The organism is Caulobacter sp., from assembly GCF_039596335.1.
Classification (GTDB): Bacteria; Pseudomonadota; Alphaproteobacteria; order Caulobacterales; family Caulobacteraceae; genus Caulobacter.
The window spans coordinates 57,672-100,626 of sequence record NZ_JBCNJZ010000014.1 but is presented as its reverse complement, the minus strand read 5'-3'; the positions used below and the strand labels follow the sequence as shown (position 1 = coordinate 100,626).

Annotated in this window: 44 protein-coding genes and 1 tRNA gene (1 of these 45 running past the window's edge); 19 read left to right on the top strand and 26 right to left on the bottom strand. The window is 68.3% G+C overall.

What is annotated here, in order from left to right:
* Positions 1 to 77, top strand: a tRNA-Met gene (locus tag ABDW31_RS23695).
* 127 nt (positions 78 to 204) lie between these two features.
* Positions 205 to 2,217: a M3 family metallopeptidase gene (locus tag ABDW31_RS23690; RefSeq protein ID WP_343699729.1), complete on the top strand. Its 2,013-nt coding sequence runs from the start codon at positions 205 to 207 to the stop codon at positions 2,215 to 2,217.
* 12 nt (positions 2,218 to 2,229) lie between these two features.
* Here the strand turns inward: ABDW31_RS23690 and ABDW31_RS23685 are convergent, their stop codons facing one another.
* The gene (locus tag ABDW31_RS23685) at positions 2,230 to 3,711 is read right to left on the bottom strand and encodes an inorganic triphosphatase (protein WP_343699728.1); all 1,482 of its coding nucleotides are present in this window, start codon (positions 3,709 to 3,711) and stop codon (positions 2,230 to 2,232) included.
* A gap of 99 nt (positions 3,712 to 3,810) precedes the next feature.
* On the opposite strand from ABDW31_RS23685, the gene bioB reads away from it, so the two are divergent.
* The gene (gene bioB / locus ABDW31_RS23680; protein ID WP_343699727.1) at positions 3,811 to 4,848 is read left to right on the top strand and encodes a biotin synthase BioB; all 1,038 of its coding nucleotides are present in this window, start codon (positions 3,811 to 3,813) and stop codon (positions 4,846 to 4,848) included.
* Here bioB and ABDW31_RS23675 read toward each other — a convergent pair.
* The 6 genes from ABDW31_RS23675 to ABDW31_RS23650 all read right to left on the bottom strand — a co-directional run bounded on the left by ABDW31_RS23675 (position 4,832) and on the right by ABDW31_RS23650 (position 10,740).
* Positions 4,832 to 5,125, bottom strand: coding sequence for a hypothetical protein (locus ABDW31_RS23675; RefSeq protein ID WP_184714733.1), 294 nt, complete (start codon positions 5,123 to 5,125; stop codon positions 4,832 to 4,834). The genes bioB and ABDW31_RS23675 overlap by 17 nt on opposite strands.
* A 2,120-nt stretch (positions 5,126 to 7,245) precedes the next feature.
* Positions 7,246 to 7,515: an HPr family phosphocarrier protein gene (locus ABDW31_RS23670; protein WP_343699726.1), complete on the bottom strand. Its 270-nt coding sequence runs from the start codon at positions 7,513 to 7,515 to the stop codon at positions 7,246 to 7,248.
* 3 nt (positions 7,516 to 7,518) lie between these two features.
* On the bottom strand, positions 7,519 to 7,926 hold the full coding sequence (locus ABDW31_RS23665; RefSeq protein ID WP_184714727.1) for a PTS sugar transporter subunit IIA: 408 nt from the start codon (positions 7,924 to 7,926) through the stop codon (positions 7,519 to 7,521).
* 75 nt (positions 7,927 to 8,001) lie between these two features.
* Entirely contained in the window at positions 8,002 to 8,433 is a 432-nt protein-coding gene (locus ABDW31_RS23660; RefSeq protein ID WP_343699731.1) for an HPr kinase/phosphorylase, read from the bottom strand.
* Positions 8,434 to 8,438: 5 nt separating this feature from the next.
* The gene (locus tag ABDW31_RS23655; protein WP_343699725.1) at positions 8,439 to 10,055 is read right to left on the bottom strand and encodes an ATP-binding protein; all 1,617 of its coding nucleotides are present in this window, start codon (positions 10,053 to 10,055) and stop codon (positions 8,439 to 8,441) included.
* Positions 10,030 to 10,740: a response regulator transcription factor gene (locus ABDW31_RS23650; protein ID WP_343699724.1), complete on the bottom strand. Its 711-nt coding sequence runs from the start codon at positions 10,738 to 10,740 to the stop codon at positions 10,030 to 10,032. The genes ABDW31_RS23655 and ABDW31_RS23650 overlap by 26 nt, the downstream gene beginning before the upstream one ends.
* Before the next feature lie 221 nt (positions 10,741 to 10,961).
* Between ABDW31_RS23650 and ABDW31_RS23645 the strand changes: the two genes are divergently transcribed.
* Entirely contained in the window at positions 10,962 to 12,662 is a 1,701-nt protein-coding gene (locus ABDW31_RS23645) for a hypothetical protein (RefSeq protein ID WP_343699723.1), read from the top strand.
* Between the two features lie 134 nt (positions 12,663 to 12,796).
* Here ABDW31_RS23645 and ABDW31_RS23640 read toward each other — a convergent pair whose 3' ends face one another.
* The gene (locus ABDW31_RS23640) at positions 12,797 to 13,870 is read right to left on the bottom strand and encodes a nitronate monooxygenase family protein (RefSeq protein WP_343699722.1); all 1,074 of its coding nucleotides are present in this window, start codon (positions 13,868 to 13,870) and stop codon (positions 12,797 to 12,799) included.
* A 387-nt stretch (positions 13,871 to 14,257) separates the two neighbouring features.
* Here ABDW31_RS23640 and ABDW31_RS23635 point away from each other — a divergent pair, with 387 nt between their 5' ends.
* A complete protein-coding gene (locus tag ABDW31_RS23635; protein WP_184714717.1) occupies positions 14,258 to 14,569 on the top strand; it encodes an EthD family reductase in 312 nt (103 codons plus the stop codon).
* Here ABDW31_RS23635 and rsmD read toward each other — a convergent pair.
* A complete protein-coding gene (rsmD, locus tag ABDW31_RS23630; protein WP_184714715.1) occupies positions 14,566 to 15,132 on the bottom strand; it encodes a 16S rRNA (guanine(966)-N(2))-methyltransferase RsmD in 567 nt (188 codons plus the stop codon). The two genes, ABDW31_RS23635 and rsmD, sit on opposite strands and share 4 nt — an antisense overlap.
* Entirely contained in the window at positions 15,132 to 15,749 is a 618-nt protein-coding gene (locus ABDW31_RS23625) for a TMEM175 family protein (protein ID WP_184714713.1), read from the bottom strand. The genes rsmD and ABDW31_RS23625 overlap by 1 nt, the downstream gene beginning before the upstream one ends.
* 140 nt (positions 15,750 to 15,889) lie before the next feature.
* On the opposite strand from ABDW31_RS23625, the gene ABDW31_RS23620 reads away from it, so the two are divergent.
* Positions 15,890 to 16,852, top strand: coding sequence for a CPBP family intramembrane glutamic endopeptidase (locus tag ABDW31_RS23620; RefSeq protein WP_343699721.1), 963 nt, complete (start codon positions 15,890 to 15,892; stop codon positions 16,850 to 16,852).
* Here ABDW31_RS23620 and ABDW31_RS23615 read toward each other — a convergent pair.
* Positions 16,849 to 18,132 carry a pseudouridine synthase gene (locus ABDW31_RS23615; RefSeq protein ID WP_343699720.1) on the bottom strand — a complete coding sequence of 428 codons (1,284 nt, stop codon included), beginning with the start codon at positions 18,130 to 18,132 and terminating at the stop codon, positions 16,849 to 16,851. The genes ABDW31_RS23620 and ABDW31_RS23615 overlap by 4 nt on opposite strands.
* Positions 18,133 to 18,185: 53 nt before the next feature.
* Between ABDW31_RS23615 and ABDW31_RS23610 the strand changes: the two genes are divergently transcribed.
* On the top strand, positions 18,186 to 18,671 hold the full coding sequence (locus tag ABDW31_RS23610) for a nucleoside deaminase (protein WP_184723478.1): 486 nt from the start codon (positions 18,186 to 18,188) through the stop codon (positions 18,669 to 18,671).
* Here ABDW31_RS23610 and ABDW31_RS23605 read toward each other — a convergent pair.
* A complete protein-coding gene (locus ABDW31_RS23605) occupies positions 18,664 to 19,062 on the bottom strand; it encodes a hypothetical protein (RefSeq protein WP_343699719.1) in 399 nt (132 codons plus the stop codon). The genes ABDW31_RS23610 and ABDW31_RS23605 overlap by 8 nt on opposite strands.
* Positions 19,063 to 19,179: 117 nt before the next feature.
* On the opposite strand from ABDW31_RS23605, the gene pseB reads away from it, so the two are divergent.
* Positions 19,180 to 20,220 carry a UDP-N-acetylglucosamine 4,6-dehydratase (inverting) gene (pseB, locus tag ABDW31_RS23600; RefSeq protein ID WP_343699718.1) on the top strand — a complete coding sequence of 347 codons (1,041 nt, stop codon included), beginning with the start codon at positions 19,180 to 19,182 and terminating at the stop codon, positions 20,218 to 20,220.
* On the top strand, positions 20,217 to 21,374 hold the full coding sequence (gene pseC, locus ABDW31_RS23595) for a UDP-4-amino-4,6-dideoxy-N-acetyl-beta-L-altrosamine transaminase (protein WP_343699717.1): 1,158 nt from the start codon (positions 20,217 to 20,219) through the stop codon (positions 21,372 to 21,374). The genes pseB and pseC overlap by 4 nt, the downstream gene beginning before the upstream one ends.
* 3 nt (positions 21,375 to 21,377) lie before the next feature.
* Here the strand turns inward: pseC and ABDW31_RS23590 are convergent, their stop codons facing one another.
* From ABDW31_RS23590 to ABDW31_RS23565, 6 genes are all read right to left on the bottom strand, one after another.
* Complete coding sequence (locus ABDW31_RS23590) at positions 21,378 to 21,653, bottom strand: YjhX family toxin (RefSeq protein ID WP_343699716.1); 276 nt, start codon at positions 21,651 to 21,653, stop codon at positions 21,378 to 21,380.
* A 392-nt stretch (positions 21,654 to 22,045) separates the two neighbouring features.
* Positions 22,046 to 22,372, bottom strand: coding sequence for a DUF3060 domain-containing protein (locus ABDW31_RS23585; RefSeq protein WP_184714699.1), 327 nt, complete (start codon positions 22,370 to 22,372; stop codon positions 22,046 to 22,048).
* A 125-nt stretch (positions 22,373 to 22,497) separates the two neighbouring features.
* Complete coding sequence (locus tag ABDW31_RS23580; RefSeq protein ID WP_343699715.1) at positions 22,498 to 23,769, bottom strand: hypothetical protein; 1,272 nt, start codon at positions 23,767 to 23,769, stop codon at positions 22,498 to 22,500.
* Positions 23,770 to 23,834: 65 nt separating this feature from the next.
* Positions 23,835 to 25,814: an AsmA family protein gene (locus tag ABDW31_RS23575; RefSeq protein WP_343699730.1), complete on the bottom strand. Its 1,980-nt coding sequence runs from the start codon at positions 25,812 to 25,814 to the stop codon at positions 23,835 to 23,837.
* A gap of 157 nt (positions 25,815 to 25,971) precedes the next feature.
* Positions 25,972 to 26,076 carry a hypothetical protein gene (locus ABDW31_RS23570; RefSeq protein ID WP_172274389.1) on the bottom strand — a complete coding sequence of 35 codons (105 nt, stop codon included), beginning with the start codon at positions 26,074 to 26,076 and terminating at the stop codon, positions 25,972 to 25,974.
* Positions 26,077 to 26,152: 76 nt separating this feature from the next.
* Complete coding sequence (locus tag ABDW31_RS23565) at positions 26,153 to 26,647, bottom strand: hypothetical protein (RefSeq protein WP_343699714.1); 495 nt, start codon at positions 26,645 to 26,647, stop codon at positions 26,153 to 26,155.
* Between the two features lie 154 nt (positions 26,648 to 26,801).
* Here ABDW31_RS23565 and ABDW31_RS23560 point away from each other — a divergent pair, with 154 nt between their 5' ends.
* The 3 genes from ABDW31_RS23560 to ABDW31_RS23550 are packed head-to-tail and all read left to right on the top strand — an operon-like array spanning position 26,802 to position 28,585.
* Positions 26,802 to 27,443 carry an HAD-IA family hydrolase gene (locus ABDW31_RS23560; RefSeq protein WP_343699713.1) on the top strand — a complete coding sequence of 214 codons (642 nt, stop codon included), beginning with the start codon at positions 26,802 to 26,804 and terminating at the stop codon, positions 27,441 to 27,443.
* A gap of 27 nt (positions 27,444 to 27,470) precedes the next feature.
* Complete coding sequence (locus tag ABDW31_RS23555) at positions 27,471 to 27,755, top strand: 4a-hydroxytetrahydrobiopterin dehydratase (RefSeq protein WP_184714691.1); 285 nt, start codon at positions 27,471 to 27,473, stop codon at positions 27,753 to 27,755.
* A gap of 44 nt (positions 27,756 to 27,799) precedes the next feature.
* Positions 27,800 to 28,585: an SDR family oxidoreductase gene (locus tag ABDW31_RS23550; RefSeq protein WP_343699712.1), complete on the top strand. Its 786-nt coding sequence runs from the start codon at positions 27,800 to 27,802 to the stop codon at positions 28,583 to 28,585.
* A 42-nt stretch (positions 28,586 to 28,627) separates the two neighbouring features.
* Here the strand turns inward: ABDW31_RS23550 and spdR are convergent, their stop codons facing one another.
* Both spdR and ABDW31_RS23540 read right to left on the bottom strand, forming a co-directional pair.
* A complete protein-coding gene (spdR, locus tag ABDW31_RS23545) occupies positions 28,628 to 29,185 on the bottom strand; it encodes a stationary phase response regulator transcription factor SpdR (protein ID WP_172274379.1) in 558 nt (185 codons plus the stop codon).
* Between the two features lie 101 nt (positions 29,186 to 29,286).
* Positions 29,287 to 30,687: an ActS/PrrB/RegB family redox-sensitive histidine kinase gene (locus tag ABDW31_RS23540; RefSeq protein ID WP_184714687.1), complete on the bottom strand. Its 1,401-nt coding sequence runs from the start codon at positions 30,685 to 30,687 to the stop codon at positions 29,287 to 29,289.
* 74 nt (positions 30,688 to 30,761) lie between these two features.
* Here ABDW31_RS23540 and ABDW31_RS23535 point away from each other — a divergent pair, with 74 nt between their 5' ends.
* Together ABDW31_RS23535 and ABDW31_RS23530 are read left to right on the top strand one after the other, a co-directional pair.
* Positions 30,762 to 31,355 (top strand): SCO family protein, encoded by a 594-nt coding sequence (locus tag ABDW31_RS23535; protein WP_343699711.1) that lies wholly within the window; start codon positions 30,762 to 30,764, stop codon positions 31,353 to 31,355.
* 72 nt (positions 31,356 to 31,427) lie between these two features.
* A complete protein-coding gene (locus tag ABDW31_RS23530; RefSeq protein ID WP_343699710.1) occupies positions 31,428 to 32,510 on the top strand; it encodes a GNAT family N-acetyltransferase in 1,083 nt (360 codons plus the stop codon).
* Between the two features lie 4 nt (positions 32,511 to 32,514).
* On the opposite strand, the gene ABDW31_RS23525 is transcribed toward ABDW31_RS23530, so the two are convergent.
* Positions 32,515 to 33,270, bottom strand: coding sequence for a polysaccharide deacetylase family protein (locus ABDW31_RS23525; RefSeq protein WP_343699709.1), 756 nt, complete (start codon positions 33,268 to 33,270; stop codon positions 32,515 to 32,517).
* 65 nt (positions 33,271 to 33,335) lie between these two features.
* Between ABDW31_RS23525 and ABDW31_RS23520 the strand changes: the two genes are divergently transcribed.
* From ABDW31_RS23520 to ABDW31_RS23510, 3 genes are all read left to right on the top strand, one after another.
* Positions 33,336 to 34,472, top strand: coding sequence for an acyltransferase (locus ABDW31_RS23520; RefSeq protein ID WP_343699708.1), 1,137 nt, complete (start codon positions 33,336 to 33,338; stop codon positions 34,470 to 34,472).
* 113 nt (positions 34,473 to 34,585) lie between these two features.
* Positions 34,586 to 35,848 carry a polyhydroxyalkanoate depolymerase gene (gene phaZ / locus ABDW31_RS23515; RefSeq protein ID WP_184714677.1) on the top strand — a complete coding sequence of 421 codons (1,263 nt, stop codon included), beginning with the start codon at positions 34,586 to 34,588 and terminating at the stop codon, positions 35,846 to 35,848.
* Positions 35,849 to 35,898: 50 nt separating this feature from the next.
* Positions 35,899 to 36,618, top strand: coding sequence for a M48 family metallopeptidase (locus tag ABDW31_RS23510; RefSeq protein ID WP_184714675.1), 720 nt, complete (start codon positions 35,899 to 35,901; stop codon positions 36,616 to 36,618).
* A 139-nt stretch (positions 36,619 to 36,757) separates the two neighbouring features.
* Here the strand turns inward: ABDW31_RS23510 and ABDW31_RS23505 are convergent, their stop codons facing one another.
* Positions 36,758 to 38,722: a penicillin-binding protein 1A gene (locus ABDW31_RS23505; protein WP_343699707.1), complete on the bottom strand. Its 1,965-nt coding sequence runs from the start codon at positions 38,720 to 38,722 to the stop codon at positions 36,758 to 36,760.
* 215 nt (positions 38,723 to 38,937) lie between these two features.
* Here ABDW31_RS23505 and recQ point away from each other — a divergent pair, with 215 nt between their 5' ends.
* Together recQ and ABDW31_RS23495 are read left to right on the top strand one after the other, a co-directional pair.
* Positions 38,938 to 40,779 (top strand): DNA helicase RecQ, encoded by a 1,842-nt coding sequence (gene recQ, locus ABDW31_RS23500; protein WP_343699706.1) that lies wholly within the window; start codon positions 38,938 to 38,940, stop codon positions 40,777 to 40,779.
* A gap of 48 nt (positions 40,780 to 40,827) precedes the next feature.
* Complete coding sequence (locus ABDW31_RS23495) at positions 40,828 to 41,151, top strand: hypothetical protein (protein ID WP_184714669.1); 324 nt, start codon at positions 40,828 to 40,830, stop codon at positions 41,149 to 41,151.
* A 198-nt stretch (positions 41,152 to 41,349) separates the two neighbouring features.
* On the opposite strand, the gene mmcB is transcribed toward ABDW31_RS23495, so the two are convergent.
* From mmcB to ABDW31_RS23475, 4 genes are all read right to left on the bottom strand, one after another.
* Positions 41,350 to 41,805 (bottom strand): DNA repair putative endonuclease MmcB, encoded by a 456-nt coding sequence (gene mmcB / locus ABDW31_RS23490; protein ID WP_343699705.1) that lies wholly within the window; start codon positions 41,803 to 41,805, stop codon positions 41,350 to 41,352.
* A 31-nt stretch (positions 41,806 to 41,836) separates the two neighbouring features.
* Entirely contained in the window at positions 41,837 to 42,352 is a 516-nt protein-coding gene (locus ABDW31_RS23485; RefSeq protein ID WP_343699704.1) for a hypothetical protein, read from the bottom strand.
* 69 nt (positions 42,353 to 42,421) lie between these two features.
* Positions 42,422 to 42,952 (bottom strand): lipocalin family protein, encoded by a 531-nt coding sequence (locus tag ABDW31_RS23480; RefSeq protein WP_184714662.1) that lies wholly within the window; start codon positions 42,950 to 42,952, stop codon positions 42,422 to 42,424.
* Positions 42,949 to 42,955 carry the 3' portion of a lipocalin family protein gene (locus ABDW31_RS23475; RefSeq protein WP_343699703.1) on the bottom strand. The gene runs 509 nt beyond the window's last position, so 7 of the gene's 516 nt are visible here — the last part of the coding sequence; the start codon falls outside the window, past its right edge — the gene reads right to left on this strand; its stop codon occupies positions 42,949 to 42,951. Before ABDW31_RS23475 ends, ABDW31_RS23480 begins: the two co-directional genes overlap by 4 nt.

Here is a 42,955-nt window from a genome sequence, read left to right as displayed (position 1 = left end):
CGCGGGGTGGAGCAGCCCGGTAGCTCGTCAGGCTCATAACCTGAAGGTCACAGGTTCAAATCCTGTCCCCGCACCCAAGGGTACTTTCTACCGAACAAGCCGCCGCAAGGCGGCTTTTCGCGTTTCAGCCTCCGACAATTTGAATTGCGTCGCCCAGATCCACCGCCTACCCAAGTCGCAGAACAGAACTTTGGGGGATTTGGGATGCCGCGTTTGCACCTGGCCTTGCTGCTGACCGGGACCATGCTGTCCGCCGCGCCGGCCTTGGCCGCGACCCCGACTGACGCCGCGGTCGACGCCCTGTTGAAGACCCTGCCGGTCGCCGAGGCCGCGCCGGCCGCGATCGCCGCGCGCTGTGACGCCGTGCTGGCGGTCAGCACCATGGCCAAGGCCGAGCTGGAGGCCCGCACCGGTCCCGCATCGATCGCCGGTGATTTCGCGGCCTTCGACACCCTCTCCCTGGGGCTGGGCGACGGCTACAACGAGCTCTACCTGGTCTCGCAGACCAGCCCGGACAAGGCCGTGCGCGACGCCGCCGAGGCCTGTATTCCCAAGCTGTCGGATCTCAGCACCGCCATCTCGCTGTCGCGGCCGATCTATGATCGCCTGGCGGCCATCCCGACCGCCGGCCTGGACGCCAAGACCGACTTCACGCTGAAGAAGACGCTGACCAACTACAGGCTGGCCGGCGTCGACAAGGATGCGGCCACGCGGACCAAGGTCGCAGCGCTGCAGAAAGAGATCACCGAGATCGGCCTGAAGTTCGCGGGCAACATTCGCGACGACAAGGGCGACATCAAGCTGGCGCCCGCCGATCTGGTCGGGGCCCCGCAGGACTTCATCGACAGCCACAAGCCGGCGGCCGACGGCTTCGTGCACCTAACCTACGACTACCCGGATGTCTTCCCGGTGCTGGAGTTCGGCAGCCGTCGCGAGACGCGCAAGCAGGTGATGACCGCCTTCCTCAATCGCGGCTGGCCGGCCAATGAGGCGGTGCTGAAGTCGCTGCTGGAGAAGCGCTACGCCCTGGCCCAGGCCTTGGGCTATGCCGACTACGCGACCCTGATCACCGCCGACAAGATGATTGGCGACCCGCAGCGCGCCGCCACGTTCCTGGACGACGTCAACCTGGCCGCCAAGCCCGGCGCCGACGCCGACCTGGCCGAGCTGCTGGCCTTCGCCAAGACCGTCGATCCGTCGATCAGCCAGCTGGAAAGCTACGACAGCCGCTACATGAGCAACCTTCTGCGCAAGCAGAAGTACAGCGTCGACGCGGCCGAGGTCCGTCAGTACTTCACCTATGACAAGGCCCGCCAAGGGATCTTCGGCCTAGTCTCGGATCTGTTCGGCGCCCAGTTCAAGCCCTGGAACACGCCCGTCTGGGACAAGAGCGTTTCGGCCTGGGAGCTGTACGACAAGAGCGGGACCCTGATCGGCCGCTTCTATCTCGACATGCATCCGCGCGACGGCAAGTACAACCACGCCGCCCAGTTCCCGATCCGCACCGGCGTGGCCGGACGCCAGGTCCCGGTCGGGGCGCTGATCTGCAACTTCCCGGCCTCGGGTCCGATGGATCATGGCGACGTCGAGACCTTCCTTCACGAGTTCGGCCATCTGATCCACGCCCTGTATTCTGGCCACACGACCTATGGCGCCCAGTCGATGGGCAGCCTGCAGTGGGACTTCATCGAGGCTCCTTCGCAGATGCTGGAAGAGTGGACCTGGGACTACGACACGCTGAAGACCTTCGCGTCCAACCCGCAGGGCCAGGCCATTCCCAAGGCCCTGGTGGAGAAGATGAACGCGGGCCGCCGGTTCGGCGAGCCGGGGCGCTGGAAGCGCCAGCTGGCCTATGCGGCGGTCTCGTTGAACTACTACAACCGCAAGCCCGACTTCGACCTGCACACGATGTTCGACACCCAGGTGCGGCGCTATTCGCAGCTGCCGCCGATGGAGGGGACGCACGACTACGCCAGCTTCGGCCATCTCGATGGCTATTCGGCGATCTACTATACCTATGTCTGGTCCAAGGCGATCGCGCTGGACCTGTTCACCCAGTTCCGCAAGGACGGCATGCGCAACCCCGAAGTCGCGGCCCGCTATCGCAAGCTGGTGCTGGAGCCGGGCGGCTCGCAGGACGCCAATGTGCTGATCCAGAATTTCCTGGGCCGGCCGTTGAGCCTGGATGCGTTCAAGACTGAGCTGCAGAAGAAGTAGTTCGAAGTATCCTCACCAGAAGGGTTTGGCGTCCAGCAGGTCGGCCAGGGCCTTGCGGGCGTCGTGCAGCAGCGCCTCGTCGCTGTTCCGCAGCGCCACCCGCGCGGCGTCCTGCGCCATGCGAGCGTCGCCGTGGGCCACGGTCTGGATCAGCTGCTCGCGCACATGGCGGTCGTTCAGCGCGCCCAGCACGTCCTGCACGGTCTTCACCGCCTCGATGAACCGGGCGCTGCGCTTGGGATGGTCCGGAAACAGCGGCGCAAGATCCTCGGCGGCGTAGCGCAGGGTCTTGCCCTTCAGCCGCAGGCGATGGCGGCCGTGAGCGTCCAGATCGTCGAAGGCCTTGGCGCGCTTCTTCACCTGCGTGCGGCGATGGTCCAGCTCCCCGGCGGCGAAGGCGTCGGCCGGGCTGGCGCGCAGCTTGGCCAAGGCCGGATCAGCGGTCCAGGCGCCGGCCTCCAGCCAGGCGGCGGCCTCCAGCAGTACGCCGCGCGTCCGCGGGCTTTCCAGCGCCGCCTCCATGCGCAGATAGGCGTTGGCGCGGGCGGCCTGCAAGGCGCGCTCGAAATCGTCTCGGCCGGCGAAGCTGGCCCCGGTTGCGGCCTGACTCCAGACCTCGCCGGCGAAGACGTCGAGATCGCGGGCGGCGTCGAACTCGCCGGCCAGCCAGTGCAGCTCCTCGTCCAGCGCGCGGGCGGCCTCGTCGCCGGCCAGGGCCTTGAAGGTCTTCAGCAGGCTGCGCAGCCGGCGGACGGCGACCCGGGCTTGGTGCACGCCGTCGGGCTCGGGCCGCTCACGCACAGCCTCGAGCGCGGCGCACAGATGGATCAGCCCAGCCTGGCCCAGAGCCTGCAGCGCCTCGCCAACGCTGGCCTTGGGGCTGATCGGCGAAGGCTGCCTGTGGGGCGCCGCCCCCTCGTCGCCGGCGGCCAGGCCGTAGCCGCGCTCGGCCTTGCTGATCAGCGAAAGCCGTAAGGGCGAACGGCGGGCCAGCTGGCGGGCCAGGTCGAACAGGGCGGCGGGCTGGCCGGCCTTCAGCTCCAGTTCCAACTCGCAGACCGCCGAGTGCCGGCTGCCGGCCTGCAGCTCGCCGCGATCCAGGGCCGCCTCGATCGTCGCCTCGCCGACCTGGACCAGCCGCACGATGCGCTCGACGCGGGCGGTGAAGACCGGGGCCAGGTCCTGGCCGTCCAGCACCGCCGCGGCCGGCGTGCGGGCCAGGGCGTCGCGGTCCGGACCGGGGCCGGCGACCAGCGTCTCCCATTCGCCGCGCGCGAAGACGCCGCCGGCCGAGGCCGATTTCAGGGTCTGTTTCCGACCGCCCTCGCCGTCGCGCACCCGCAGGCCAAAGCCGGCCTTGCGCAGGGCGTGGTCGGGGGTGTCGAAATAGGTCGCGTCCAGCTGACGGGCGGCTTCCTCGCCCTTCAACTGGGCCAGGATCAGCGCCGCCGCTTCCGGCGGAATGAGGAATTTCAGCTCGATCTCGCGATCCATGACCTGACCAAATCCCATGTTCCGCTATCGTTACGTCAGCGTTTTGCAGCCTCGTTGACGTCTTGCCAAGCGTGATGCCGCGGTCCTAGAACCGCCGCCATGACCAAGATCAACGCCGCTGAGCCCCGCTACGACTGGACCCTGACCGAGGTCGAGGCCCTGTTCGACCTGCCCTTCATGGAGCTGGTCTACCAGGCGGCGAACGTCCACCGCGCCCATTTCGATCCCTCCGAAGTGCAGCTGTCGCAGCTGTTGTCGGTCAAGACCGGCGGCTGCGCCGAGAACTGCGGCTATTGCAGCCAGAGCGCCCACTTCAAGACCGGCCTGAAGGCCGAGAAGCTGATGGACGCCGACGTCGTCATCGCCAAGGCCAAGGCCGCGCGCGACGGCGGCGCCCAGCGCTTCTGCATGGGCGCGGCCTGGCGCGAGCTGAAGGACCGCGACCTGCCCAAGCTGGCCGCCATGATCGGCGGCGTGAAGGCTCTCGGCATGGAGACCTGCGCCACCCTGGGCATGCTGACCGCCGAACAGGCCCAACAGCTGAAGGACGCCGGCCTCGACTATTACAACCACAACCTCGACACCGGCCCGGAATATTACGGCCAGGTGGTGACGACCCGCACCTACCAGGAGCGCCTCGACACCCTGGCCTATGTCCGCGACGCGGGCATGAGCACCTGCTGCGGCGGCATCGTCGGCATGGGCGAGACCCGCCGCGACCGCGCCGGCCTGCTGTGGCAGCTGGCCACCCTGCCGTCGCACCCCGACAGCCTGCCGATCAACGGCCTGGTGCCGGTCAGCGGTACGCCGCTGGGCGACAAGATCCTGGGCGAGGGCAAGGAAATCGACTCGATCGAGTTCGTCCGCACCATCGCCGTCGCCCGCCTGGTCTGCCCGAAATCGATGGTCCGCCTGTCGGCCGGCCGCGAGGGCATGAGCCGCGACCTGCAGGCCCTGTGCTTCCTGGCCGGCGCCAACTCGATCTTCGTCGGCGGCAAGCTGCTGACCACGCCGCTGCCGGACATGGACGAGGACAGCAAGCTGTTCCAGGACCTGGATCTGAAGCCGATGGGCGGCAAGGCGCCCGTCGAGGCGAAGATGGACGCCAAGGCCGAGGATTTCATCGCCGCGGAGTAGGGCTGGGCGACGAGATCTTCTCCCGGGTCAGCAGGTCCTGCCGTTGCGCCTGCAGCTCGCGCCGGGTCTCGGTCGCGGTCGCCAGCAGGTCGGCGGCGATCTCCGGTGGATACTGATGAGCGACCTGGCGGAAGTCGTGTTCGGCCTCGTCCATGAACAGGATCAGCTTGTCGTACATCGCCAGCATGATGTGATCGCCGATCTTGGCGCGCCGCTTGCGAAGGCGGCCCTTGCCGAACATGCGCTCATGACGCGCGTGGATGAGGGGCTTGGGCATGGGGTTGGCTCCTTTGCGTTTCAGAAAGCCCCCTCCACAGCCGTTCGGCGGTCCCTCTCCCCCAAGAGGGGGAGGATAGAGAAAGCCCCGCGCGGGAGGCCCTTTCCTCTCCGCCCCGTTTGGGGGCGGACAGACTTCGCGAAGCGAAGTCAGGTGGGGGCTGGTCATGAGTCCGCCGCTTCACGCGGCCATCCGCTGAAGTTGGGTAGGGAGGCGACGGAGCGGCCGGGCGAACCCGGAGACCGTGAGGTTTGTTGTGTTTCGGCTCGCTTACCGCTCCGCCAGGCTGTTCTTGTCCGTGAGGGCGGGGGGCGTGAACCTTGTCGGTTCGGGACCCCAAGAACCCCCGGACGGGCGCGGACCAAGTCGATCGGCTACATCCGTCTCGACCCCGACGATCCACGATAGGCGGCTTGTACGATCACCGCCCTGTCGCTCCGCTGTCGGCTTTGGTCCCGGACAACGGGCCACCCGTACGCGCTCCTGAAGAGTAAGCGGCACGACCTGACCCAGCCTTCCGGGAGCCGCCAGCGGCCCCGCTCAACCTGTCCCCGCCGCCGCTTTGGGCCGGATCCAAGCGCCCTCCCCTTGCGACGGGGACAAGATGATTGTGGGGCGAGTTTGAGCGCGGATTATTCGCGGGCGCGTAAAATCGACAAGCGATTGATTTTGCTGGGTTCGACTTCGGCAACGCCGAGCGTTCAGCGCCCTGAACGCCCTCCCCCAGGGAGAGGGGGGCTCCGCGAACCGGTGGGAGGATGAGGGGGCACGATGTCGGACGGTGCGCCGGCCCTCCGGCAAACACCTCAACTCCTCACCCCAACCCTCTCCCTATGGGAGGGGGAGCGATTTCCGTTCCCGACCCATAGCGGACATTCTGAAGGTCCGCTCTACCGGCCCGCACCAGCGCATTGCAGCAGCGCTCCATTAGGGGGCGGGAAACATCCGTCGCCTAGCGTGGCTGGATGGCGCCTCCTAAGTACCTGACGCTGATCATTGCCTTGGTTCTTGGGGCCTATGGCGGATGTTCCCTGGGCCCTAAGGAGCAGGAGTCTGCGCCTTTCAAGGCGCGTTATGCCGACTTTTCCCTCGACGTGCCCAAGCGCGCAGACCTGGACCAGGCCCAAAAGGTTGGCCGAGGAGTGAGCATCAGGATTTGCGACCGTCACACCTATCAAGCCGGACAGCTGCCCCTATGCGAGGGTCTTACCGCACCAGTCGTCAACGCGTCCGGGCTGCAGACCTTCATCACCGAGCCGCGGCACGGTACGCGGTTCGAACTTTTGAGAGAGCGCCCGCGGGGAGTCCGGGATCCAGCATCCGAACCCATGGTGACGATACCAGATGCGCGGATAGACCGGTCCTTGGACAGCGGCGGCGAAGCTTACGAACTTTCGAGGATACGCGTCCTGAACCCTGACGCGCCCCTAACTACAACGACGCAAGGTTGGCCCCTCGCGCGGTGCGCTAATCACCCGCGCGGAAGTCGCTACTGCACGATCGGCTTCCTGATCAGGGGGGCATTCGTAGAAGCCCACGTCTTCGCCGAACTGGGAGAGCCTTTGGATCAGAAGCAAATCTGGGATGTGGCGTCGGCCGTTGACGCCAAGCTCAGAGCTCTTTCCGCAGGCAGCCATTAGTTCCGCCACCCACCCCTCGCGGTAGTTCGGAACGTCTGCTCTCGGATGCCCCACACCCCTAAATCGCGTCCGCTTTCGGGAGGCGGGCTTATTTCCGTTCCCGACCCGTCTAGGACGCTACAGCCCCTCGCTCATAGAGAGAGGGAGGGGCCCGCGCCGCAGGCGTGGGAGGGTGAGAGGTTACAACCTTTCCGGACCAGGCGGGGGCAAGGCGGCGGATACAGGCCTTGGGATAGCCAAGACAGGCGGGACCTTTTGCGCAACCCAAGTGGAGAGGCCGAGGATTGATCGGTGAGCGGTGTAACCTCTCACCCTCCCACCGCTTTCGCGGCGGGCCTCTCCCTCTCTCTATGAGAGAGGGATTTCGAAAGGCCGCTAACCACCCTACACGGTAGTTCGCAATGTCCGCTTTCCGGCGCCTCAAGCAGGGCGGTCCAGGCGTCGGTCGCCCCCAGGCAAATTTGGCGAAGGCCTGCGCCCCTATCGTTCTTCGTCGAACCGGTTCTCGACCAGCTCGCACAGGGCTTCCAGCGCCGCGTCGGCCTCGGGGCCCTCAGCGGCGATGTCGATGGTCGAGCCGATGCCGGCGGCCAGCATCATCAGGCCCATGATCGAACGGGCGTCCACCGACGAGCCGTCACGGCTGACGGTGACCTCGGCGTCGAAACCCGACGCCATCTTCACGAACTTGGCCGAGGCCCGCGCGTGCAGTCCGCGCTCGTTGACGATCTCGACCGTTCTTGACGCCATGCCCTACTTTTCCCCCGCGAGCACATAAGAGGCCACGGAGATGTACTTGCGTCCAGCCTCCTGGGCGTGGGCGACGCAGGCTTGCAGCGGTTCGCGCTGGCGCACGCTGGCCAGCTTGATCAGCATGGGCAGGTTCAGGCCGGCGATGACTTCGGCCTTGGTCTGCTCCATGACCGAGATGGCCAGGTTGCTGGGCGTGCCGCCGAACATGTCGGTCAGCAGGATGACGCCGTCCTGGTCCTCGTCGACCGCGGCGCAGGCCTTCAAGATGTCGGAACGGCGGCGTTCCATGTCGTCTTCCGGGCCAATGCAGATCGCCGCGACGGCGGCCTGCGGCCCGACCACATGCTCCATGGCGGAGACGAACTCTTCCGCCAAACGCCCGTGCGTCACGATCACGAGCCCGATCATGCCTGATGTCTCAAACGGGATCCCCTATCCCACAACGGCCGGGAGAGCGCCGCGCGGGCGGCCTTGATACGCCCGTTAGGGTGCGACTCCAAGAGACTGCATCATGGCGCCGATTTTCAAGGGGGCGGCGGGTTCTCGCGGCCACAGGTCGAAAACAGGAACGGAAACGCCCGTTATCACGGTGAAACGCGGGTCAGGCAGCCGCTCGACCGCTTCGGGCGTCTCCACACAGCGAATGACCAGGGCGATCTCGCACAGCGGCAGAGCGGGATGGCGGGCGACGCCCAGGCCGCGAATCTCGATCAGGCCGGCCAGGGTCTCGTGCGGCTTGCCATAGAGCTTGCCGCCGGAGGGGAAGGCGACCACGCGGTCGTCGGCGACCAGCCGGAAGCCCGCATCCAGCGCGCGCAGGGCCAGATCGCTCTTGCCGATCCCTGAGGGCCCCTCGATCAGGGCGCCGCGCCAGACGCCGTCCACGCGCCGGGCGATCAGGCCGCCATGACGGATTTCACTCACGCCCGGGCGTCCGGCAGGTCGACGACGAATCGGGCGCCGATCACCGCGCCGGCGGCGTCCTGGCGGTTCTCGGCGTGAATGACCCCGCCGTGGGCCTCGACGATCTGGCGGGCGATCGACAGGCCAAGGCCCGAATTGCCGCCGAACGCCCGACCCTTGGGGCGCGAGGTGTAGAAGCGCTCAAAGATGGTCTCGAGATTGTCGGGCGGCACGCCGGGGCCGTCGTCCTCGACCAGGGTGACCAGGCGGTCGCGGTGGCGGGTCAGGCTGACGCGGACCTCGCCGTCGGCCGGGCTGAACGAGCGGGCGTTGTCGATCAGGTTGCGGAACACCTGGCCGATCGGCGTCTCGCGGGCCAGCACCGTGTGGGCGTGGGCCGGGTCGGCGATCTGGATCGAGACGCGCACGCTGCCAGGCGCGTCGCCGGGGCGCAGCTGGGCCTCGTACAGGCTGACGATCTCGGTCAGCAGCCGCTGCAGGTCCAGCAGCTTGGGATGCTCGCGCGACAGTTCCGCATCCAGGCGCGAGGCGTTGGAGATGTCGGTGACCAGGCGGTCCAGGCGGTTGACGTCGTTCTGCAGGATGGCCAGCAGCCGGGCGCGGGCGGCCGGGTCGGTGACCAGGTCCAGGGTCTCGATGGCCGAACGGATCGAGGTCAGCGGGTTCTTGATCTCGTGGGCCACGTCGGCGGCGAAGCGCTCGATGGCGTCCATGCGCTCGGACAGCGAATGGGTCATGTCGGCCAGCGAGCGCGACAGGTCGCCCAGCTCGTCGCTGCGCCGTTCCAGGTCGGGCAGCGAGATGGCGCGCGCGCCCTGCAGGCGCACATGGTCGGCGGCCCGGGCCAGGCGCAGCACCGGCACGGCGACCAGGCGGTGCAGCAGCACGCTGGACAGTACGATGGCGATCATGGCCACGATGATGAAGGGCAGCAGGGCCTTGCGCTCGGCCGAGATGATCTCGTCGACGTCGCCGGCCTCCAGGGTCAGCACGCCCAGCACGGCGCGGACGTGCTGGATCGGGATCGAGACCGACACCACCTTCTCGCCGTCCTCGGCGATGCGGGTGCCGGCGACCGGGCGACCGTTCATGGCGCGGGCGATCTCGTCGGCCAGGGCCTTGCGGGCGCGCTCGGCCTGGGCCTGCTCGCGCGGGGTCTTCCGGGTCCCGTCGTCGGTCTGGCCGGGCTTGCGGGCCGGCGGCAGCACCTTCCAGTCGACGCGGTCGGCGACCACGAACGAGTCGGCCAGCACCTTGCCCTGGGCGTCGAACAGCCGCGCGCGTTGCGAGCGCGGAATGAACAGCACCTGCAGGATGGCGCTGGCGGTGTAGGGGTCCAGCTGCGGCTCGGGCTCGCCCACCGTCGCCGACTGGTCGATGACGTTGGCGATCAGCTCGCCCTGGGTCGTGAGGCTGTCGATCCGCGCATTGATCAGGCCGCTGCGCAGCTCGTTCAGCACCAGCGCGCCGATCACCAGGATCAGCAGCGCCAGCACGTTGAGCGTGATGATCAGCCGCCCCAGCCGCGACCCGCGCGGCCAGGTGAAGCGACGCCGACGCGGCTCTTCAGCGCCCGGAGGCATCGTTTCAGGCTTCGCGGTAACGGTAGCCAACGCCGTACAGGGTCTCGATGGAGTCGAACTCGGGATCGACCTGGCGGAACTTCTTGCGCATGCGCTTGATGTGGCTGTCGATCGTGCGGTCGTCGACATAGACCTGATCGTCGTAGGCGGCGTCCATCAGGTTGTCGCGGCTCTTCACGAAGCCGGGGCGCTGGGCCAGGGCCTGCAGCAGCAGGAACTCGGTCACGGTCAGGCGCACGGGGCGGCCGTTCCACAGGCTGTCGTGGCGGGCCGGGTCGAGCGTGAGCTTGCCGCGCTTCATCACCTTAGAGCCGGCGGCGCCGGCCGGGTCGGCCACGGCCAGGTCGTCTTCCGGACGGGCGCGGCGCAGCACGGCCTTCACCCGCTCCAGCAGCAGGCGCTGGCTGAACGGCTTGTGCATGTAGTCGTCGGCGCCGAGGTTGAAGCCGAGGATCTCGTCGATCTCGTCGTCCTTTGACGTCAGCATGATCACCGGGATCTCGGACGTCTGGCGCAGACGGCGCAGCACTTCCATGCCGTCCATGCGGGGCATCTTGACGTCCAGGATCACCAGTTCCGGCGGGCTGGCCTCGACGGCCTCCAGACCGGCGACGCCGTCGTAATAGGCCTTCACCGTGTGGCCGTGGCTTTCCAGGGCCAGCGAGACCGAGGCGACGATGTTCTCGTCGTCGTCAATGAGCGTGATGGCGGCCATCTATGCTTTCTTGTCCTTGGTCCTAAACGTCCGCTCGATCCTAACGACCGAGGCTCGCAGCTTCAACGCGTGGCGCGGCAAAGCTTTCCCTTCCGCTTGTCTTTGGCCTTTGCGGCCCCAGCAAGGCGCGATTGCGGCTCATCCGCCCAAGCCCAAGCTTCTTCAACCTCACCTTAAGAGATGAAACCCATAGTCGGGATGACCCTGGAGCCGCCCGTCACATGAGCCAAGTCCACTACGAGCTGTTCGTGCGCCGGAAAGTCGGCGCGCAATGGACGCTCGAGATCGCGACCGAGAACCGCGCCCAGGCGCTGCAGACGGCCGAGGACGTGCTGGAGCAGGGCCGCGCCGTCGCCGTGCGCGTCAGCAAGGAAACCCTCGACGCCGGCACCGGCGAGTACAAGTCGATCGCCATCTTCACCAAGGGCATGGTCGACGGCGGCAAGCCCAAGAAGGAAGTCGAGGACCGCGATCCGCTGTGCGTGCAGCCCGCCGACCTCTACACCGCCCACGCCCGTGACCGCATCGGCCGCCTGCTGGAAGGCTGGCTGGTCCGTCACAAAGCCACCCCGTTCGAACTGCTGCACCGTCCCGACCTGGTCGAGAAGCTGGAAGCGTCCGGCACCGACCTGCAGCATGCCCTGCAAAAGATCGCCATTCCGGAAGCCGAGGCGCGCGGCCAGACCGTGCACGAGGTCATCCGCCACTTCCAGGGCCTGGTCGAGCGCGCCATCGGCAACCTCAGCAAGGCCTTCAAGAAGGGGACCCTGCCGGACCTCGACAAGGAAGGCTTCGCGAAAGCCGCCGAGCGCCTGGTCGCCGATCCCGATCGCGCCTTCCTGCTGGGGGCGGGTGTCGCCGCCTCGATCGCGCCCGGCAAGAACTGGTCCGAGAAGATCGCCCGCCTGCTGGACCTGGCCGACGCCGCGCCCAGCGAGCCGCGCGCCCGCGCCGCCGCCATGGCCGCCATCGAGCAGCCCCTGGCCGAGATCATCGGTTCGCGCGCCGGCATGGCCGACCTGCTGGACACCACCGGCGAAGACCTGGGCGTCACCCTGGCGGCCATGACCCGCCTGACCGGCGGCTCGGCCGTCGAGGCCCTGATCCGCATCGAGGCCAGCGTCCGCAACTGCATGCCCGAGCTGTCGGGCACCGCCAGACGCCTGTCGCAATGGCTGAGCGGCGAAGACTTCCCCAGCGTGCGCAAGGCCATCGCCGAGCGTGTGCTGACCGAGCTGAACGGCGTGCGTCGCCTCAAGCCGTCGGACGCCGAGGCCGAGATCGAGTTCCTGCGCGCCCTGGCCATGAGCCTGACGGCCGCCGCCGGCCGCATCCTGCAGGCCGAGGACATCCAGGCCGCCTTCACGACCCGCTCCAAGACCCTGCTGAACGGCGACTTCATCGACTCGCTGCTGGGCCGCGACCGCTCGGCCCATGACGAGATCAAGATCCTGATCCGCCTGGCCGAGAACGTCATGGGCGCGGTCAACAAGCGCAACGCCGCGCGCTGGCTGAACGCCAATATCAGCGCCATGCGCTTCGAGAAGGAAACCCGTCAGGGTCCGGAATCGCCGGTCGCCAAGCTCAACAATCTGGCGTCGCTGCAACGCTCCCTGACCCGTTCGGGCCTGGTGCGCGAAGACTTCGAGCCGCTGTGCGCCAAGCTGGGCGACGTCGGAGCCCTGGTCGAGGCCGACACGCGCCTGCTGACCATGCTGGTCCGCGCGCCCGCGCCGTTGCCGCACCGTCTGCAGCTGCTGGCCAAGCTGGCCATGGGCGAGGCGGGTCCTACCGGACCGGTCGCGGAGAAAGCCCGTGTCGAGGCCCTGAAACTGGCCCGCGATCCCAGCGCCCGCGAGGAGCTGGCCGGCTCGCCCCAGACCATGGACCTGCTCAAGACCCTGGTCAGCCAGGCGGCTTAGGGGCGGCTAAGTTCGTGGGTCCGCCCTCGCCCTTCGACAGGCTCAGGGTGAGGGGCTATTGCTGAGGCCGGGTAGAAAACCTCACCCTGAGCTTGTCGAAGGGCGAGGTCTGCGGCCCCTCGGCGTGAACCGCTTTAGCCCATCAACCAACGCGTCAGGTCGTGCGCGCTCAGATCCCGCGGCGCCAGGCGCGCGGCTTGTCCTGACCAGGCGTTGACGAAGTCGCGGCTTTCGCCGCCGTCCCGCAGCGGCACCAGCGCCCCGCCGGCGGTGGGGAAGGGCGGCACGCCTTCGCCCAGCGGACCTTGTTCCAGCATCAGACGATTGGCGACGCCGCGCGCCGGCCGGCCCGTGAACAGGTCGGTCAGCATGGTGTTGTCGTCGCGCGCCTCCTGCAGCGCTTCTCGGTGGGCGGCGGGGATCTGGGCCTCCGGCGTGAACAGATAGGCGGTGCCGACCTGGACGCCCGCCGCGCCCAGCGTCGCGGCGGCCGCTACGCCGCGCGGGTCGGCAATGCCGCCGGCGGCGATCACAGGAACTCTGACGGCGTCGACGATCTGTGGCAGCAGGGCGAACAGACCCGGCTGGGCGGCCATGTCCAGCTTGGCCTCCAGCTGCCCGCCATATCCCGGCAGGAAGGTCGCGCGGTGGCCGCCGGCCTCGGCGCCCATGGCGATGATCGCGTCGACGCCGTGGTCTTCCAGCCAGCACGCCTCGGCGACGGTGGTGGCCGAGGACAGGATCCTGGACCCGGCGGCGCGCACCCGCTCGACCAGCGCCGCATCGGGCAAGCCGAAGTGGAAGCTGACCACCTCGGGGCGGATCTCTTCCACGACCGCGCAGAAGGCCTCGTCGAACGGGGCGCGGCCGGCGTTCGGCGGCGTCTGCGTCGGATCCAGCCGCGCCTCGACATAGTAGGGCGCCAGCTTGGCGCGCCAGGCCAGGGCGGCGACAGGATTGGGCGTCGGCGTCTGGTGGCTGAAGAAGTTCAAGTTCACCGGCAGGCCAGGGGCGGCGGCGCGGAACGCGGCCACCGCCTCGCGAGCTTGGTCCGGCGTGTACTGGGCGCAGGGCAGGGAGCCCAGCCCGCCCGCCAGCGCCGCGCCGATGGCCATGTCCACCGTTGTCGCGCCGGCCATCGGGGCCTGGACGATCGGCAGGGTGATACCGAGCAGATCGGAAAGGCGGCCATTGAAGCGAGCGGGCATGGCGGTCTCCAGCGCGTCGGAAACTCTCTCTCATAGAGAGAGGGAGGGGCCCATCGCGCAGCGATGGGAGGGTGAGAGGTTATATAGTCTGCCGGAGAGGCTCGTTCAGTGCGTCACACCACAACCGTCATCCCGCGCTTTATGCGCGGGACCCATGGTTCAGCTTCTACGTGAGATCTTGTTTCTGCATCGCCCTTGCGGCGGACAGATGGGTCCCGCGCATAAAGCGCGGGATGACGGACCTATTTGAGACGGTGAAACCTCTCACCCTCCCACCGCCGTTGGCGGCGGGCCCCTCCCTCTCTCTGTGAGAGAGGGCTTTTAGGGCCTTGCCTCTTCCCCGACGGCGCCCGGTAGGTTCCCGCGAGCAACCCCAGGGAGGCCGCCATGGCCGTGTTCACCGTCCTTTATCCCGCCGTCGAAGGCGCGAAGTTCGACGAGACCTATTACACCGAGGTCCATATTCCGTTGGCCCAGGAGGCCTTCGCGCCGACCGGTCTGATCGGCGTGCAGATCCTGAAGGGTCTGTCCGGGGCGGGCGGCGCACCGGCCCCCTACAGAATGATGGTCAACCTGACCTTCCGCGACATGGCGGCCTTGCAGGCTTCGCTGGGTGGTCCACGCGGCGCTGAAGTGACGGCCGACGTGGCCAACTTCACCGACATCCAGCCGGTGGCGCAGATCAGCGCCGAGGCTTAGTCGAGCAGCTTGTAGAACAGCACACGCGCGGCGCCGTAGTCGCGCGTGTCGATCAGCTCGAAGCCATCCAGCGCCGGGTCGATCTCGCTGCGGCCGCGCTCGAACATCAGGATCGCGCCAGGGTTCAGCCAGCCGCCGGCCTTCAGTTCGGCGACGGCCTTCTCGCCCAGGCCCTTGGCGTAGGGCGGGTCCAGGAAGGCGATGTCGAACGGCGCGCCGGCGCTGGCCGGGATGGGGCCCAGATCGGTGGCGTCGCGGCGATGCACGCGGGTGACGCCGAACAGGTGCATCGCGTCGATGTTCTCGCGGATTGCGCCGCGGGCCGCATCGTCGGTCTCGACGAACAGGCAATAGGCCGCGCCGCGCGACAGAGCCTCCAGACCTAGCGCGCCCGAGCCGGCGAACAGGTCGACGACCCGCGCCCCGTGCAGCTCCGGCGCCCAGGCCGCGTGTTCCAGGATGTTGAACACCGCTTGGCGCGCGCGGTCGGAGGTCGGCCGGGTGGCGTCGCCCGCCGGGGCGGCGATGGCCTTGCCGCGATACTGGCCCGAGACGATGCGCATCAGGCCGCCTTCGGCGCGGGGGCGATTACGCGCTTGCTCATCCAGCCCAGGCCGACCAGCAGCAGGACCATCAGGATCCAGGCCCACGGATGCATCAGGCTGTAGAGGCTGAGGCCGCACATCAGGCCCGGCAGCAGGGTCACGCGCAGCCAGACGAACCAGGCCTCGGCGGTGGGCATTGGCTCGGTCAGCTTGCCGACGAAGGCCGCATAGGCCCACATCAGACCCATGGCGACGCCGATCAGGGCCACCAGCCCGATATAGACCGGCAGGGCCTGGTTGCCGGCTTCCCAGAGCAGCTCGGTGGCCAGCGGCAGAAGGGCGATCAGGCCCAGGACCACGAAGTTGAAGAAATCCAGGCCGCCATTGGCCTTGGTCAGGCGGGCGAACACCCGGCGATGGCTGAACCAGCCCACCCCGACGACCGCGAAGCTGAGCGCATAGGCCAGCAGCTTGGGGCCCATCTGGCCGAACAGGTCCGGCACCCCATGCCAGTGGTGCGGCGGGTGGATCTCGATGGCCAGTAGGGTGATGGCGATGGCGAACACCGCGTCCGAGAACAGCACCAGCCGGTGCAAGTGCCCTGGGCTCGAATCACTCGACTTGTCGTTGCTCATTGTGGTCCCCTCACAACCTGTAACGGGATGTGTGCCGTCCTCCGCGTCCTGCGGCAAGCGTGCGCTTTACAAGTCCGCGCCCGCGCCCTCTTAGTCGCGCCGTTAGGCAGAGGCGAACGGACGGCGATCAGGCGATGCGCATGGGCGAGATCATGGAGTCGGCGAGGCGTTCGCGCTTCCTGGCCGATCTGTCGCCCTTCGATCGCGACCCGTGGCGGACCGCCGTCGCCTTGCCGGCCGGCCTGCTGGCGGCAGTGGTCGGGGCGGCGCTGGGCGGGGCCCTGGCGCTGGTGACGGCCCTGGTGGTGGTCAGCGGCCTGGACGGGGCCCCGACGACGGGCGACCTGTTCGCGATCTTCTCCGATCCCAATCTTTCGGAACCGTCGGCGCGCCAGTCGCTGTTCCTGCTGACCATCCTGGCCGGTGTGAATCTGGGCGCGGCGGTCGGTTTCGTGTTCGCGGCCGGGGCGATCCACCACCGCAAGCTCAAAGGCTATGTCAATGACGGCCAACCGCTGCGCTGGCGGCTGCTGATCGGTGGCCTTGTGCTGGTGGCCATCGTCATGAGCGCCGTGGTTGGCGGCGCGGCCCTTGCCGGGCAGTCGATCGAGCCGCCGCTCGGCCGCATGGCGCCCAACCTGGCCGGCCAGGTGATCTATGCCAGCCTGGCCATCAGCCTGCTGATCCTGGCCTCGGCGGCCGAGGAGCTGCTGTTCCGCGGCTGGCTGCTGAAGCAGACCGCCGCCTATATCCGCCACCCGCTGGCGCTGATGGGCGTGAACGGCGTGCTGTTCGCGGCGATCCACCTGGACCCCAATCTCGACGCCTTCCTGTTTCGGATGGCCATGGGCATGGGGCTGACCTGGATGGCGCTGCGGCTGGGCGGCATCGAGCTGGGCATCGGCGCCCATGCGGCCAACAACGCCATCATCGTCCTGCTGGTCCGGCCGATGACCGCCCAGCCCGACGCGCCGCACGCGTTCAAGGCCGGGCTGCTGGCCAGCGCCCTGGTGCTGCTGGCCGGCTTCATCGGCGTAGCGGAGCTTTCGCTACGCTGGCCGGCCCTGCGCCGCTGGACCGGCGCGCAGGCTGCGGCGGCTTAGCGCTTCGGACCGCGCGGAGCCGAACCTCGTCCACCTGCGCCGCCGGTCGGGCGCGGTCCGGGGCGAGCGCCGCCGGGCTTGCCGGGCTTTTCCGCGACACGACGGGCGGCGCCGTCGGCGGGCTTCGCGCCGGGGCGGCCACCCTTGGAGGGCGCGGCCGGCTTGCCGCGGGCGGCGGGTTTTCCGATGTCGATGAACTTGCTTTCGATCGACTTGACCGCGCGCTTGGGCTTGGACGGGGCGGCGCCCTTGCTGGCGCCCTTGGCCGGCGCGTGGGGCGAGACCTTCTTCTTGGGCTTGGCCCAGCCGGCCTTGTAGACCGGCTTCTCGGACTTTTCGGGGACGTCGATCACACCCGTCCGGTCGGCGCGGGGAGCGCCGCGACGCTGCAGATCGCCGCCGCCGGCCGTGCCGGGCGCCTTCACGGCGCTGGCGATCCCGCCGAACTTGGGACGGTCGCCGGTCGGCATGTTCTCTTCGGAGATGATGCCTTCCATCAGCTCGCGGATCACCCGCGGGCCGACCTCCTCGATCTGGCCGGCCTCAAGGGGGCCCAGGGCGAACGGTCCGTAGGACATCCGGATCAGGCGATTGACCTTCAGGCCCAGGGCTTCCAGCACGCGGCGGACTTCGCGGTTCTTGCCTTCCGACAGGCTGACCGTGATCCAGATGTTCTTGCCGCCGCCGGCCTTTTCGTGGGCCTTGTCGATCTTGGCGTCGATCGCGCCATACTTCACGCCCTCGACGGTGATGCCGTCCTTCAGGGTGTCCAGCTTGGCCTGGGTGGTGTCGCCGAAGGCGCGGGCGCGATAGCGGCGGACCCAGGCGTTGCTGGGGGTCTCCAGCGCCCGCGACAGCTCGCCGTCATTGGTCAGCAGCAGCAGGCCCTCGGAGTTCAAGTCCAGGCGGCCGACCGAGATCAGGCGGGGCAGATCCTTGGGCAACGAGCCGAACACAGTCGGCCGGCCCTTGGGGTCGTTGTGGGTGGTCATCAGCCCGGTGGGCTTGTGGTAGCGGAAGATCCGGGTCGGCTCGCGCTCGGCCACCAACTGGCCGTCGACGGTGAGGAAGTCGCCGGGCGCGACCTTGACCGCCGGGGTCGTCAGCACCTTGCCGTTGATGGCGACGCGGCCGGCTTCGATCAGGCGCTCGACCTCGCGCCGCGAGGCTACGCCGGCCCGCGCCAGGGCCTTGGCGACCCGCTCGCCGGGACCGCCGTCCAGCTCGCCGTCTTGACCCTCGAGTTCAGGCTCGTACAGGGGATCGTGTGGCTTGGTCATTTCGGCGTCCTTCTGAAGGCTGGGCGCATCTCTCGATGGGCGTTCAACTGCTAATGCACACTGATCCGGCTGACGATCAAGACCACCGCATGATGCGCCTGGCGCTGGACGCCGCGCGCGCGGCGGCCGAGGCCGGCGAGACGCCGGTGGGCGCAGTGATCCTGGATCCCAAGACCGGCGAGATCATCGCCACGGCCGGCAACGGTCCGATCGCCGCCTACGACCCCACGGCCCACGCCGAAATCGCGGTGATGCGGCTGGCGGCGGCCAAGCTGGAAAACTACCGGCTGACCGACCTGACCCTGGTGGTGACGCTTGAGCCCTGCGCCATGTGCGCCGGGGCGATCAGCCATGCGCGGATCGGCCGGGTGGTGTTCGGAGCCGAGGACCCCAAGGGCGGGGCGGTGGTCCACGGCCCGAAGTTCTTCGCCCAGCCCACCTGCCACTGGCGGCCCGAGGTCACAGGCGGGGTGCTGGCGGAGGAGAGCGCGGACCTGCTTCGAGGTTTCTTCCGCGCCCGCCGCAAGAAACCTAGCTGATCAGGGCCGAGCCCAGCAGGACCTTGGAGCCGGGCTTGCCCAGCACCTGGTCGGCGGCCTTCTGCAGTTCGCGCGAGACGTGGTCGATGTCCGGGGCCGCGCCACCGCGCAGGCCGGCGCAATAGACCATCAGCGTCTGGGCGAAGGCGGCCCGCAGGCGCGGCGTCGAGGCCTGGGCCCGCTTCATCAGCGTGGGATCCTTGACCTCCAGCCCGGTCTCGACGGTCATCACCCCCCGGCGGCCGTCGCGGCGCAGGACCACGGCGTTGATCGGGTCCAGCTGGAAATAGGTGACGGCCTTGTCTTCCTTCTTGCCCTCGTTGGCGAGAACGGGCGTGGCGCCGAGCGTGGCGACCAGAAGGAGCGGCAGGAGAAGAGCGCGGCGTTGCATGACGCCCTTGCTACCGCAGCGTGGTTGACGTCCTCTTTACATCTGGGAGCGCAAACAGAGGCGTAACCGAGATTCGACGCCGCCTTTCGTCGCGGCTAATGCCGCAGGAGGCAGACCTTGGGCCGCTTCTCCCCCCAAAACCTCGACCTGGACGGCAAGGTGATCCTGATCACCGGCGGCACCGGCTCGTTCGGTCGCCGCTTCATCGAGACCGTGCTGCGCCGCTATGACCCGCGCAAGGTCATCGTCTATTCGCGCGACGAGCTGAAGCAGAGCGACATGCAGATCGAGCTGCGCGAGCAGTTCGACGACAAGACCGTCGGCAAGATGCGCTTCTTCCTGGGCGATGTTCGTGACCGCGAGCGCCTGACCCTGGCCCTGCGCGGCGTCGACATCGTCATCCACGCTGCGGCCCTGAAGCAGGTGCCGGCGGCCGAGTACAATCCGTCGGAGTGCATCCACACCAACGTGCTGGGCGCCGAGAACGTGGTCTGGGCCAGCCTCAACAATGGCGTGAAGCAGGTGGTGGCCCTGTCTACCGACAAGGCCTGCAACCCGACCAATCTCTACGGCGCGACCAAGCTGGCCTCGGACAAGACCTTCGTGGCGGCCAACAACCTGTCGGGCGACATCGGCACCCGCTTCTGCGTCGTGCGCTACGGCAATGTGGTCGGCTCGCGCGGCAGCGTCGTGCCGCTGTATCGTCGCCTGCTGAGCCAGGGCGCGACCGAGCTGCCGGTCACCGATCCGCGCATGACCCGCTTCTGGATCACCCTGAACGAGGGCGTCGACTTCGTGCTGTCGTCGCTGACGATGATGCGCGGTGGTGAGATCTTCGTGCCCAAGATCCCGTCCATGGCCATGCCCGACCTAGTCAAGGCGATGTCGGCCGACGCCGGCATGAAGGTGGTCGGCATCCGCCCCGGCGAGAAGCTGCACGAGATCATGATCAGCGCCGACGACGCCCGCTCGACCGTCGAGTTCGAGGACCGCTTCGCCATCGAGCCGAATTTCGCCGAGTTTGGCCGCACGCCCTATGGCGCGGCCGACGGCGCCGCGCCGGTGCCGGAAGACTTCTCGTACAGCAGCGACAACAACCACGACTGGCTCTCGCCCGATGGCCTGTTGGCCATGCTGGAGGAGAAGGCCGCGCGATGAGCGGCTTCCTGCCCTACGGTCGCCAGACGATCGAGGACGACGACATCGCCGCCGTCACGGAAGCGCTGCGCGGTGATTTCCTGACCACCGGCCCCACGGTCGAGGCGTTCGAGACCGCCTTCGCCGCCAAGGTCGGGGCCCAGCACGCCATCGCCGTCTCGAACGGCACGGCCACCCTGCACCTGGCGATGATGGCGCTGGGGATCGGGGAGGGTGATGTCTGCATCGCGCCCTCGGTCACCTTCCTGGCCACCGCCAACTGCGCCCGCTACGTCGGGGCCGAGGTGGTGTTCGCCGACGTCGATCCCGACAGCGGCCTGATGACCCCCGACACCCTGGCGCAAGCGCTGGGCCGGGTCGGTGACAAGCGGGTCAAGGCCGTGCTGCCGGTGCATCTGCGCGGCGACGTCTGCGACCTACCGGCCCTGAAGGCCATGGCCAGCGCCGCCGGCGCGGCGCTGGTCGAGGACGCCCCCCACGCGCTGGGCTCGGTCGGCACGTTCGGCGGCGTCGACCATCCCGTCGGCGACGGCGCCTATTCCAGCTTCGCCAGCTTCTCGTTCCACCCGGTCAAGACCCTGGCCACGGGCGAGGGCGGCATGCTGACCACCAACGACGCCGAGCTGGCGGCGCGGGCGAGGCTGCTGCGCTCGCACGGCATGGTCCGGCCCGCCGGCGGCGAGCCGTGGTGGTACGAGATGCCCGAGCTGGGCTTCAACTACCGCATCCCCGACATTCTCTGCGCCCTGGGCCTATCGCAGCTGGCCAAGCTGGATCGCTTCGTAGCCCGTCGCTGGGAGTTGACCGCGCTCTATGCCGAACGTCTGGCCCAGCGCTGCCCGCGCGTGAAGCTGGCGCAGAGCCCGGCCCATTCGAACCCGGCCCTGCACCTTCTGACCGTGCTGATCGACTTCGAGGCCGAGGGCCTGTCACGCCGCACCGTGGTCGATAGCCTTAAGAGCCAGGGGATCGGGACGCAGGTCCACTACATCCCGGTCCACCGCCAGCCCTATTACGTCAACCGCCAGGGCCTGGCGGACCTGCCCGGCGCCGACGCCTGGTACGCCCGCTGCCTGACCCTGCCGCTGTTCCCGGCCATGGCGGATGGCGACGTCGAGCGGGTCGTCGACGCTCTGGCGACCATCCTGGGCTAGGCCTCACCACGCCTTGGCCCCCACCCGGTTGTCGAGCTGGGCGCGCAGATTGCCCAGGCCCAGTCGGGTGATCCGGTAGGGACCGCCGTCCTGGCTGGCGATCAGTCGTTTCTTCTTGAGGGACTGGAAGACGCCGACATTGCAGTCGGTCAGGCCCCAGCCGTCGCGGGTGATGCAGTCGGCCGACAGGATGCGGCCCTTCTCGTCACGTTCGAGTTCGATCCGACCGCCTTGGGCCAGAGCATGCAGCGTGCGTTGCTGCGGTTTGGAGATGTTCAAGGGAATGTCCGAGAGATCGAGGCATACGATCACGCAACCGCCGGGTCTCTTCAGAGACCCATCTCTAGCCAAGAGCGGGCGTGACGAAGCACGCCCGCGGCGGATGCGCGGGCGGATAGCGGGCCTATCGACTTTCGAACCGAGGTCCGGAGCCTGTTAGGCCCGCGCCTCGCGCACAATCTCGGACATGAACCACACTGAAGACGTTGGTGTGGGGAGGATAGCGGTGGTTTCCGCTTTGGCAAAGCCTATCGCAAAACGCCGTTTCCCCGGCGAAAGCCGGGGCCCAGATCTCAGAGTGCTGGGTGGGCTGGAAGAGCACGGCGCTCATAGAATTCGCCAAAGCGCCCTTCCAGCTGGGTCCCGGCTTTCGCCGGGAAAACGGTACGGGCTTACGGGGCCTTGCTGACGCTGTTGTCGACGCCGTTCATGCGCACCTGGGGCGCTTTCGACGAGCGCCAGCGGACGGTCTGGTCGGTGCCCGTGACCACCACCGGCGCGCCGGGGGCCAGGTCGATCATCACCTTGTTGTCCGTGCCGTTCAGCTTGAGGCTGGCGCAGTTGCCGGTGAAGGTCAGGTTGTGTTCCGTGCCGTCGACGATGACGCCGCGACCTTCGCAGGCGACCGTGTTGCCTTGCCCAACGCCGGCGATGTGGATCGGCGCCTTGGCTTGGCCGGCGAGACCGGCGATCAGGGCGAGCAGGGTGACGGAGATCATGATGCGAGGTTTCCTCGTGACGAACCTTGGGCGCAAACGCCTCAAGCCCGGAAAAGCTCCACCTTAAGTTCAGTCCGTGACCGCTGGATGATGGAAAGGGGCGGCGGTCGTCCGCCGCCGCCTCATCAGCGCGCCGCCGGCGTGTCTCCGCCGAGCAGGCTGGTCGGGGTGAATGTAGGAGCCAGGATGGCGATGTCGTAGCCCAGCACCAGGTCACGCCATGGCGCCGGCGCAGCCGACAGGTCCCGGGTTCTGAGCGTCCGGAGATCCACCATCAGCCACGACCCCGACGCGGCGCCGGCCGCTTGAACGACGTCCTTGCGCCAGTCCGGGTCCTTGTCGTCCTTCATGTCGAAGGTCTGCACGGCGGCGGGCCGTCCGACGCCGGCATAGCCCGCCAGGGAGCCCTTGGCGCCTTCGATGATGATGTGCAGCGCCGTGGCGCCTTCGCCCTCGGCGCGCTCGGCCACATAGGCCCCGATGTCGCGCTGGTTCAGCGGATTGATCGACTTGTAGCCGTGATAGGCGCCGAACTTCAGCAGCACCCTCGCGCCGGGCTTGTCGGCGAGCTGGGCGGCCAGCGTGCGCTTCATCAGACGCGCGCGGCGGCCGTTGGGGTCGCCCTTGCGCGCCTGCGACGCCTGGTAGATGGCGCGGCTTTCGGTCAGCAGGCCAAACAGATAGCGCACGCGCGCGCCGCCATCCTTCGCGACTGCGGCGGCGGCCTGATCGAGATCATCCTGCTTGGCCGAGAGAAGGAGCAGGTCCGCGGGCGAACCGGATGCGAGCGCGGCGGCGGTCGCTTTCTGCTCCTGCGCGGCCAGACCGGTCAGGGCGGCCCGGGCGAGGGGCCCCGGCTTGGCGGCCAGCATTTCTTGCAGCAGGTGGCCGCTGGATCCGAGGAACTCCTGGTCCAGTCCCCAGAGCTGAAATTTCGGCCCGGCCGCGGCGGCGCAATCGCCGGTCATCCGGATTTCGTCCTGGCCCCTGAAGAAGGCGATGCCGTCGGGGTGCTTGCGTGAGAACTCGACGATCTTGGCTTCGCGGTCCGGCGATCGCATGGCGGCGTCGACGACGCGGGCCGCTTCCGGGCCGGTCTCGATGACCATGGCGGCCAGGCCTGACGGCGCCATCAGGCGGCAAATCTGGGTGGTGAAGGCCGGGATCTCGCGGGACATGTGGCTCTCGCCGATCATGACATAGCGACTGGCGGCGACGGCCTCGGACAGGACGGACGCGCCCGCGCCCGACAGCCCGTCCGGATTGACGTTCAGAGGGGTGATCGCCTGGGCCAGGCGGGCCTGGAAGGGCGACGCCTCCTGGGCGAACGATCCGGTCGCGACGGCGCTGAGGCCGGCCAGAAGGATCGCAGAGAGACCCCGATGAATTCTACGCACGCGTTTCCCCCGCAGACGACTCAACTCTCTGTCGTCTAACGAGGCCCAGGCGGGGCGCCAACCCGCTACTTCTTCGCCTTGGCCGGGGTGGTCTGACTGGTCTTCACAGGGGCGCCTTGCTGGCGCGCTTCGCTGACCAAGCCGGCGCAGTCGGCGTCCTTGGCTTCGCCGGTGGTGACGAAGGGCAGCAGGGCGGCCAGCGGGTTGACCAGCGAGCCCAGGGCGGCGGCGATGCCGCCCTGGCCCACGGCCTTGCTGGCGTCCAGGCCGATCTTGGGAGCCATGAAAGGACCCTCGATGGTGATCGGCACGAACAGCCGCAGCAGGCGCGGCTTCTTGCTGTCGCCCTCGATGCGGAAGTTCATCCTCTCTGTCTCAAGGTTGATCGTGCCGCGGCCCTTGGCCAGGACCACGCCGGTGTCGGCGACGATCTGGTTGGAGGTCATGACGCCGTTCTTGACGTCGAAGTCGGCGATCGCGCAGCGGACCGAGGTTTCCTTGTCGCTCTTGGACAGCAGCAGGATGAGCCCCTTGGAGGCGTTGACGCCCAGCAGTTCGGCGAAGGCCTGGCGGATCTGGCCCCGGGGCGACACCACGGTCACCGAGCCGTTGGCCGAGGCGGCTGCGCGGTGGACGCTATTGCCCGTACCGGTCAGCTTGGCGCGAGCCATGACCGGGCCCTCTATGGCGCGCTTGCCGTCGCTCATGATCGGGATGAAGTCTTCCAGCCGAGCATTGGTCAGGCGCACGTCCATGTCGGTCTTCGGCACGGCCGGGCGGGCGTCCAGCCGCACCTTCCCCTTCAGATCGCCGCGCGAGAAGGTGAAGGCGATCGGGTCCAGGTTCAGCACGCCGTCCTTCAGGTCCACGTCCAGGCTGACCTTGCGCAGCGGCAGGTTCGGGGCGTTCACCGTGTCGGCGCGATAGCTGACCTTGGCGTCCATGGCGCGGACGCGGTCGACCTGCAGGGTGGCGTCGGGCAGCAGGCGCTGGGTCGCGTCGCGCTGGCGGGCCTCGACCTTTTGGCCGGCCGAGGCGGTCTCGCCGCGACCGGTGGCAGGGGCCGCGCCGACCAGGCTGCCCAGGTCGTCGAAGTCCAGCCGGCGCGAGCGTAGGTCGGCTTCCAGATAGGGGCGCTCGCGGCCGGTCAGCACGAACAGGTCGCCGCGGATGTCGCTGTCGCCGATGCGGCCCGACAGCGCTTCGAAGTCAAAGCGGTCGCCCTTGCGAACCAGCTTGCCCGAGACCTTGTAGGGCGGGGTGTTGGGCAGGGTCAGGCCGGTCAGGTCGTGCAGGCGGTTCAGGTCGGCGCCGGCGATGCTGAGCTGGGTCTCGAAGCGGCCGAGATCGAACGGCTTGGTGACGCTGCCCTTGGCCGTGATGTGGGTCGAGCCGGCGCGGACGTCGGCGTCGAACGGATAGGGGCGGTCGGGCGTGATGTTCAGCAGCGGGCCGCCGGTGACCTGGGCCACGAAGCCTGAGCGGTTCAGGCTGCCCTTGCCTTCCAGCACGAAGCGGCCGCCGCGCTCGCCGGCCCGCTCCTGGGCGTTGACCGAGCCGACGAACAACGCGCCGCCGACGCGGTCGTCGACCCGCAGCTTGCCGTCGTTGATCACGAAGCGCTGGACGGCCGGCAGCTTCAGCGGCTTGGCGTCCTTGCGCGGCGCGCCGAATGTCCAGTTGGCCTTGCCGTCCTTGGCGCGCAGCAGGCGCACGTCGGGTTTGTCGATCACCAGGAACGGCAGGATGACCTGGCCGCGCAACAGCGGCAGCACCTTGACCTGTACGGCGATGCGCTGGAGCTGGACCATCTGGCCCGCATCCTTGTCGACCGACTTGGCCCAGGCCGGCTGGCCGACGCGGATACCGTAGGCCTCGACCTTGGGCGCGAACGACCACGGGTGGACCCGCAGGTCGCCGGCGATCACCACCTCGCGCTGCAGCTGGGCCGAGGCGAAGCGGCCAAGCGGCCCGCGCAGCCAGTTCCAGTCGAAGATCACCAGGAAGATGATCACCGCCGCGACCAGGGCCAGCGCCGAGCCGATGCCGATCTTGGCGCTGCGCGGCAGCCCGCGGAACGGGTTCCGCGGGGGCTTCGGCTGAGGAAGAGCGTCGGTGGTCGACAGGATCGTGGCTCCGGTTGAACCCTCACAACGCGCGAGGCCGGCGATCCTGTTCCATTACAAGGCGGTGGTTCGGTCTCTAGTAGACCAGGCCGATACTGCTGACGGCCGCGGCCGCCACGACGAAGACGGCGATGGCCACGAGTTCATAGGCCTTGAAGAGCGGTCGGCTCGGTGTGCGCATGTTGTAGTTCCCCCAGTCCCATTTTGGTGCAAATCATCGCTACCGGCGCAAGGGCGGCGCCACCCGGAATGGGTCGTCAGGGCAGCTTTCCGGGCCAGACGAGATAGCCATAGGCGTCCCGTCCAGCGGCGGCGTAGCCGTAGAACCCGGGCGCGTAGGACGGCGGATATTGTGTGACCGGGCCCCCACGGCTTTGGTCGTATCCATCGTCATAGCCACGCTCGCGGGCATACTCGTAGGCGTAGTCCTGTTGGTCGTAGCCATAGCCGTAATCGTAACGGGGATCGTGACGATCGCTGTAGCGATCGGCGGTCTCCACGCCCAGCGGTCGGCCGTCCCACTGGTGATGGCCCTGGCTCGCGCCGCATTCGACGCGATCCCAGCGATAGGCGCCGCCGGGGCCGGTGACGCGACGGACCACGCAGTCGCCGGGGCCGGAATTGGCCGGCAGCAGCTGCGGATCCAACGGCAAGCCCTGGTGGTGGCCGCCCTGATACGACCCGGCGACGACGGGCGCGGCCACGAGGGCGGCGCTGGCGAAGGCGAGGGCGGCAAGCAGGCGGACGGTCATGGGCGGTACTCCGTAACGATCTTAACAAACCACTAACGCGCCAAGGGCCGGCATGCTTTCACCCCTCGCGCGAGCTTGGCTGTGAAAGGGCGCCCTTTTCCTCCGCCGCCACTCCGGCTAGCGTCGGTCAAACGAATGTTTGAGGGGGCGACGCATGGCGATCGAGGCGGTGATCTGGGATTTCGGCGGGGTGTTCACGACCTCGCCGTTCGAGGCGTTCCGGCGCTATGAGACCGACCGTGGCCTGCCCAAGGACTTCATCCGCACGGTCAACGCCACCGACCCGGACGCCAATGCCTGGGCCCGGTTCGAGCGGGCCGAGATCGACGCGGCGGCCTTCGACGGACTGTTCCTGGAAGAGGCGACGCGCCTGGGCCATGCCGTGCGCGGCGCCGAGGTGCTGCCGCTGCTCTATGGCGATCTGCGGCCTCGGGTGACGGACGCTCTGAAGGTCTGCAAGGCGCGGTTCAAGGTCGGCTGCATCACCAACAACGTCCCGACCGGCCATGGGCCCGGCATGGCGCAAAGCGCACAGAAGGCCCTGGCCGTCGGCGAGATCATGGCCCTGTTCGACGCGGTGATCGAGAGCTCCAAGGCCGGGGTGCGCAAGCCCGATCCGCGCATCTACCAGATGATGTGCGAGCTGCTGGGCGTCGCGCCGGAGGCCTGCGTCTACCTCGATGACCTGGGCATCAACTGCAAGCCCGCGGCGGCCCTGGGCATGAAGGCCATCAAGGTCTCGAGCGAGGCGCAATTGCTGGCCGACCTTGCCGAAGCGACCGGTTTGGCGTTCTGAGAGGGCCAACGCTTTCGGAGGTCTCTCATGTCCCGCCCCAGGATCGGCGCCGCCGCCGCGATCGCTCAGCTCGAAGGCTGGGCCGTCGCCCCGGACCACAAGGACGCCATCGCCAAGACGTATCGGTTCGCCGACTTCAACGCGGCCTTCGGGTTCATGACCCGCGTGGCCCTGAAGGCCGACAAGCTCGACCATCACCCCGAGTGGTTCAATGTCTACAACCGTGTCGAGGTGCTGCTGACCACCCACGACGCCGACGGCGTGACGGAACTGGACGTCCAGCTCGCGAAGTTCATGGACAGCGCCGCCTGAAGCTTTCAAACTCCCGTTTGAATTATAATCGGGAGGACGCCCCAATGGCGCAGAGCACGGGCCGGGTCGCCGGCAAGAAGGCCTTCATCACTGGCGGGGCCCAGGGCCTGGGCGCCGCTGCCGCGCGCCGTCTGGCCGAGGAAGGCGCCAAGGTCACGGTGGCCGACATCAACCTGGCCGGCGCCGAAGCCGTGGCGGCCGAGCTCAACGCCAAGCATGGCGCGGGCACGGCCTTCGCCCTGCCGCTGGACGTCACCCAGGAAGACCAGTGGATCGCGGCCCTGGAAAAGGCCAACGACCTGATGGGCGGCATTTCGGTGCTGCTGAACAACGCCGGCGTGGCGGGCGACAAGCCGCTGGAGGCGATGGAGTTCGATCTCTGGAAGAAGATCATGTCGATCAATGTCGACAGCGTCTTCCTGGGGGCCAAGCACGCCCTGACCTATATGCGCGCTCACCAGCCGGGCTCGATCATCAATATCAGTTCGATCGCCGGCCTGATCGCCAACCACAACTCGCCAGCCTACAACGCCTCGAAGGCGGCGGTTTGGCTGCTGAGCAAGAATGTCGCCCTCTACTGCGCCAAGCAGGGGCTGGATATCCGCTCGAACTCGATCCACCCGACCTTCATCGACACGCCGATCCTGGATCCGCTGAACCAGCGCCTGGGCAAGGAAGAGGCTCACGCCAAGCTGGGGCGCCAGATCCCGCTGGGCCACATCGGCGAACCCAACGACATCGCCAATGCGGTGCTCTACCTGGCCAGCGACGAGAGCAAGTTCATGACCGGCGCGGAAATGCGCCTCGATGGCGGCATCTCGGCGATGTGACGGTCAAAGCGCCCGCGCATGGCGCGGGCGCGGCTTGTCGGCTTAACGCGGCGCCCGTTTCGCCAGGATCCGCTGCAGCGTGCGGCGGTGCATGTTCAGGCGGCGGGCGGTCTCGGACACGTTGTGACCGCACATCTCGTAGACGCGCTGGATGTGTTCCCAACGGACGCGGTCGGCGCTCATCGGGTTTTCCGGCGGAGCCGGGGCGTCGCCCTTGGCGGCCAGCAGAGCTCGGGCCACGTCGTCGGCGTCGGCGGGCTTGGAAAGATAGTCGACCACCCCGGCCTTCACCGCCGCCACCGCGGTGGCGATGTTGCCGTAGCCGGTCAGCATGATGACCTTGGCGTCGGGGCGCGTGTCGCGCACGGCCTCGACCACCTTTAGGCCAGAGCCGTCCTCCAGGCGCATGTCCAGCACGGCGTGAGCCGGCGCATGGCTGCGCAGGATGGTCAGGGCTTCGGCCACCGAAGCGGCCAGGGTCACTTCGAACCCGCGCTGTTCCAGCGCGCGTCCCAATCGGGTCCGCAGCGGACCGTCGTCGTCCAGCAGAAGCAGAGTTTTGTCGGGCAGGGCCGCGACCAGCTCGCCGATATCCGCCATGAAGTCAGCCCCTCCCCGGGCCAATACTCGATAGGCCAAATAACAACCTATACTTTCCTGCCTTCACGAGAGACTGCAAGCCCCTTCGCACATTCTCGCGATCAGACCCCGATATAACCCGGAGCTTCTAGCGCAGGCCGGGGCCAGCGCGCCGAAACCACGGCGCCGCCGCGTCGTCCGTTACGGAAATCCACGGTGGCGCCAGTTCGTTCCAGCAAGGTTTTGGCGATGAAGAAGCCAAGGCCCATGCCGATGTGGCCCGTCCGCGATCCTTCCGCACCGGGACGGGTGGTGACGTAGGGCTCGCCCAGCTTGGCCAGCACCTCCGGCGAGAAGCCCGGGCCGTCGTCGCGCGCCTCGATGACGACATAGCGAGCGTCGAAGCGGGCGATGACGATCACCTCGCTGCGGGCGAAGTCGACCGCGTTCTCGACGATCGAGGTCATGGCGTGAATGATCTCGGGCCGGCGCCAGACGTCGGGCGCGGTGTCGCCGGCCGGGCCGTTGACCACAGCTTCGACGCGGATGCCGTGCACCAGGTGCGGCTCGATCACGTCCTGGACCAGCTGCACCAGGCTCATGCGCTCGTGGACGGCGTCCTTGGCCTCGGGCATCTCGGTCAGGCGCGCCAGGATCTCGCGACAGCGGGCGGCCTGGCCGATCAGCAGCTCGGCGTCCTCGCGGATCTCTTCGCTGACGGCGTTGCGGGCCATTTCGCGCGAGACCACCGAGATGGTCGCCAGCGGCGTGCCCAACTCGTGGGCGGCGGCGGCGGCCAGGGCGCCCAGCGCCGACAGGCGTTGCTCGCGGGCCAGCACCGTCTCGGTGACGTTCAGGGCCAGCTCCATGCGGGCCGACTCGCTGGCCGCCTGCCAGGCATAGGCCGCCGTCAGGATGATGCCGATGATCCGCGCGGTGACGATGATGCCCAGCATCAGCGGGCTGGGCGTGTAGTGCAGCGGCGCGCCTTCCAGCGTCGGCAGCGGCATGTGGAAGATGGCCAGCACGATCGACGAGGCGATGGCCAGCGCCCCCAGGCCGATGGCGTAGCGGGCCGGCAGGGTCGCGGCCGACAGGGTTACCGGCGCGATCAGCAACAGGGAGAACGGATTGAGCGCGCCGCCGGTCAGATAGAGCAGGCCGGACAGCTGCAGGATGTCGAACGCGATCTGGGCGGTGGCCTCGCCGTCGCGGGCCAGTCGCTGGCCGCTGGAGGCCAGGCCCAGCAGGACGTTCAGCCAGGCCGACAGGGCGATCAGGGTAAAACACAGCGCCCACGGCACGTGCAGCTTCAGGCCCAGCCCGGCCACCAGAAGGACGGCGGTCTGGCCCACCACCCACAGCCAGCGTTGCGCCAGCAGGGTGCGAACCCGCAGACGACCCCGGCGCAGTCCGGGAGCCATCCAGGACCAGCCATCGTCTTGCGCCGGGTCTTCGCCCGGCTTATCGAGCCCCTTCAGACGTGGGTCGTCGGGCGCTCCAGCGAACGATGCGTCAGCCATGATCGCAAGATTGTCCAGAATTGCGCGCATGGCGAGAGCAAAAGGCTGGGCGAGAGCAAAAGGATGAATTGCACATGCCTCGTCACCGCCTTTTCCTGATCCTGGCCTGCCTGGTGGGCTTCGTCGTCGTGGGCGGCCTGGCCTGGCGCGCCGGGGTGTTCAAGAGCCAGGCCCCCGCCGCCGTGGGTGGTCCGTTCCAGCTGGTGAACCAGGACGGCGCCCCCACCACGGAGAAGGTGCTGAAGGGGAAATGGAGCGCGGTGTTCTTTGGTTTCACCTACTGCCCCGATGTCTGCCCAGGCACGTTGCAAGGCCTGTCGGCCGCGACGGACATCCTGGGTCCGAACAAGGCGCAGAAGCTGCAGATCGTCTTCATCTCGATCGACCCGGCCCGTGACACGCCCCAGCAGATGAAGGCCTATCTGTCGGCCGACTACGTGCCCAAGAGCACGATCGGCCTGACCGGAACCCAGGACCAGACCGACGCCGCGGCCAAGACCTACAAGGTCTATCACGCCAAGGCCGGCGACGGCCCCGGCTACACCATGGACCACTCGACGGCGATCTACCTGATGGACGAGAAGGGGCGCTTCAAGACGGTGATCCCCTACAACCTGCCGCCGGCCGACATTGCCCGCCGCATCGACGACGCGATGCGCGAGGGCTGAAGGCTTCGTGGGCGCGCGGACTTTACGCGCCCTTAGGCTGTCTCGCCGAAACTGCGACCGCAGGAGACGGCGATGCACTTTCAGACGTTGAAATGGAGCGATCTCAGCGACGCCGATCGCGGCGCCTGGGATGCGTTCCGCGCCGCGACGCCCGGCCTGTACAGCCCCTATTTCGACCGCGGCTGGTTTGACGCCGTCAGCGCGGCGCGCGGCGACCTGCGGGTCGTGCGCGGATCGCGCGACGGACGCGCCGTGGCCTTTCTACCCTATCATCCCAGCCCGATCGGCCTGGCGCGGCCGGGCGGCGCCAATTTCTGCGACTGGCACGGCTTTGTCTCCGAGCCCGGCTTAGCCATCGACGCTGGGACCGCCCTGGCCTGCGCCGCACCCGCCTTCCGGTTCGACGCCGCGCCGCAGGGCGACGCCGGCTTCGGCGGCCTGGGCGGCTCGGAGAGCTTCTCGCATGTGGTCGATCTGGCGGACGGCTTCGAGGCCTATGCGCGTCCCCCCGGCGGCCGGGCGGCGCCCAAGGCGGTGGCCAATTTCCGCCGCGCCATGCGCAAGCTGGAGGCCGACGGTCGCTCGGTGACCGTGACGGTCGAGGACCATGACGACGCGCCGCTGCGGGACCTGATGCGTCTGAAGTCGCAGCAGTACCGCGCCTCGGGCCACCCCGATGCGCTGTCCTGGGACTGGAGCCGGCGGCTGATCGACGCCCTGCCGGTGTCGCGCGACGGCGGCTTCGGGCGGGTGTTGTCGACCCTCTGGATCGACGGAGTCTTCGCGGCGGGTCATCTGGGCCTGCGCAGCGGACCGGTCATCCATCACTGGCTGCCGGCCTTCGAGCGGGACTTCTCGCACTACGCCCCCGGCCACCTGCTGGCCGTGGAGATCGCCAAGGCCGCGCCGGACCAGGGCGTGACGACCATGGACCTGGGGCCGGGCGACTATGTCTGGAAGCGGGAGTTCGCCAACAGCCAAGCGCCGCTGGTCAGCGGGATCGCCTACGCCGCCTCGATACAGGGCGCGGTCGCCGTGGCGGCCAATCGCTCGACGTCCAAGCTGGCGGCGCTGGGCAAGCTGGGTCAGCTGCCGCAACGCGCATTCGGCAAGCTGGAGCGGTCGCTGACCGCGGTCGCCCCGTCGCCGTCCTAAAACCTCAGGCCGCGGCCTGGGCCGGCAGGCCGATGCGGGCGGCGGCGTCCTTGATAGTCAGGACCGGGATGCCGGTGGCCTGCAGGCGTTGCAGCACATGCTCCAGCATCGCCGGCGTGCAGCCGAACGGCGAAGGCGCGTCGGAGACGTCGTGCGTGAAGAAGGTCACCCAGCCGGCCTGGGCGGCGGCGGTGTCGATGGCCGCGTCGATCTCCGCCGGGATCCAGCGTCGGGCTTCCAGCGGGATCGATTTCAGCATGCCCAGGTCCAGCGTGCCGGCGTTGACGCCGCCGCGGATGCCCCGGACCGTGGCGAAGCGATCGCCCAGCAGACGCTTTGTCCGCGGCGAGGCCTCGCCGTAGGGATAGGCGTAGCTGGCGGGGTTGAACGGGCCCAGGGCGGTGTTGAGAAAGGCCAGGTTGCGCTCGGCCTCGTCGATCAGCGCCTGTGAGCTCAGCGACGGCGACATCTGGTGGGAGAAGCTGTGGCAGCCGATCTCGTGGCCCGCGGCGACCAGGGCGCGCAGGTCGGCCGCGTCGTAATAGTCCAGTCCGTCCTCGGTGCGGCCGCAGAAGCTGCCGGCGACGTAATAGGTCGCCTTGGCGTCGTAGCGCGCCAGAATCTCGCCGCCGATCGTCCAGGCGTTCTTGGGAAAGTCGTCGAACGTGATGCTGGCGACCGCGGTCGGGGACGCGGGCTTGGCGCGCTTGGACGGCCAGTGCCGGGTAGCGAAACTATTGGCCCGCGAAATGAGGTTCATTGAGTACTCAGTTTGGGTAACGAAATAGAAACGCGATGTTTAGACTAGCACCCGCAAGTTAAGGCATGGTTCAATCCCGCCCAGATTGCAAAGCGCGACATTTCAACGAGATCGAAGGTCTGCGCGGGTATCTGGCCTTGTGGGTGGCTGTCGGCCACGCCCTGAACTTCTCGGGGATCATGGACGGCGGCGCGGTGATGACCCTGCTGCTGTCGGGGCACCAGGCCGTGCTCGAGTTCATCGTGCTCAGCGGCTTCGTCATCACCCATTTGCGGCTCAGCAGCCCTGAAACCTACGGCACGTACATCGCCCGGCGCGCGTGGCGCATCTTCCCGGTCTATGTCGTGTGCTTCCTGATCGCGGTGGCGATGACGCCCATGCTGGCCACGTTCGTCCAGCAGGTCCCCTGGGCGAACACGACGGACTGGGCGGGCTTCAAGCAGGAGCGGCTGGACTGGCTGACCCAGCTGCAGACGAACGGCTGGGCCCATATACTGGCGCATCTCAGCGGCCTGCACGGCCTGATCCCGGACGAGATCCTGCCCTACAGCAACCGCGCGTTCCTGGCCCCGGCTTGGAGCATCTCCCTGGAGTGGCAGTTCTATCTGGTGGCGCCGTTTGTCATCGCCGCGGTGCGCACGACCAAGGGCGTCGTTCTCCTGAGCCTGGGCGCGGTGGCCCTGGCCGTGCTGTACAACGCCGGGCGCATGGGGTCCTACGCCGGCTATCCGACCCTGGCCCAGGCGGCGGGCTATTTCGCGGTCGGCATCGGCTCGCGGCTGACCCTGGAGCGGCTGAGCGCGCTGCGGGTCTCGCCGCTGGCGCTGATGGCCACGGTGCTGGTGGCGCTCTATTTCTTCGTCGACGAGCAGCGCCCGCTGCTGCTCTGGAGCGTGTTCTTCATCCTGCTGGTCTGGGGTCCTCAGGCGCCAGTCCTGGGGCGGATGTTCCAGTGGATCTTCGCCAACCCCGTCGCGCGCGGCCTGGGGCAGGCCAGCTATTCGTTCTATCTCTGCCACGTGCTGGTCATGGCTGGGATGGGCTCCGTCGCCCTGGCGATCCTGCCCAAGATCAGCCACGGGCAGATGCTGGCCTTCCAGTCGCTGGCCCTGGTTTTGGCGATCCTGGTGAGCCTGGTGCTGTACCGGCTCATCGAGCGGCCCGGCACCCGCCTGGGTGCACGCCTCGCGCGACGCCCCTAGCGCCGCCACCTCTCCGCGCAAGCGACGCCATGACGCGGCGCAAAAAGTCGTGAGAGGGTAGACTTTCTTAGGGTTGGGCGTGTTATGTTGCGTTGCAACATCGCGGGTGCGCCATGCTTTACGCTCTCCATGAGGCGGCTTATTACGCCTCCACGCCGATGCGCCTGGCGGCGCTGGCAGCCAGGGATTTCTGGGGATCGCCGCTGAACCCGGCCGCGGACTCGGCCGTGGGCCGACGCCTGCACGCGGGCGCGGATCTCTTCGCCAACATCACCCGCCGCTACGGCAAGCCGCGCTGGAACATCGACACGGTCAAGATCGGCCAGGTCGATGTGCGCGTGCGCCAGAACGTGGTCTGGGAAAGCCCGTGGGCGCGCCTCGTGCAGTTCGACCGCGACATGGCCGACATGCGCCGGGCCGGGAAGTTCTCGCTGGATCCGGCGGTGCTGATCGTCGCGCCGCTGTCGGGCCACTACGCCACCCTGCTGCGCGGCACGGTCGAGGCGTTCCTGCCCGACCATGCCGTGTTCATCGTCGACTGGGTCAACGCCCGCAACGTCTCGGTGCTGGAAGGCCGCTTCGACTTCCACGACTATATCGACCACGTCATCCAGATGCTGTCGGTGCTGGGCCCGCGTCCCAATGTTGTGGCCGTATGCCAGCCCGGTCCGCCGGTGCTGGCCGCCGCCGCCCTGATGGCCGAGCAGAACCACCCCTCGCGCCCGGCCAGCATGACCTTCATGGGCTCGCCGATCGACGCGCGCCTGTCGCCGACCGTCACGAACCAGCTGGCCGAGGAAAAGCCGTTCACCTGGTTCCAGTCGAACATGATCTACACCGTGCCGCCGCCCTATCCGGGCGCGGGGCGGCGCGTCTATCCGGGCTTCGTCCAGCTGGCCAGCTTCATGAGCATGAACGCCGAGCGCCACCAGGAAGCCCACCGCCGCTACTTCAACGACCTGGTGAAGGGCGACGGCGACAGCGCCGACAAGCACCTGGAGTTCTACGACGAGTATCTGTCGGTCCTGGACCTGACGGAGGAGTTCTACCTCCAGACCATCGACATCGTCTTCCAGCAATACCTGCTGCCCAAGGGCGAGCTGACCCATCGCGGCGTGCGGGTAAAGCCCGAGGCGATTACCGACATCGGCCTGATGACGGTCGAGGGCGAGAACGACGACATCTCCGGCATCGGCCAGACCCAGGCCGCCCACACCCTGTGCGCCAACATCCCCGACGACCTGAAGCTGGACTACGTCCAGCCCAGCGTGGGCCATTACGGGGTGTTCAACGGTCGTCGCTTCCGCGAGGAGATCTATCCGCGCGTCCGCAAGTTCATCCGCAAGTGTGACCCGCACTTCGAGGAAGAAGCCTGACGCCGCGTCGGCCTTGCTACTCAGCGCGGCGCACACGATCTTAGCGCCAGATGTTCGCGCGCTCGGCTCAACGCTTCTCGGATGGTGATCGACTGGAGATCGGCGGCTGGCCCGTCCGCCTGCGGGTGGACGGCCGGGCGCGGCGCATCTCGTTGCGCGTCGACCGGGCCAAGTCCGAGATCGTCGCCCTGGCCCCCAATCCCAAGCGCCTGAACGAGGCCGTCGCCTTCGCCCAGGAAAAGTCCGGCTGGATCGCCAAGCAGCTGGCGGCCCTGCCCGAGCGGATGAACCTGGCGCCCGGCGGGACCTTACGCCTCAACGACATTCCCTATCGGCTGGAGGTCGGCCCCGGCCGGGCCCGCATCGACGGGGAGCGCATCGTCGCGCCCGACGACGCCAACTGGGGGCTGAAGATCGTCCGCCTGGCCAAGCGCGAGGCGCTGGCCGTGCTGACCGAACGCACCGCCATCCACGCCGCGGCCCTGAACCGGCCCATGCCGTCGGTGGCGGTGGCCGATCCCAAGGCGCGATGGGGTTCGTGCCGGCCGGCGACGTCGCGCACGCCGGCGGCGATCCGCTACAGCTGGCGGCTGATCCTGGCCCCGGCGGCGGTGGCCGACTATGTCGCCGCCCACGAATGCGCTCACCTGATCGAGGCCAATCACGGGCCGCGGTTCTGGGCGCTGTGCGAACAGCTGGCGGGAGACCCGACGCCGCACCGCGCCTGGCTAAGGGCGCACGCGGCCGAGCTGCACGCGGTCGGTGCCTAGTGAGATAGCAGATGCTCCCCCGCGTTGCGTGGGGAGCTGTCGCGGAGCGACTGAGGGGGCAAGCTGGACTTGGGCCGTGTTGGCCCCCTCCGGCCCTCTGGGCCACCTCCCCCGCATCGCGGGGGAGGATCTAGTCTCGCTAATAAGGCAGCTGATCCACCGGCGGAGGCGTGCCCGCCGGGGTCTCCGCCGCCGGGCCTTCCGGCGTCGGTTCCGGGTTGATCAGGTCACCGATCGGGTCCTCGGTGGCCACGGGCGGCGGCTCGACGATGCCGCCGGGGATCGGGGTGGCCTTCAGGCGGGGCAGGGCCGCGGCCATGAAGGTGCGCCAGATCTCGGCCGGAGCGCCGCCGCCGGTCACCCGCTTCATCGGGGTGTTGTCGTCCTTGCCGGTCCAGACGGCGGTGACGAAGCCGCCGGTGTAGCCGACGAACCAGGCGTCCTTGTAGTCGCTGGTGGTGCCGGTCTTGCCGGCCACGTCATAGCCGCTGACCTTGGCGCGCGCCCCGGTGCCCGAGGCCACGACCTGGCGCATCATCTGGTTCATGTACTGCAGGGCCGGCGAGCCGATCACTGCGGCGCGGGCCTGCTTGTCGACGCTGTGGTCGTACAGGACCTTGCCGCTGGCGGTGCGGATGCGCTCGATGCCGTAGCCCTTGGCCAGGAAGCCGCCGTTCGAGAACGGGGCGTAGGCCTGGGCCATCTCCATCGGCGAGACCTCGACCGCGCCCAGGGCCATCGACGGGTCCAGCTGGATCTTGCTGGTGATGCCCAGGCGCTTGGCGGTGGCGGCGACGTTGCTGGTGCCGACCTCCGAGGCCAGGCGCGCGGCGACCGTGTTGATCGACTGGGCCAGCGCCGTCTGCAGGGTCATCGGACCCAGATACTTGTTGGTGTAGTTGCGCGGCTCCCAGTTACCGATCTTCACCGGCTCGTCGACCACCATCACGGCGGGCGTGCGGCCCTGCTCCATGGCGGTCAGATAGACGAACGGCTTAAAGGCCGAGCCGGCCTGGCGGCGGGCGGTGGTGGCGCGGTCGAACTGGGTCTCTGCATAGTCGGCGCCGCCGACATAGGCGCGGATGCGGCCCTCACCGTCGATGGCTACCAGGGCCGCCTGCTCGACGCCCTGCTTGATGTGACCGTCGACGCCCAGCTTGACGGCGCGTTCGGCCGAGGCCTGGATCGGCAGGTCCATGGTGGTCTCGACCACCAGGTCCTCGGTCGGTTCGCCGACCAGCGAGCGGACCTGGGCGTCGATGTAGTCGGTGAAGTACTGGGCGCGCTGGTTGGCCAGGGTGGCCGAAACCTGCACTGGAGTCTTGAAGGCCTCGCCGCGCTGCTCGGGCGTGATGGCCTTGATGCGCACCATCTCGTCCAGAACGATGGTGGCGCGGCGGGCCGCGCGTTCCTTGGCCGAGACCGGCGAGTAGCGGGCGGGACCCTTCATCATGCCGGCCAGCAGGGCGGCCTCGCCGATGGTCAGCTCTTTGGCAGGCTTGTTGAAATAGCGCTGCGAGGCGGCCTCGATGCCGTAGGCGCCGGCCCCGAAATAGACCCGGTTCATGTACAGGGCCAGGATCTGGTTCTTGGAGAACTTCATCTCCAGCCACACGGCCAGGATCAGCTCCTGGGCCTTGCGGCGATAGTTCTGCGCCGGGCTGAGGAACAGGTTGCGGGCCAGCTGCTGGGTGATGGTCGAGCCGCCGCGCTGGGGCCCGCCGTCATGGGTCATGTTCCAGGCCAGCGAGCGGATGATGCCCCAGGGGTTGAAGCCGAAGTGGTGGTAGAACTGGCGGTCCTCGATCGCCACGAAGGCGGCCGGCACGTATTTCGGCAGGGCGTCGATATCGACCGGCGGCGCATATTGGCTGCCGCGCACGGCCAGCAGGGCCCCTGAACGGTCCAGATAGTTGATCGAGGGCTGGCGCTTGACGTCGTACAGCTTGGAGGTGTCGGGCAGGTCGCTGGCGAACACCGCGAAGAAGGCCACGACGAAGATCAGGCCCCAGACGCCCAGGACCGTGCCCCAATAGACCAGGGCCTGGAGCGGGGTGCGCTGCGGCTTGGCCGCCTTGTTCCCGCCGAAGGGTCCGTTCGCCATGGTCGTCCTGTATGCCTACGCGCCGATAGGGAGCGTGTCCCGTTTATCTCAAGCCCACACAACACGCGACAAGATTGACGAGAGGTGAACGAAGCTTAAGGCGCTCTTGTGACGCTTCGGGATTGGCGGCATTGTGCTACCTGGAATTGAGTTTCCGAAAGGTCCCGACCATGACGCCCTTGGCCGCGCCGTCCGACGCTGCCAAAAGAGCCGCCGTGTACGTTCCTCCCGAATCCCCCGAACTCGATCACGCGCGCGACGTCCTGCGGCGCACGTTCGGCCATGCCGATTTTCGCGGCATGCAGGCGGGGGTGATCAACGAGATTCTGGCCGGCCACAGCGCCATGGCCGTGCTGCCGACCGGCGGCGGCAAGTCGCTGTGCTACCAGATCCCGTCGCTGATCCGGCCGGGCGTCGGCTTGGTGATCTCGCCGCTGATCGCGCTGATGGCCGACCAGGTCCAGGGCCTGCGCCAGGCGGGCGTGGCGGCCGAGCGGATGGACAGCGCCATTTCGCTGGACGAGCGCAGCGACATCTGGCGGCGCATCGACGCCGGCGAGGTCGACATGCTGTACCTGTCGCCCGAGGGCCTGATGCAGCCGTGGATGCTGGATCGCCTCTCGCGCACGCCGCTGGCCCTGATCGCCGTCGACGAGGCTCACTGCGTCAGCCAGTGGGGCCACGACTTCCGGCCCGAATACCGGATGATGGGCCGCCTCGCCGAGCTGTTCCCGAACGTGCCGCGCCTGGCCGTCACCGCCACCGCCGACGCCCGCACCCGCGACGACATCCGGGCGGAACTGCGCCTGCAGGGCGCAGCCGAGTTCGTCGACAGCTTCGCCCGTCCGGAACTGGCCCTGTCGGCCGAGCGCAAGCGCGGCAAGGGTCATGACCGGGTCGTGGAGCTCGTTTTGGAGCGTCCCGGCCGGGCCGGCGTCGTCTATGCCGGCAGCCGCGACTCGACCGAGAAGCTGGCCGAGAAACTCAATGCGGAAGGCATTCCAGCCCTCGCCTACCATGCCGGTCTGGACAAGGCCGTGCGCGCCCGCCGGCTGGAGGACTTTCTGGAGGCCGACGCCGCGGTGATGGTGGCGACGATCGCGTTCGGCATGGGCGTCGACAAGCCCGACGTCCGCTATGTGATCCACGCCGACCCGCCGGCCGCCATCGAGGCCTATTGGCAGGAGGTCGGCCGCGCCGGCCGCGATGGTCAGCCCGCCGAGGGCATCACGCTCTACGGCTCGGCCGACATGGCCTGGGCCGGTCGCCGCATCGAGACCCGCGAGGCCCCGGACGAGGTCCGCCAGGCGCAGAGCCGAAAGCTGCGGCAATTCTACGCCATGCTGGAAGGCGTCACCTGTCGCGCCGCCGCCGTCCGCCGCTATTTCGGCGAGGAGGGCGTGGCCCGCTGCGGGGTCTGCGACGTCTGCGTCTCGCCGCCGACCGGGATCGACGCCACTGAGGCTGCCCAGAAGGCGCTGTCGGCCGTGCACCGCATGGGCGGCCGCTTCGGGCGCGGACGGCTGATCGATCACCTGCTGGGCAAGACCAAGGACGTCACGCCGCAGGAGGCCCAGCTGCCGACCTTCGGCATCGGCCGCGAGTTCAGCCAGCCGGTCTGGCGCGATCTTTTCGACACCCTGATCTTCGAGGGCCTGCTGCGCGAAGATCCCAATGACGGTCGGCCGCTGATCGGGCTGGGCGATGTCGAGGGCGTGCGTCAGGTCTATCGCGGCGAGCGCCGGGTGGCCCTGCGCCAGATGGCCGAGGCCCCCGAGACAGGCCGCGCCACGGGCGCGCGCAAGCGTCGCGAGGGCAAGGCCCTGGCCATTCCGGCCGAGAACCAGGTGCTGTTTGAGGCCTTGCGCGCCTGGCGCCGGGAAGCAGCCCAGGCCCAGCACGTGCCGCCCTATGTCATCTTCCACGACGCCACCCTGGCCGAGATCGCCGCAGCGCGACCGGCCAATCTGACGGCGCTGGGCAAGTCCGGCGGGGTTGGTCAGGGCAAGCTGGACCGTTACGGGGAAGCGGTTTTGAAGGTCGTGCGGGAGAACTAAACGGCTCCCGAGGTGTTAGCTCCCAGTCAAGCCTAGGAGCCTCCCCCAATGACTGACATCAGCAGCTTTACGCCCGACACCTCGTCCGCCGCGGCCGCGCTGGACGGCGCTAAGAAGACGACCGCCGAAAAGACCCAGAAGGCCAAGGAAGCGGTCAGCAAGGCCGTGAAGTCGGCCCGCGAGACCGCCACCGAAGTGGCCCAGCAGACCCGCACCTTCGCGTCGGAAAAGGCCAAGGTCGGCGCCGCCTGGACCAAGGACAAGGCCCAGGTCGCCCACCACGCCGCCGAGGAACATCCGGTCGGCGTCGCGCTCGGCGCATTCGCCATCGGCCTGGGCGTGGGCTTCCTGATCGCCCGGAACCTGGACTAGCCATATCCCAACCCTCTTCCATAGGGAGAGGGAGGGGCCCGCCGCGTAGCGGTGGAAGGGTGAGGGGTTACACCCTCACCGACTGGAGCGCGGCCGTGCTCCCATGGCTATGGATTTTCCGGAAAGGGTGAAATCTCTCACCTCCCATCCCGGCTCGCTGGGATGGGCCCCTCCCTCTCTCTATGAGAGAGGGATTTTCTACAGCGCCAAGCGCTCGGCGTTCACCCCCGCCGCCCGCAGGGCCGCCAGGCGCGCGAACGCCAGGGTCAGGGCCTTCCTCCGCGCCGGCGCCAGAGGCGTGGCCGGGGCCTCGCGCACGATCGCGCCGCCGAAGCCGTCGCAGACCACAAGCCCTGGTTCCTCAGGCAGGATCCCGTCCGGAAAACTGGGCGCGACAGCAAAATAGAAGGCGTCGCAATAGGGTGCGTACTCGCCCCATTTCCGGTCGACGCGGAAGTCTTCCAGCCCCGACTTCACCTCGACGATCAGCACGTCGCCCTTGGGACCCAGCGCCATCAGGTCGGCGCGGCGGCCATTGGGCAGCGTCACCTCGGCCAGCGGCGCATAGCCCAGGTCGACGAGCAGCCGCGCGGCGCCCCGGGTCACGGCCAGGGTGGTCTCGGGTCGGCTCTGGAGCTGGATGATGACGTCCACGACCGCATCATGTTCCAGCTTTGTTCGCTAATCAAGCGGGGCGGCAGGCGGTTCGCTTGAGGTCGTAGCGCGCGAAGGCGTTCTCGGCCTTGGCGGTCTTGGCGACGATCGTCCACGACAGGGTCTCGCCCGCGCGCCGCCAGCGGTTGACGAAGCTGGCGTCGGGATAGGCGTAGGCGATGTCGAAGCCGTCAGCGGTGGCCGCGCCCGCGCCGGTGGCGGTGAAATCGCCGCCGAAGCTGTCGATCCAGAAGCCCGATACGGCCATGGGCGCGCCGCCCTTGCCGCCGAACACCAGGTGGGCGGCGTAACGGTCCTTGGGGTCGGCGACGGCATGGCTCTGGGCCTCGACCAGGAACATGGTCCCTTCGGTGATCGGCTTGGCGGAGAGGTCGAGGGTTACGGCCTTGCCCATGACATGGCCCGTTCCCGTCCAGCAGCCTTCGAGGGCGCGCACCGAAGCCGGGACCGGCGCGGGCGGCGGATCGGCCTGCGCCAAAGCGGGCGTGGCGGCGGCCAGGCCGACGAGCAGGATCCAAGACTTCATGACGTCCCCCGACGCGCGTGATTCACCGCAGGTTGTCTAGCGGTCCGGCGGGGGTGAGCGCCAGGGCGATCAGGGCGTCGGCTGCTTCGTCGGACGCAGCATGCTCACGTCGTAGCCCAGGGCCTTGGCGCGGGCGGTCAGGGCGGCGCGGTCGGCCTCGGTGGGCAAGGTGCGTGACAGCAGCCACAGATAGCGGCCCGAGCCCTCGCCGACGATCGACCAGCTGTAGTCGTCGGCATGGTCCAGCACCCAGTAGTCGCCAAAGAACGGGCCGAAGAAGCTGACCTTGAGCTTGGCGTTGGTCGCCGTGTCGACGACCTTGGCCTTACCCTCGGCCACCTTGGTCGGGCCGTCCACGGCGCCCTGGCGACAGGTGTTGAGTACGCGGATCAGGCCGTCGTCCCGCTTGGAATATTCGGCGGTGACGCCCTCGCAGCCCTTCTCGAAGCGCATGTCGTAGCGGGCGACCTCGTACCAGCGGCCCAGATAGCGCTCGAGTTCGACGGTCTTGGCCGGCTGCGGGGGTTTGGGGTTGCCGACCGGGCCGGCGACGCAGGCGGTCAGGGTCAAGGCGCCGAGCACGGCGAACAGCGGCTTCATGCG

What these genes read in the sequence shown, in the direction of transcription:
- ABDW31_RS23690 (WP_343699729.1), top strand. Translation starts at nt 205, where the DNA reads ATGCCGCGTTTGCACCTGGCCTTGCTGCTGACCGGGACCATGCTGTCC.
- ABDW31_RS23685 (WP_343699728.1), bottom strand. Translation starts at nt 3,711, where the DNA reads ATGGATCGCGAGATCGAGCTGAAATTCCTCATTCCGCCGGAAGCGGCG.
- bioB (WP_343699727.1), top strand. Translation starts at nt 3,811, where the DNA reads ATGACCAAGATCAACGCCGCTGAGCCCCGCTACGACTGGACCCTGACC.
- ABDW31_RS23675 (WP_184714733.1), bottom strand. Translation starts at nt 5,125, where the DNA reads ATGCCCAAGCCCCTCATCCACGCGCGTCATGAGCGCATGTTCGGCAAG.
- ABDW31_RS23670 (WP_343699726.1), bottom strand. Translation starts at nt 7,515, where the DNA reads ATGGCGTCAAGAACGGTCGAGATCGTCAACGAGCGCGGACTGCACGCG.
- ABDW31_RS23665 (WP_184714727.1), bottom strand. Translation starts at nt 7,926, where the DNA reads ATGATCGGGCTCGTGATCGTGACGCACGGGCGTTTGGCGGAAGAGTTC.
- ABDW31_RS23650 (WP_343699724.1), bottom strand. Translation starts at nt 10,740, where the DNA reads ATGGCCGCCATCACGCTCATTGACGACGACGAGAACATCGTCGCCTCG.
- ABDW31_RS23645 (WP_343699723.1), top strand. Translation starts at nt 10,962, where the DNA reads ATGAGCCAAGTCCACTACGAGCTGTTCGTGCGCCGGAAAGTCGGCGCG.
- ABDW31_RS23640 (WP_343699722.1), bottom strand. Translation starts at nt 13,870, where the DNA reads ATGCCCGCTCGCTTCAATGGCCGCCTTTCCGATCTGCTCGGTATCACC.
- ABDW31_RS23635 (WP_184714717.1), top strand. Translation starts at nt 14,258, where the DNA reads ATGGCCGTGTTCACCGTCCTTTATCCCGCCGTCGAAGGCGCGAAGTTC.
- rsmD (WP_184714715.1), bottom strand. Translation starts at nt 15,132, where the DNA reads ATGCGCATCGTCTCGGGCCAGTATCGCGGCAAGGCCATCGCCGCCCCG.
- ABDW31_RS23625 (WP_184714713.1), bottom strand. Translation starts at nt 15,749, where the DNA reads ATGAGCAACGACAAGTCGAGTGATTCGAGCCCAGGGCACTTGCACCGG.
- ABDW31_RS23620 (WP_343699721.1), top strand. Translation starts at nt 15,890, where the DNA reads ATGGGCGAGATCATGGAGTCGGCGAGGCGTTCGCGCTTCCTGGCCGAT.
- ABDW31_RS23615 (WP_343699720.1), bottom strand. Translation starts at nt 18,132, where the DNA reads ATGACCAAGCCACACGATCCCCTGTACGAGCCTGAACTCGAGGGTCAA.
- ABDW31_RS23610 (WP_184723478.1), top strand. Translation starts at nt 18,186, where the DNA reads ATGCACACTGATCCGGCTGACGATCAAGACCACCGCATGATGCGCCTG.
- ABDW31_RS23605 (WP_343699719.1), bottom strand. Translation starts at nt 19,062, where the DNA reads ATGCAACGCCGCGCTCTTCTCCTGCCGCTCCTTCTGGTCGCCACGCTC.
- pseC (WP_343699717.1), top strand. Translation starts at nt 20,217, where the DNA reads ATGAGCGGCTTCCTGCCCTACGGTCGCCAGACGATCGAGGACGACGAC.
- ABDW31_RS23585 (WP_184714699.1), bottom strand. Translation starts at nt 22,372, where the DNA reads ATGATCTCCGTCACCCTGCTCGCCCTGATCGCCGGTCTCGCCGGCCAA.
- ABDW31_RS23570 (WP_172274389.1), bottom strand. Translation starts at nt 26,076, where the DNA reads ATGCGCACACCGAGCCGACCGCTCTTCAAGGCCTATGAACTCGTGGCC.
- ABDW31_RS23565 (WP_343699714.1), bottom strand. Translation starts at nt 26,647, where the DNA reads ATGACCGTCCGCCTGCTTGCCGCCCTCGCCTTCGCCAGCGCCGCCCTC.
- ABDW31_RS23560 (WP_343699713.1), top strand. Translation starts at nt 26,802, where the DNA reads ATGGCGATCGAGGCGGTGATCTGGGATTTCGGCGGGGTGTTCACGACC.
- ABDW31_RS23555 (WP_184714691.1), top strand. Translation starts at nt 27,471, where the DNA reads ATGTCCCGCCCCAGGATCGGCGCCGCCGCCGCGATCGCTCAGCTCGAA.
- ABDW31_RS23550 (WP_343699712.1), top strand. Translation starts at nt 27,800, where the DNA reads ATGGCGCAGAGCACGGGCCGGGTCGCCGGCAAGAAGGCCTTCATCACT.
- spdR (WP_172274379.1), bottom strand. Translation starts at nt 29,185, where the DNA reads ATGGCGGATATCGGCGAGCTGGTCGCGGCCCTGCCCGACAAAACTCTG.
- ABDW31_RS23540 (WP_184714687.1), bottom strand. Translation starts at nt 30,687, where the DNA reads ATGGCTGACGCATCGTTCGCTGGAGCGCCCGACGACCCACGTCTGAAG.
- ABDW31_RS23535 (WP_343699711.1), top strand. Translation starts at nt 30,762, where the DNA reads ATGCCTCGTCACCGCCTTTTCCTGATCCTGGCCTGCCTGGTGGGCTTC.
- ABDW31_RS23530 (WP_343699710.1), top strand. Translation starts at nt 31,428, where the DNA reads ATGCACTTTCAGACGTTGAAATGGAGCGATCTCAGCGACGCCGATCGC.
- ABDW31_RS23525 (WP_343699709.1), bottom strand. Translation starts at nt 33,270, where the DNA reads ATGAACCTCATTTCGCGGGCCAATAGTTTCGCTACCCGGCACTGGCCG.
- ABDW31_RS23520 (WP_343699708.1), top strand. Translation starts at nt 33,336, where the DNA reads ATGGTTCAATCCCGCCCAGATTGCAAAGCGCGACATTTCAACGAGATC.
- phaZ (WP_184714677.1), top strand. Translation starts at nt 34,586, where the DNA reads ATGCTTTACGCTCTCCATGAGGCGGCTTATTACGCCTCCACGCCGATG.
- ABDW31_RS23510 (WP_184714675.1), top strand. Translation starts at nt 35,899, where the DNA reads ATGTTCGCGCGCTCGGCTCAACGCTTCTCGGATGGTGATCGACTGGAG.
- ABDW31_RS23505 (WP_343699707.1), bottom strand. Translation starts at nt 38,722, where the DNA reads ATGGCGAACGGACCCTTCGGCGGGAACAAGGCGGCCAAGCCGCAGCGC.
- ABDW31_RS23495 (WP_184714669.1), top strand. Translation starts at nt 40,828, where the DNA reads ATGACTGACATCAGCAGCTTTACGCCCGACACCTCGTCCGCCGCGGCC.
- ABDW31_RS23485 (WP_343699704.1), bottom strand. Translation starts at nt 42,352, where the DNA reads ATGAAGTCTTGGATCCTGCTCGTCGGCCTGGCCGCCGCCACGCCCGCT.
- ABDW31_RS23480 (WP_184714662.1), bottom strand. Translation starts at nt 42,952, where the DNA reads ATGAAGCCGCTGTTCGCCGTGCTCGGCGCCTTGACCCTGACCGCCTGC.